General features: G+C 35.5%; 50 protein-coding genes (1 of these 50 running past the window's edge). 26 read left to right on the plus strand and 24 right to left on the minus strand.

Features of this window, described 5'->3' with window-relative positions; genetic code table 11:
- Positions 1–147: 147 nt before the first annotated feature.
- From NZ579_02435 to NZ579_02450, 4 genes are read left to right on the plus strand one after another with little or no spacing between them, the layout of a single operon-like run.
- Positions 148–894 carry a hypothetical protein gene (locus NZ579_02435; protein ID MCS7298806.1) on the plus strand — a complete coding sequence of 249 codons (747 nt, stop codon included), beginning with the start codon at positions 148–150 and terminating at the stop codon, positions 892–894.
- Between the two features lie 10 nt (positions 895–904).
- Positions 905–1,867: a hypothetical protein gene (locus tag NZ579_02440; GenBank protein ID MCS7298807.1), complete on the plus strand. Its 963-nt coding sequence runs from the start codon at positions 905–907 to the stop codon at positions 1,865–1,867.
- Positions 1,868–1,876: 9 nt separating this feature from the next.
- Positions 1,877–3,493 carry a SpoIIE family protein phosphatase gene (locus NZ579_02445; GenBank protein MCS7298808.1) on the plus strand — a complete coding sequence of 539 codons (1,617 nt, stop codon included), beginning with the start codon at positions 1,877–1,879 and terminating at the stop codon, positions 3,491–3,493.
- An 18-nt stretch (positions 3,494–3,511) separates the two neighbouring features.
- Complete coding sequence (locus NZ579_02450) at positions 3,512–5,710, plus strand: TonB-dependent receptor plug domain-containing protein (protein MCS7298809.1); 2,199 nt, start codon at positions 3,512–3,514, stop codon at positions 5,708–5,710.
- An 86-nt stretch (positions 5,711–5,796) separates the two neighbouring features.
- Here the strand turns inward: NZ579_02450 and NZ579_02455 are convergent, their stop codons facing one another.
- Together NZ579_02455 and NZ579_02460 are read right to left on the minus strand one after the other, a co-directional pair.
- Positions 5,797–6,861 (minus strand): hypothetical protein, encoded by a 1,065-nt coding sequence (locus NZ579_02455; protein MCS7298810.1) that lies wholly within the window; start codon positions 6,859–6,861, stop codon positions 5,797–5,799.
- A 9-nt stretch (positions 6,862–6,870) separates the two neighbouring features.
- Positions 6,871–8,019: a hypothetical protein gene (locus NZ579_02460; GenBank protein MCS7298811.1), complete on the minus strand. Its 1,149-nt coding sequence runs from the start codon at positions 8,017–8,019 to the stop codon at positions 6,871–6,873.
- Between the two features lie 171 nt (positions 8,020–8,190).
- Between NZ579_02460 and purL the strand changes: the two genes are divergently transcribed.
- Both purL and NZ579_02470 read left to right on the plus strand, forming a co-directional pair.
- Positions 8,191–10,416 carry a phosphoribosylformylglycinamidine synthase subunit PurL gene (purL, locus tag NZ579_02465; GenBank protein ID MCS7298812.1) on the plus strand — a complete coding sequence of 742 codons (2,226 nt, stop codon included), beginning with the start codon at positions 8,191–8,193 and terminating at the stop codon, positions 10,414–10,416.
- Positions 10,391–11,149: a hypothetical protein gene (locus NZ579_02470; protein MCS7298813.1), complete on the plus strand. Its 759-nt coding sequence runs from the start codon at positions 10,391–10,393 to the stop codon at positions 11,147–11,149. Before purL ends, NZ579_02470 begins: the two co-directional genes overlap by 26 nt.
- A 181-nt stretch (positions 11,150–11,330) precedes the next feature.
- On the opposite strand, the gene alaS is transcribed toward NZ579_02470, so the two are convergent.
- The gene (alaS, locus tag NZ579_02475) at positions 11,331–13,955 is read right to left on the minus strand and encodes an alanine--tRNA ligase (GenBank protein ID MCS7298814.1); all 2,625 of its coding nucleotides are present in this window, start codon (positions 13,953–13,955) and stop codon (positions 11,331–11,333) included.
- Positions 13,956–14,372: 417 nt separating this feature from the next.
- Here alaS and NZ579_02480 point away from each other — a divergent pair, with 417 nt between their 5' ends.
- The 3 genes from NZ579_02480 to NZ579_02490 all read left to right on the plus strand — a co-directional run bounded on the left by NZ579_02480 (position 14,373) and on the right by NZ579_02490 (position 16,630).
- Positions 14,373–14,510, plus strand: coding sequence for a hypothetical protein (locus NZ579_02480; GenBank protein MCS7298815.1), 138 nt, complete (start codon positions 14,373–14,375; stop codon positions 14,508–14,510).
- A 127-nt stretch (positions 14,511–14,637) separates the two neighbouring features.
- A complete protein-coding gene (locus tag NZ579_02485; GenBank protein MCS7298816.1) occupies positions 14,638–15,837 on the plus strand; it encodes an aminotransferase class I/II-fold pyridoxal phosphate-dependent enzyme in 1,200 nt (399 codons plus the stop codon).
- Between the two features lie 13 nt (positions 15,838–15,850).
- Positions 15,851–16,630: a TatD family hydrolase gene (locus NZ579_02490; protein ID MCS7298817.1), complete on the plus strand. Its 780-nt coding sequence runs from the start codon at positions 15,851–15,853 to the stop codon at positions 16,628–16,630.
- Between the two features lie 92 nt (positions 16,631–16,722).
- Here the strand turns inward: NZ579_02490 and NZ579_02495 are convergent, their stop codons facing one another.
- The 3 genes from NZ579_02495 to NZ579_02505 form a co-directional block, all read right to left on the minus strand.
- Positions 16,723–17,604, minus strand: coding sequence for a class I SAM-dependent methyltransferase (locus tag NZ579_02495; protein ID MCS7298818.1), 882 nt, complete (start codon positions 17,602–17,604; stop codon positions 16,723–16,725).
- Between the two features lie 8 nt (positions 17,605–17,612).
- Positions 17,613–18,764 (minus strand): aminotransferase class I/II-fold pyridoxal phosphate-dependent enzyme, encoded by a 1,152-nt coding sequence (locus NZ579_02500; protein MCS7298819.1) that lies wholly within the window; start codon positions 18,762–18,764, stop codon positions 17,613–17,615.
- A 67-nt stretch (positions 18,765–18,831) separates the two neighbouring features.
- A complete protein-coding gene (locus NZ579_02505) occupies positions 18,832–19,383 on the minus strand; it encodes a hypothetical protein (GenBank protein ID MCS7298820.1) in 552 nt (183 codons plus the stop codon).
- A 230-nt stretch (positions 19,384–19,613) separates the two neighbouring features.
- Here NZ579_02505 and NZ579_02510 point away from each other — a divergent pair, with 230 nt between their 5' ends.
- Positions 19,614–20,645: a branched-chain amino acid ABC transporter permease gene (locus NZ579_02510; protein ID MCS7298821.1), complete on the plus strand. Its 1,032-nt coding sequence runs from the start codon at positions 19,614–19,616 to the stop codon at positions 20,643–20,645.
- Positions 20,646–20,696: 51 nt separating this feature from the next.
- Positions 20,697–20,882: a hypothetical protein gene (locus NZ579_02515; protein MCS7298822.1), complete on the plus strand. Its 186-nt coding sequence runs from the start codon at positions 20,697–20,699 to the stop codon at positions 20,880–20,882.
- Here the strand turns inward: NZ579_02515 and NZ579_02520 are convergent, their stop codons facing one another.
- The 3 genes from NZ579_02520 to NZ579_02530 are packed head-to-tail and all read right to left on the minus strand — an operon-like array spanning position 20,883 to position 23,689.
- Positions 20,883–21,827 carry a hypothetical protein gene (locus NZ579_02520; protein MCS7298823.1) on the minus strand — a complete coding sequence of 315 codons (945 nt, stop codon included), beginning with the start codon at positions 21,825–21,827 and terminating at the stop codon, positions 20,883–20,885.
- A gap of 10 nt (positions 21,828–21,837) precedes the next feature.
- Positions 21,838–23,322 carry a hypothetical protein gene (locus tag NZ579_02525; GenBank protein MCS7298824.1) on the minus strand — a complete coding sequence of 495 codons (1,485 nt, stop codon included), beginning with the start codon at positions 23,320–23,322 and terminating at the stop codon, positions 21,838–21,840.
- Positions 23,323–23,326: 4 nt separating this feature from the next.
- Entirely contained in the window at positions 23,327–23,689 is a 363-nt protein-coding gene (locus tag NZ579_02530) for a hypothetical protein (GenBank protein ID MCS7298825.1), read from the minus strand.
- Positions 23,690–23,864: 175 nt separating this feature from the next.
- Here NZ579_02530 and NZ579_02535 point away from each other — a divergent pair, with 175 nt between their 5' ends.
- From NZ579_02535 to panB, 5 genes are all read left to right on the plus strand, one after another.
- A complete protein-coding gene (locus NZ579_02535) occupies positions 23,865–24,044 on the plus strand; it encodes a hypothetical protein (protein ID MCS7298826.1) in 180 nt (59 codons plus the stop codon).
- Positions 24,045–24,542: 498 nt separating this feature from the next.
- Positions 24,543–25,511: a class I SAM-dependent methyltransferase gene (locus NZ579_02540; protein ID MCS7298827.1), complete on the plus strand. Its 969-nt coding sequence runs from the start codon at positions 24,543–24,545 to the stop codon at positions 25,509–25,511.
- 527 nt (positions 25,512–26,038) lie between these two features.
- Positions 26,039–26,230, plus strand: coding sequence for a hypothetical protein (locus NZ579_02545; protein ID MCS7298828.1), 192 nt, complete (start codon positions 26,039–26,041; stop codon positions 26,228–26,230).
- Between the two features lie 17 nt (positions 26,231–26,247).
- Positions 26,248–26,595 (plus strand): aspartate 1-decarboxylase, encoded by a 348-nt coding sequence (locus tag NZ579_02550; protein MCS7298829.1) that lies wholly within the window; start codon positions 26,248–26,250, stop codon positions 26,593–26,595.
- Positions 26,596–26,614: 19 nt separating this feature from the next.
- Positions 26,615–27,463, plus strand: coding sequence for a 3-methyl-2-oxobutanoate hydroxymethyltransferase (panB, locus tag NZ579_02555; GenBank protein ID MCS7298830.1), 849 nt, complete (start codon positions 26,615–26,617; stop codon positions 27,461–27,463).
- Positions 27,464–27,570: 107 nt separating this feature from the next.
- On the opposite strand, the gene NZ579_02560 is transcribed toward panB, so the two are convergent.
- The 5 genes from NZ579_02560 to NZ579_02580 are packed head-to-tail and all read right to left on the minus strand — an operon-like array spanning position 27,571 to position 31,998.
- Positions 27,571–28,368 carry a DUF72 domain-containing protein gene (locus NZ579_02560; GenBank protein ID MCS7298831.1) on the minus strand — a complete coding sequence of 266 codons (798 nt, stop codon included), beginning with the start codon at positions 28,366–28,368 and terminating at the stop codon, positions 27,571–27,573.
- Positions 28,350–28,946 carry a methyltransferase domain-containing protein gene (locus tag NZ579_02565; GenBank protein ID MCS7298832.1) on the minus strand — a complete coding sequence of 199 codons (597 nt, stop codon included), beginning with the start codon at positions 28,944–28,946 and terminating at the stop codon, positions 28,350–28,352. Before NZ579_02565 ends, NZ579_02560 begins: the two co-directional genes overlap by 19 nt.
- The gene (locus tag NZ579_02570) at positions 28,943–30,121 is read right to left on the minus strand and encodes a CNNM domain-containing protein (protein ID MCS7298833.1); all 1,179 of its coding nucleotides are present in this window, start codon (positions 30,119–30,121) and stop codon (positions 28,943–28,945) included. Before NZ579_02570 ends, NZ579_02565 begins: the two co-directional genes overlap by 4 nt.
- 3 nt (positions 30,122–30,124) lie before the next feature.
- Positions 30,125–30,661 (minus strand): LPS export ABC transporter periplasmic protein LptC, encoded by a 537-nt coding sequence (gene lptC, locus NZ579_02575; GenBank protein ID MCS7298834.1) that lies wholly within the window; start codon positions 30,659–30,661, stop codon positions 30,125–30,127.
- A 41-nt stretch (positions 30,662–30,702) separates the two neighbouring features.
- Positions 30,703–31,998, minus strand: a complete 1,296-nt coding sequence (locus NZ579_02580) for a homoserine dehydrogenase (protein MCS7298835.1) — start codon at positions 31,996–31,998, stop codon at positions 30,703–30,705.
- Positions 31,999–32,146: 148 nt separating this feature from the next.
- Between NZ579_02580 and NZ579_02585 the strand changes: the two genes are divergently transcribed.
- The 3 genes from NZ579_02585 to hisC are packed head-to-tail and all read left to right on the plus strand — an operon-like array spanning position 32,147 to position 34,324.
- Entirely contained in the window at positions 32,147–32,869 is a 723-nt protein-coding gene (locus tag NZ579_02585; protein MCS7298836.1) for a hypothetical protein, read from the plus strand.
- 13 nt (positions 32,870–32,882) lie between these two features.
- Entirely contained in the window at positions 32,883–33,269 is a 387-nt protein-coding gene (locus NZ579_02590) for a polymer-forming cytoskeletal protein (protein MCS7298837.1), read from the plus strand.
- A complete protein-coding gene (gene hisC, locus NZ579_02595) occupies positions 33,269–34,324 on the plus strand; it encodes a histidinol-phosphate transaminase (GenBank protein MCS7298838.1) in 1,056 nt (351 codons plus the stop codon). Before NZ579_02590 ends, hisC begins: the two co-directional genes overlap by 1 nt.
- Positions 34,325–34,599: 275 nt before the next feature.
- Here hisC and NZ579_02600 read toward each other — a convergent pair whose 3' ends face one another.
- From NZ579_02600 to NZ579_02625, 6 genes are all read right to left on the minus strand, one after another.
- Positions 34,600–37,236 (minus strand): right-handed parallel beta-helix repeat-containing protein, encoded by a 2,637-nt coding sequence (locus NZ579_02600; GenBank protein ID MCS7298839.1) that lies wholly within the window; start codon positions 37,234–37,236, stop codon positions 34,600–34,602.
- Positions 37,237–37,478: 242 nt separating this feature from the next.
- The gene (locus NZ579_02605; GenBank protein ID MCS7298840.1) at positions 37,479–39,551 is read right to left on the minus strand and encodes a hypothetical protein; all 2,073 of its coding nucleotides are present in this window, start codon (positions 39,549–39,551) and stop codon (positions 37,479–37,481) included.
- A complete protein-coding gene (locus NZ579_02610) occupies positions 39,517–40,476 on the minus strand; it encodes an MBL fold metallo-hydrolase (GenBank protein ID MCS7298841.1) in 960 nt (319 codons plus the stop codon). The genes NZ579_02605 and NZ579_02610 overlap by 35 nt, the downstream gene beginning before the upstream one ends.
- A complete protein-coding gene (locus NZ579_02615; protein ID MCS7298842.1) occupies positions 40,404–41,063 on the minus strand; it encodes a hypothetical protein in 660 nt (219 codons plus the stop codon). Before NZ579_02615 ends, NZ579_02610 begins: the two co-directional genes overlap by 73 nt.
- Before the next feature lie 23 nt (positions 41,064–41,086).
- Positions 41,087–42,565 carry a DUF2723 domain-containing protein gene (locus NZ579_02620; protein ID MCS7298843.1) on the minus strand — a complete coding sequence of 493 codons (1,479 nt, stop codon included), beginning with the start codon at positions 42,563–42,565 and terminating at the stop codon, positions 41,087–41,089.
- A gap of 155 nt (positions 42,566–42,720) precedes the next feature.
- Complete coding sequence (locus NZ579_02625; protein ID MCS7298844.1) at positions 42,721–43,542, minus strand: protein-glutamate O-methyltransferase CheR; 822 nt, start codon at positions 43,540–43,542, stop codon at positions 42,721–42,723.
- A gap of 201 nt (positions 43,543–43,743) precedes the next feature.
- Here NZ579_02625 and NZ579_02630 point away from each other — a divergent pair, with 201 nt between their 5' ends.
- Entirely contained in the window at positions 43,744–45,336 is a 1,593-nt protein-coding gene (locus NZ579_02630; protein MCS7298845.1) for a hypothetical protein, read from the plus strand.
- A gap of 312 nt (positions 45,337–45,648) precedes the next feature.
- Here the strand turns inward: NZ579_02630 and NZ579_02635 are convergent, their stop codons facing one another.
- From NZ579_02635 to NZ579_02645, 3 genes are read right to left on the minus strand one after another with little or no spacing between them, the layout of a single operon-like run.
- A complete protein-coding gene (locus tag NZ579_02635; protein MCS7298846.1) occupies positions 45,649–46,200 on the minus strand; it encodes a flavin reductase family protein in 552 nt (183 codons plus the stop codon).
- A gap of 10 nt (positions 46,201–46,210) precedes the next feature.
- Entirely contained in the window at positions 46,211–46,807 is a 597-nt protein-coding gene (gene clpP, locus NZ579_02640) for an ATP-dependent Clp endopeptidase proteolytic subunit ClpP (GenBank protein ID MCS7298847.1), read from the minus strand.
- Between the two features lie 56 nt (positions 46,808–46,863).
- Positions 46,864–48,153, minus strand: coding sequence for an LptF/LptG family permease (locus NZ579_02645; GenBank protein MCS7298848.1), 1,290 nt, complete (start codon positions 48,151–48,153; stop codon positions 46,864–46,866).
- 119 nt (positions 48,154–48,272) lie between these two features.
- On the opposite strand from NZ579_02645, the gene NZ579_02650 reads away from it, so the two are divergent.
- The 4 genes from NZ579_02650 to NZ579_02665 all read left to right on the plus strand — a co-directional run bounded on the left by NZ579_02650 (position 48,273) and on the right by NZ579_02665 (position 52,175).
- On the plus strand, positions 48,273–49,433 hold the full coding sequence (locus NZ579_02650; GenBank protein MCS7298849.1) for an alanine--glyoxylate aminotransferase family protein: 1,161 nt from the start codon (positions 48,273–48,275) through the stop codon (positions 49,431–49,433).
- A gap of 91 nt (positions 49,434–49,524) precedes the next feature.
- Entirely contained in the window at positions 49,525–50,880 is a 1,356-nt protein-coding gene (locus NZ579_02655; protein ID MCS7298850.1) for a LysM peptidoglycan-binding domain-containing protein, read from the plus strand.
- Positions 50,881–51,423, plus strand: a complete 543-nt coding sequence (locus NZ579_02660; protein ID MCS7298851.1) for a sigma-70 family RNA polymerase sigma factor — start codon at positions 50,881–50,883, stop codon at positions 51,421–51,423. It begins immediately after the preceding gene.
- Positions 51,424–51,425: 2 nt separating this feature from the next.
- On the plus strand, positions 51,426–52,175 hold the full coding sequence (locus NZ579_02665; GenBank protein ID MCS7298852.1) for an ATP-binding cassette domain-containing protein: 750 nt from the start codon (positions 51,426–51,428) through the stop codon (positions 52,173–52,175).
- 173 nt (positions 52,176–52,348) lie between these two features.
- On the opposite strand, the gene NZ579_02670 is transcribed toward NZ579_02665, so the two are convergent.
- The gene (locus NZ579_02670; GenBank protein MCS7298853.1) at positions 52,349–53,731 is read right to left on the minus strand and encodes an LptF/LptG family permease; all 1,383 of its coding nucleotides are present in this window, start codon (positions 53,729–53,731) and stop codon (positions 52,349–52,351) included.
- Between the two features lie 102 nt (positions 53,732–53,833).
- Here NZ579_02670 and NZ579_02675 point away from each other — a divergent pair, with 102 nt between their 5' ends.
- The gene (locus tag NZ579_02675; GenBank protein ID MCS7298854.1) at positions 53,834–57,361 is read left to right on the plus strand and encodes a hypothetical protein; all 3,528 of its coding nucleotides are present in this window, start codon (positions 53,834–53,836) and stop codon (positions 57,359–57,361) included.
- Between the two features lie 84 nt (positions 57,362–57,445).
- On the plus strand, positions 57,446–57,671 hold the 5' portion of the coding sequence (locus NZ579_02680; protein ID MCS7298855.1) for a hemerythrin family protein. Its footprint extends 194 nt past the window's final position; 226 of the gene's 420 nt are visible here — the first part of the coding sequence; the start codon lies at positions 57,446–57,448; its stop codon lies off the right edge, out of view.

Consider the following 57,671-nt stretch of genomic DNA (forward strand, 5'->3'; position numbering starts at 1 on the left):
GAAAGAAAACAGAGTAGCAAGAGGTGTGATATACTAAAAATATCCATCTCCATAACCTTAAACTATTTTAATGAATCATCTCACAAAAAATTTTAGACTTTATTGTTGAAACTAATTTATAATGTTCTTATAATTTCAACAAGTTATATGATAAGAATATTCTTTGTATGGTTTTTAGTTTTTGATTTGTTATTGTTATGGGTTAATGCTTATTCTCAAACTGTTGTATACTACGACCCTGATGGTAATTTGAGAAGGATAGTTGACATAAATTCTGAAGGTAGTAAGTTATTCTCAAAGGTTGGTTTGAAATTTGTGGTCACAGCAGACGAAAACTCCTTTAATAATGCAGTTAAACAATACTCTCCTGAGTATTTTATTCTAAACTCCATCATATACCAAACGAAGAAGAAGAGTTTGGATGTTGATGCTTCTTTTGTTTTTGAGAGGAATAAGAAGGTAACATATACCAAAAGAGTAGTGACTTTTCAAGAGGGGATAGGTATCAAAGATCTTGGCAATAGTGTTTTAGCATCTTCTTTCAGAGACATATCAGATATAGTTCCTATTGAGACAAGGGTTCTGAAGGTTCCTAAGGATCTTGATGCACTTCTGGCAATGAAGTTCAAGCAAGCGGATTTTGCACTGGTGTCTGAGAGTAGTATTGATGTTTTTAAATCCATAAGTCCTGTGGACTTTGGTTTATTGAAGGTTGTATATACCAGTAGAGAGATATATAATCCTGTCTTCTGTTATGTTCTGGGAAAGGGAAGTCTCTCCAAAGTTAGGGAAGTTGAGAGGTTGTTACTAACGCCAGAGGCAAAGCAATTTCTAAGTCTAATGCTCTTTGACTCAATAAATAATGACCCTAAAATAATATCTAAAGTTAAGTAGGAGGTTGTTTATGGGAATCTTTGAGAGGATAATTGTTTTAATATCTTTGTTATTCGTATTTTCATACTCTTCCCTTTCGGAGGTTATAAGAGATATAAAGACTTTCTCATTTCCTAAAAGGACTGGTAAAGAGGTTTTAGTGTTGGTTTCGGATAAAATTTCAACTTTTGAAGAGGTTGATAACGGTATAGCGGAGTCACTCAAGGGTTATAATGTTTATTCGTATAACTTTCAAGGTGATACTAACTCAATGGATGATGTGCCAGAAATAGTTTCCAGGCTAAAACCAAATGTTGTGGTAGTTCTAGGTGCTAGTATTTTTGAAAAGATTGTTGGGAAAACAGATATACCGATAGTTTTCTCCATGGTCATAAACTATAAGAAGTTTGACATTGAAAAATATAAAAATATTGCTGGTGTTTCATTACAAATTCCGCCTGAATCTGTCTTCTTTAATCTTAAGACAATCTATCCTAACTTCAGGAAGGTTGGGGTTATATGTAGTAAAGACTACTTTGATTCTTATATAAAGCCTTCTGTTGATAGCTTGAAGATCAGCCTAGATGTTGAGGTTATTTCAAGTATCATTCAATCATCTAAAGACTTTGTTTCAGCATATAATAACATATCAAAGAACGCTGATGTTATGTGGATGGTTCCTGACACTGCTGTTCTAGATAAGAACTCAATAATATTTTTCATAACTGAAAGCTTCAAGAGGCAGAAACCTTCGGTTGTTTATTCAGAACCATTCGTCAAAGCAGGTGGATTTTTCAGTGTGTCTCCAGACTATAATAGTATTGGTTCCCAGATAGCACTCATAGTGAGGAGAATAGTTGAGGACAAAAGCACTCCTAATAAGATAGGTATAGTTCCAGTTGTAGGAACATTTGTAACCGTGAATAGAGAGATTTCTAAGAAGTTAGGTATAAGTGAGGATATTTTGAGTTTGGTTGATAAGGTTATTGAGTAGGGGGTTATTATGTTGTCTTTTTCAAACCTCAACATTAGAGCTAAACTTTCAATAGTTATATCAATAATAGTTGTTTCTATGTCTCTTGTGATGAGTATAATATTTATACTCAAATCTAACAATGAAATGATGTCTTCAATAGTTGTCAGGTCTGGTATGCTTGCTAGAAGCATGGCTGTCTTATCCGCTAATTACATAGCAGGGTTTCAGTATCTTGATGTTCAAAAAGCCATAGAGGATGTTGTAGACAAAGACAAGGAGATTGTTTATGGTTACCTAGAAGATGTTAATGGAGATGTTATTTCTCCTGTATTTAGAGATGAATTGATAAAGGATCAGAGCAAGATATTATCTGATTACAAGAACTTCACAAAAATTTTAGGTAAGCTTGATCCATATGGTTATGGTTTTACAGCAGATGTTAGATTGAATATAGTTGTTCATGGTAATGAAAGGTGTGTTGATGTTAGAGTTCCGGTTGTAATAGGAGAATCGGTGTCTTCATACATAAGATTTGGGACAACTCTTAGATACCTAGATCAGCAGCTCTTGATGAATATAATTATATCAGTGCTTATAGTGACCTTCTTGATAGGTATAGGTATCGTATTTAGTTGGAGTTTTGCAAGAAGTTTCTCAACACCTATTCTTAAACTCAAAGATGCTGCTATACAGTTTGGTAACAAAAACTTTGATTATAGCGTTGAGATCGTTACGAACGATGAGATTGGTGTTCTTGCAAAAACATTTGATGAGATGCGAAAAAACATAAAACAATATAGTGAGCACTTGGAGGAACTAGTTGCTCAAAGGACAAAAGAATTACAAGAAGCGTATCAAAAACTCAAAGAGAAAGATGACATAATACAGATGGAATTAGACTTTGCAAGTAAGATACAAAAGGGTATAATGCCTAATGGAGGATACAAGTGGCACGACTTTGTTGTTTTTGGATACTCTCAACCTATGGAGAAGATAGGGGGAGACTTCTTTGATATATTTCCAATTCCGGGTGGAAAACTTTTGTTCTACGTTGCGGATGTTTCAGGACATGGTATTCCTGCTGCGCTAGTTACTACTATGTTAAAAATATCACTTATAAATATAAGTTTTGAAACGAGTAATCCGTCAGAGATAATTGAAAGACTCAACGAGAGGATAAGAATAATAAACAGTGATGCTAGTCAAGTTATGGCGAATTACTTAACAATATTTACTTCAATTGTTGACAGAGAAGGTAATATGGTTTATTCATCGGGAGGGCATCACAAGCCTATTTTGTATAACTCCAAAACTAGAACTTTTGAAGAACTTCCAGAGGCTCAAGGAGCGATTGTAGGTATAATCCAGCCAGAACTTTATAGTTGCACTTCTTCAAATTTCGTTCTTAAAGATGGAGATAAGATGATACTATACACCGATGGTGTAACAGAGAGAAGGAACCTCTCGAATAAAGAACTTGAACTTGAAGGGCTGAAAAAGATAGTTGCCGAATGTGTTGATAGGAATCTATCTGGTAAAAAACTGCTAGCACAGATCCTAAGTGAGATTGATAGATTTGCTGAAGGAGTTCCACCAAGAGATGATTTTACCATTTTATTAGTTGAGAAAATAAAGTCTTCTTAAATTTTTAAGGAGGGTTTTATGAAGCACATGCTGAACATAATTATTATGCTGTTTATATTTCTTCTTCAGTTTGGGGGTTATGCTCAGATAACTGAAGAAGATTTTTTCAAGATTGAGGAGAGCATAGTTGTAGCAGCTACGAAGCAGAAGCAAACAGTTTCTGAAGCACCAGCAACTGTTTATGTTATTGACCAAAAGACTTTAAGGGTACTGAGTTTCTCTGAACTAAATCAAGTGTTGAGGTTTGTTCCTGGCGTTGATGTCTATGATCCTGACTTCTTCCTTTTCGGCGGACAAAGGGGGTTTGTAGGTGCTTTTGACACTACCTTGGTTCTTCTTGATGGAGTTGAGATGAATAATAATATTGCAAGTGAATCGTTCATAAGTCACAACTATCCTCTATTCCATGTGAAAAGGATTGAGGTGATACAAGGTCCTGCATCATCACTCTATGGTGCTAATGCAGTGGGTGGTATAATAAACCTTGTCACATACGATGAGGAAGAAATCAATGGTATAAGGGCAAGTGTTAAGTTTGGTTCATACAATACTCTATCTCCTTCCGCATTACTTGGTGGTAAAATAGGAGAGTTTAGATACAAAGTTTTTGGTAGGGTTTATCTTACCGATGGACCAAACTATTACGATAAGGTTACGAAGTATTACATTTACGCTCCTCAAACACCTAATATAAACAGAAGACCTAATTACTCACTTTGGGACTATAGTGATACAGGTTATAATAGATATCTGTATGCTAAGCTAAGTTATGGACCTTTCTATCTAGGTGGTGTCTATAATTACCAGATTGATGGAAGAGGAGTTCAAGATATTCAATGGGTTTATTACTTTGACGAGGACGGTAGAGATCAGAGAGTACTCTTCGGTGGTTTTGAACAATTTCTAATTCCTGATTTCTTGAAACTTAAGATTGAACAGAGAGTATGGCAAGATTATCTGTGGGGTAATCATACACAAGTTAGCGATATTTTGGATGTTTCACCAAGTGGCTATCCAATAACAAACTCACAAGATACAAACATCACAAGAGGTGATATTGAAGCATGGAGAGGGTTCTACTCAAATCTAAAGTCTCCAGGGAGCTTAAGGTTCCAAACGGAATTACAAGCTGCTCTATATTTTGCGGAAAAACACAGACTTACAGTTGGTGCGGTTCTTGATATTTTAAGAGGTTTAGGTGCTTCTTGGAATAGGCTTGATTACTCAACTCTTGTAGAAGGTCCAACTAATGTTATAGATGTTCATCCTTATGTTGATGTTGATAAGCAACTCGCATCTTGGATAAAAGCAAGTCTCTACGCTCAATGGGAAGTTCCTGTTATAAGTGAAGTGCTATTTGTTACGCTAGGTGGTAGAGGAGATGCTTACATAGTTAGTAATCAAACGAGGTTTGAGATAAACCCGAGGAGTGGTATAGTTTTAAAACCGTTTGAGGGAGCTGCTTTTAAACTACTTGTTGGTAAAGCGTTTAGGGAGCCTACAGTGTTTGAACTATGGGGTGCTGCTAACAAGCAAGGTGGTATCCAGAAGCTCAAGTCAGCGTCAACTTGGACCTTTGAGTTAAGTTGGTTCCAGATCATTTCTGATTGGTTACAGAACTCACTTGCAGGATTTTATAATTATGGAGAGAACTTTAAAGTTACGATACCAGAGCAAGGTTCTGGTGTAACTGAAGTCCCGATTGTAAGGATATGGGGTGCTGAAGAGTATCTAAAGATTACTCTACCATTCTTCCCAAGCATCCAGATAACGCTAGGTTATACCTACCAAACAGGAGTTCAGTCATACTGGAAAGTAACCGTTCAAGGAACTACAACAAACTCAAACTGGGTTGACGGAAGCATACCGACAATCCCTCAACATAAAGGTAGTGTAATCGTATCTTACAAAGTTCTAGAAAATGCTTATCTATCCATACTTAATTATATCGTTGGTGATATTGACCCAGGGCTAGGAAACTCATTATCAACAACATTAGGAAGACTTCCAGCGTATTGGATAGTTGATGCATCATTATTGGTCAATGATATATTCACTTTTGCTAATACTTCCTATGATCTTAATATAGCAGTTAGAAACCTTCTCAACCAAGAGTGGTGGAACCTCAACCCAAGAAACGGTGGTGCAGGACTTTCACCAGCGGCATTTCCACAGAAAGGTATCAACTTTGAAGTATCTCTAACGGGTAGGCTATAAGATATTTTTGGATTTATAGGGGGATAATTCCCCCTTGTTTGATAATTTGTAAGCGACTCTGTTTCATAAGATCAAAATTCAAAAGATCAAAATTCAAAACTTCTAAAAATACCTAGACCAATAGAAAAACCTCTTCTAGTTCTAGGTTCATTTACGTCTTGGTAACTCCTAACATAATAATCGTCAAAACTTGTCTGTATTTCTGCTCCAAGTTCCTTGCTAAACTGATACATAATTGATAAACTTAAACCTGTGTAATCAGAAATATTATCTCCATTTCTTCTAGGGAATGTAAAATAAGTAACGATATCAAAGTCTAGTATATTCAGATATATGCAGAAACGAGGTTGTAGAGGTAGAATTCCATCCTGTAGAAATCTAATTACTAAGAAATCTATTCCAAGACCAATAGGACCTATAATCTTAGTTCCTAGGTATACGGAAATCTCTTTTGATGTATTTCCTACTCTTGTTTTATTAGTATTGAATGAAATCAGAAGACTTGGTATGCTAAATCCAGCGAACCATCCATTACCTAGTAATCCACCTTTTGAGTTGTTTATATATCTAAAAGCTATAGAAGGATAGATTGTAAAACCTAGATCAAAAAAGTATGATAATATGTTAAATGATATTAAAAACCGTCCAGGTACTGTAACCTCCTCAAACCTCTCTTCTATTATCTTTCTATACTCCACCGCTAGTGATTCTTCATACTTCGGTAAAACCTTATTAGCACCTTCTCTGAAGTCCTCAACGACGCTGTCAATGACTTCAAATATCCTATCAACATCATACTCAAATTCATACTCTCTAGATACCTTAACACTCTTGTTCGCCACATCCAGAAGGTGTAAAACCAACCTATATTGGTTTTTAGACTTCTTTGATACAAAACCATAGATTGAGAAATCTACCTTGCTTTTAGTCCCCTCATTTAGAACCTCATTTCTGTCAATTAAGTTTGTGTTTATGTCAGTCATATCAAAGTCTCTTGATAGAATGAGTAAAGATGATTTTTTTATAGCATTCGCAACACCACTACCAACAACATCAAAACTCTCTATGTTAAAAATACCTATCTTCCATTTAGCAGAAGCGTATTCAACAAGCAGTGTTAAGAATATTACAAAAACGAAGACAAATCTCATAAATTACCCCTAGAACTTGTATCTTAGAAATACAGATTCGGAAATAGAAGCACTATAAACGAAAACTATATTGCTACCATCTAATAAATAGCCAGTGGTTCCTAAAGACAATGTCAATGCTTTTATTTGGAAACCCAAAGAGATGTTATCAATGAAAGATGTTTCAAAGGAAATCATTATCCCTAAAAACCTGACATTCCCCGGTTCCGCTGCACTACTATCAATCACTACATTCTCTCCTCCTACATTCCCTGACAGAACTAAAAGTGGAATAAAGGATAAAGCTTCATTCTTACTGAACTTTAACTTCACAACGGGGAATAGGTAGAGGTTATCAAAACTTATTCTTTCCAAATCTGATTGAAGATTAAGTGTTTCGTTATTGTGTTTTGTAAATCCTCTGATTTCAAACACTGAATGTTCATACAACATTCCAAGTCCTATCATCATAAAACCTTTGAAAAACCAGAAACCACTAGATAAGTCAATACAAAAATTGGGGCTCGGTTTGGGTTCAATAGATAATCCTAAAGAAAGCGAGAAATATCTAGTATCTAAACCATAACTTAAGCCAATCATATATCTAATGCTATATTCAGGTTTTTGTTCAAAGTCTTCGGTAATTGGGAAAATGTTCGTTTGTCCCATATTAATGTTAGTTCCCAATGATTCTTTTTCAAGACGTATTATTGGTTGAGTGGGATTGATATGTACTGCAATGCTATGCTTTGTTCTTGTTTCTTCAAGAGGGCTTACATAGTCAATTTCTACTATCTCCTTGAGTATCTTTTCTGGTTCCTTTGGAGGAAATATTTCTAGAATGTTTGAAACTATTGCTTCAACCTTATCATCACTCAAGGAGATATTCGTTAGCAACCCTTTGGTTGTAAATATTCTTAATGTCTTGTTGCTTATTGCTAGAAGACCAGACAGTTTGTTATCAGACATAAACTTCATCTTTTCGTTATCATCACCTATCTTACCAATGTGGTAATATATATTTAATTTACCGGAGTTTGCGAGTTTTGTCTCCATAAGCATAGCCATAAATCTACTATCACTATCTTCCGGAATTACCGATATAGTTTGATTTTGAATACCTGATGTGTATGTGCTAAATACAACACATATTAATGATACAAAAAATGACTTTTTCATAATTAATATTATGATAATCAAATTAAGGGTTTAGTGTAAATTTTTAGATATTAAATACCATTAGTATGATTTTTAGCATCTACTCAAGTTGAGTAAGAGAGTGAAGATTTGTTAAAATATTGCAAACATTTTAATAATGTTTTTTGGAGAGAGAGATTTTTGGAGAGAGAGATGTCAGCCGAACTAAAGGAAGATATTAACGAAAGAACTAAGGAACATTTGAACATTTTGAAACTTTCAGAGGACGAGTATAGACTTATAGTTGAGTACTTAGGTAGGAAACCGAATGAAATTGAACTTGGGATGTTTGGAGCATTGTGGAGCGAACATTGTGGATACAAGCATACGAGAAAACTACTGAAAGAACTGCCTACAGAAGGTAAATACATCTATGTTGGACCTGGTGAGAATGCTGGTGTCATAAGAGTAGATGATTTAGCAATAGTCTTCAAGATAGAGAGCCATAACCATCCTAGTGCCGTGGAACCCTATCAAGGTGCTGCAACTGGAGTTGGTGGAATCGTTAGAGACATTCTCTCAATGGGAGCAAGACCTGTAGCACTTCTTGACTCCTTAAGATTTGGAGATCCGTCGAAACCTAAGGTTAAACATCTCCTTACAGGTGTCGTTAGAGGTATATCTGATTACGGAAACTGTATTGGAGTTCCTACGGTTGCAGGAGAAGTGTATTTTGAAGATGCTTACGAAAATAATCCTCTCGTCAATGTAATGTGTGTAGGTATAACAAAAGTGGACAAACTTGTAAAATCTGTTGCTAAAGGTGTTGGAAACTTGGTTGTTTATTACGGTGCTAAAACTGGTAGGGATGGTGTTCATGGTGCTACCTTTGCATCTGCTGAACTTAACACTTCGTCAAATGAGGATAGGTCAAGCATCCAGATAGCTGACCCTTTCGTTGAAAAGAAACTCATAGAGGCAACACTAGAACTTGCTGAAAATAACTTAGTTGTATCTATACAAGATATGGGTGCTGCTGGACTTACAAGCTCATCCTGTGAGATGGCGTCAAAGGGAGGTGTTGGAATTGAACTTGAAATTGATAAAGTTCCTGTTAGGGTAAGTGACATTACACCTTATGAGATTATGCTATCAGAGTCGCAGGAAAGAATGCTAGCAATCGTTGAACCATCTAAACTTGATAAGGTTAAAGAAGTTCTTGAGAGATGGGAGTTAGATTGGGCTGTGATAGGAAAGATAACTAATACAAAACGATGTGTTGTGAAGTATAATAATGAAAAAATTGTAGATTTGCCGCTAAAATATCTGGTTGATGAGGTTCCATTCTACCAAAAACCATCCAAAGAGGATACCGAAGTAAGGAAAATAAGAGATATAAAGCCAACTGTCTTCATAGAAGATCTGAAATCATCTATTCTCAAGCTCTTGTCCTCTCCAAATATATCTTCCAAGAGGTGGATATACGAGCAATACGATTGGTCTGTCCAAACGAATACGGTCATACCACCTGGTAAAGCGGGTGCTACTGTTATAAGGATTAAGGATACCAACAAAGGATTAGCGCTTAAGGTTGATGGAAATGGAAGGTATATGTATTCCTATCCTTATATTGGTGCCACAGTTGCAGTAGCAGAGGCTTGTAGGAATGTTTCATTTGTAGGTGCTGAACCCGCTGGTATAACAAATTGTTTAAACTTTGGATCTCCTGACAATGAGAATGTTTCATACCAGATACAACAAGGTATAAAGGGAATGGCTAGGGCTTGTAAGGAACTAAATGTTCCAGTAACTGGTGGTAATGCATCTCTTTATAACGAGTATAATGGAACTCAAGTTTATCCAACCATAACTGTAGGATGTGTAGGTATAATAGATGATATAACAAAGGTAGTTGATGCTCAATTCAAGAAAGAGGGAGATTTGATAGCACTCATCGGTAACGAAACAAAAGAAGATTTTGGAATGGCCGAAATTCTTAAAGCACTGGACAAAGATGTATGTGGAAAACCACCTATAATTGAATTTGAGGTTGAGAGAAAATTACAGGAATTCGCAAGGTTTGTAATAAAGCATGGTCTTGTCTCGTCTGCTAACGATGTATCTGATGGTGGTATGATTGTTTCAGTCGTTGAAAGTATGATAGATACAGATTTTGGAGTAATGCTTGACCTTTCATCATTGCCCGTCTATCCAGCAATAGCACTATTCTCCGAAACTCAAAGTAGAGGTATATTCTCTTTTGATAAGGAATTCCTTGATACTATAAAAACTATATCTCAACATTATGGATTAAAGTTTAGATTGATCGGTGAAGTGATTAAAGACCACAAACTCATAATTAAGGGTGTCAAACAATCTGATGATTTGGTTATCACTAAAGAAGAATTAAAACATGCGTTTTATTCTAATTCTTTCTAATATTCTACTAAATACTCTTCTAGCCTTAGCATACCAATCAAACTACATCCAGGTGATTGGAAGCCTATCAAGCTTGAAAAACTCATTCATTGTTGATGGAGGTGTAAGCATATACTCATTTGACATATCACTTAAGATAGAGTATAACGATTACGGTGAAGTTAAAAATTACGGATTGTTAAACTCTGAATACTATATTGAGACTGGTAGTTATAGAATTTATGAAACCTTACTCTCTGCTAGTATTGGTATAAATTTAGGAAACTTTAGGAGTTTTACTATACTTAAGAGTAGCGTTATAAGTGCGATAACTCAAAGTGTAGGGTTTTATTACGGTGTTGGAGGTTCTTTAAGTTTTGCCGAAGGATTAGTGCTTGGCTTTAATGTAGATGACTTTGAACCATTCTCTGGTAACGTCAGGTTCTTGGGGTATGTAAGTTATAGCGACACAAACTTGATAGATAGAATTTACTTGTCAATTTCAAAGAGTGTAATCTCGACTCTTGGTTTTGAGGTTCTTTCTGAAGTTAGGTTGCTGAAACTTGAATATTTTAGTGTAAATGTGGGGCTTGGTTATAACGGTTCTTTCGGAGGAAGACAACTCTATCCATATCTGACTACCTTGAAACTGATATTACCTTACGGATTTGAGATTTTCAACACTACAAGGTTTTCAGAGTTTGCTTACGATACTAGCATTGGAATAACCTACGAATTTGACTCCATCCAATAAGACTATGTAACTCTGAAATTGCCAAAAGCCCAACAACTAATGTGTCTAAAACTATCTCTTTTAACTTAAGTTTTTTATAACTTCAGACAAGAACGTTAACGATTGGTGTGTGCCTGAAAGACATCTTTACAATATACTACAATGGTTTTAAGTTCCATAAATTACTCAAGATTCTTAAATTTCAGTATATAGTTTTTAGTTGCGATATAAACAAATCCTTAATTGTCAACAAATCTCTTCCTTTGTCTATTGCACCTCTTACGAAGTCTGACCTACCACCACCTTTAACACCTTCGCTTTTGAGTGTTTCTAAAACCTTATGGATGTTTAATCCACTAACATTCGTTCCAGCAACGAAGTTAATTCCCTTGTCCCCTTCCGAAGCCAGGAAAACAACAACGTTATTTATTCTATCTCTAACTGAATCAACCAATCTCCCCAAAGAGTTAGTATCTACATCACTAAAAACTTTGAAAACCACTTTGATATTCCCAATATCCTCAACATCACTGACTATTTCATCCACTGATACTTGCCTTGATGCTTTACTTCTTGACTTCTCAAGTTCTTTAAGTTTCTTCAGTATGCTATCAACTTTGACTGGTATGTTGTCAAAATCTACACCCAGTTTTCTTGATAGCTCTTCTAGTATTAGACTATACTTTCTAAACTCATCAAGTGCTGACTTACCAGCGACTGCTTCCAATCTTCTCACTCCTGATGCTATTGCTCTCTCGTCAGTAATTTTAATAATTCCTATTTCCCCAGTTCTATTTACATGCGTTCCGCCACAGAGTTCTTTTGAAAAGTTAGATATACTAACGACTCTCACAATATCTCCATACTTGTCTCCAAAGAATGCTAACGCTCCGCTTTTAATAGCCTCTTCCCTCGGCATAAATGTCTTAATAACCTCAACATCTTTAAAGATTATTTCATTAGCCTCTTCCTCAATATTCCTAATTTCATCGTCGGTTAGTGATGAGTAGTGAGAGAAATCAAATCTCAATCTGTTTGGTTCAACCAAAGACCCAGCCTGTGCTACATGTGTTCCTAAAACTTTCCTCAAAGAAGCGTGTAGGATATGTGTAGCAGTATGATGTTTTGCTATATTTTTTTTTCTGTTGATATCTACAATCATCTTAACCTTGCTATTCTTCTTTATCTCTCCTTTCTCTGGTCTTACGATGTGTAGATATACATCGTTTTCTTTCTTTGTATCAAGAACCAATCCTGTATTTTCATCAGCAGTTATAAGTCCAATATCACCTATCTGTCCTCCTCCTTCTCCATAGAATGGTGTTTCCTCGGTTATCACGATTCCCAGATTGCCTTCATTTAGAACTTCCGACTCAACAAGATTTTCTCCTTCTTTGAGTAGGATTTTTTTTACTCTGGACTCATATTCGTAGTACTCGTCTCCAACATATTTAGTTGATGTTTCTCCTTTAGTGATGATGTTAAAGTCAAAAACCACCTCTTCCTTCTTCCAACTCATTCTACCTCGCTGTTTTTGTTCCTCCATAAGTTCGTTAAAATTATTCCAATCAACAGAAAGTCCTTCATCCTTACAAACATCCTCAATTAAGTCAAGAGGCACGCCCATTGAGTCATACAGTTTGAATACCTCTGCTCCAGGAAGAATTGTGCGTTTTTGCTCTTTTATCTTTTGTATAAGTTCAGAAAGATATTCTATTCCCTTTGCTATATTACTAAAGTATCTCTCTTCCTCAATCTTTATAACCTTCTTTATATTATCTTTTTTGGACACAATCTCTGGATAAGCATCTCCCATAGATGCTACAACACCATCAATAATCTTATGTATTATTGGTTCGTTGATACCAATCTTGTTAGCGTACCTTAACGCTCTCCTCAATATTCTTCTTATTACATACCCTCTTCCTTCATTAGAAGGATAAACACCTTCAGCACCTACGAATGTTATAGCCCTTGAATGGTCCGCTAGAACATTTATAGGAATAGTATTATCTCCTTCATATTTCTTTTGGGTTTCCAATACTATCTTGTTGATTATAGGTTCAAATACATCCGTTTCATAAACACTTTTCTTGTTTTGTAGTATCATTGCAAGCCTCTCAAGTCCCATGCCTGTGTCAATGCCTTTGTATTCAAGTTCAGTTCTTTTACCTGTTCTATCCTGATGAAACTGCATAAATACAAGATTCCAAAACTCAAGAAATCCATCACAGTCCTCTGGTGTTTTACAAGTCGTTTTATCATAACCCCAGATCTCTCTTAAGTCAATGTATATTTCAGAGCAAGGACCACAAGGTCCTTCATCGCCAGGAGGTCCCCAAAAGTTATCTTTCTCTCCAAGCCTAATGATCCTATCGCTTTGGATACCAATCCTCTTGTTCCATATTTCAAACGCTTCTTCATCGTCTTTGTAAATGCTAACCCAGAGCAATTCCTTTTCTATTCCAACAACATTAGTAACGAAATCCCAAGCGTATTCTATCGCTTCTTTCTTGAAGTAATCTCCGAATGAAAAGTTACCAAGCATTTCAAAGAAGGTATGATGTCTTGGTGTTTTACCTACATTCTCAAGGTCGCTTGCCTTGCCACCTGCTCTCAAGCACTTTTGAACCGATGTTGCTCTAGTGTATTCAGGGGTCTTTTCTCTCAAAAAGTATGGCTTGAACTGAACCATACCTGCAGTTGTAAAAAGAAGTGTTGGATCATCTGGTGGTATAAGAGGACTACTACTAACTACTCTGTGATTTCTACTCTCAAAAAATTTTAGGAAGACCTCTCTTATCTCGCTACTCTTCAGGTTCTTCATAAGAGAAATATAACAAAAGTTTTGAATTTGTTTCAATTAACCGAAGAGTCTATTCAAGAAATTGTTGTATATCTTGAGAGATTAGACAAGATGGAGGATGTATTTGTGAAAGTATATTAAAATAGTATCTCTCGGAGGTCAGATAAAGGGTGTTCAAAAAATTGTTATATGTTTCAAGAGATTAGGTAGGAAGAGGAATGAGTTTGCGAAAGTTTGTTAAAATGATGTCTCTCGGAGACAGGGTATGAGGTTATTCTTGTTGTAAGGTATTGAACAAACAGCAAGATAGAAAGAATAATTAGTGAAAACTGTTACAAAGGTAGAGGCAGAAGAAAGAAACGCAAGAGTGCTCTGATTGTCCTGATAGATGTTCTTATGATACTGTGAAGGCTTTCGTATAGGCAAGCAAGAGAGGTTGTGAAAAGAAAACTGGGGATAGACATACACTACCGTTTGAAGAGATTGAGAGAGATAAAGGATGTGATTAATCGGAAGATACCTAAGTTAAATATGAGTTTTTTTGAGGAAGGCAGGGGTGAGATGGATAGTCGTTGATGGGACGGGTGTTGTGGGATGGAGATTAGGGGGGTTAGGGGACACATCAAGTTTGGATTACAACTGGTAGCCCATTCCTAATTGAAATGCTTTATTTTACGATTTTATAATAATGAGTATATAAATTATGAAACACGAATTTGCTGAAGCGAATAGACTTAAGAGAATTCCTCCTTATATCTTCTCAGTTGTTGATAGTATGAAGTTAGAGGTTCAGAAAAAGGGGATTGATACGATTGACTTCAGTCTCGGTAGCCCCGACATGAAACCTCCAAAAAGAGTCATTGAAAAACTTAAAGAAGCTCTTGATAGAGATGATGTTCATAATTATTCAAGGCACGATGGTGAAATAGAAAAGGAGTTTAGAAAAGAAATTGCTAATTGGTATGAGAGAAAATTCAATGTGTTACTAAACCCCGAAAAGGAAACATTACAACTTATAGGCTCAAAAGAAGGTATCGCTCACTTCGCTCTAGGTGTCATAAACAGTGAAGATATTGTCATAGTTCCATCACCAACCTATCCAGCGCACTTTAATGGTATAATAGCATCAGGTGGAATAGTCTATTATGTCCCCCTGCTTGAGGATAATAAGTATGTTTTGGATTTCAAGAAGATAGACCCCGGAATATTAAGGCTTGCTAAGATACTTATAGTGAGTTATCCGCAAAATCCCACAACCGCAGTCGTTAAACTTGATTTTTACGAAGAACTCGTAGATTACTTCAAAGACAAAGGAATAATAATCGTAAGTGATATAACCTATTCTGATCTGATATACGAAGAAGGATATAGACCAACTAGTATTCTAGAAGTTAAAGGTGCTAAAGACTTTTGTATTGAATTCCATACACTATCCAAGAACTTCAATATGGCTGGCTGGAGGGTTGCTTTTGCATCTGGAAACGCTAAATTGATTGAAATACTCAGGAAAACTAAAAGTTACATAGACTTTGGAGTTTTCAAGGCTATACAACTTGCAGGTATTGAAGCTATGAGGTATTGTGAGGATTTCATTCAGGAAGTCAAAGAAACTTACTACGACAGGATAACTACCTTCGTTGAAGGACTTAATAGAGCAGGTTGGAGAGTTGAGATGCCCAAATCTACCTTCTATGTCTGGGCTAAAATACCTCTTAAATACTCCGCTTTGACATCTCTTGAATTTACTAAGGTTTTGATTGAAGAGACAGGAGTAGTGTGTTCGCCGGGGAGTGGGTTTGGTGAGTATGGAGAAGGGTATGTAAGGTTTGCTATGGTCCAGAACAAGCAAAGAATAAAAGAAGCAGTCTTGAGAATAACTAGATTTCTTTCTAGAGAAGACTAATTCAGAGGTTTTTATGTTCGTTGATACTCACTTTCATATCAACATGATAGAAGAGGATATAAACATTCAGAAGAGTGTTATTGATGACTCCATAGCGAAGGGACTTGTTGATGGGATATGTATATATACATCTCCTACTTCTTTTATGAAGGATGTTGATGTTGTAAAGTATGTTTCTAGCAAGGGTATTAAGGTTGCTTGTGGTTGGTATCCAGAGCATAGTCCTAGCGAGGAGAAAATAAATCAACTGGAGGATGTTATCCGTTCTTACGATGTTTTTGCGATAGGTGAGATAGGGCTTGAGTATTACAGAATGCCTGTTCCTAAACAAGAGCAGATTGAAATGTTTGAACTACAGATGGAGTTGGCTAGGAAATATTCCAAACCTGTTCTAATACATTCAAGGGATGCGTTTGAGGATACGCTTATGGTTCTTAAGAAATACGATTCTGTTAAGGGGATTATGCACTGTTTTTCTGGAACGCCAGAAATGGCAAAGAAGTATGTTGACATTGGATATTATATTTCCTTCGCAGGAAATCTTACGTTCAAGAAAGCAACCAACCTACAAGAATCTCTCAAGCAAGTTCCTCTTGATAGAGTGTTGTTTGAAACAGATGCTCCTTTCCTAGCACCAACACCATTCAGGGGACAGAAGAATTACCCATACATGGTCAAATACGTTTATGAGTTTGCTTCAGGTATACTCAAGATACCATTTGATGGATTAGTAGAAAAGGTTTTGAATAATTGGAAGGAGTTTCAATCGCAAGTAACCAACTCAAGGAATTAGTAGTATTCCAAGTAGGTGATTAATCTAAAAAAGGTTAGGGGAATGAATAGAAAAATGATTTGTTGTAAATCTAAACTTTGCTATTAAAATAGTTATATTTGGACTTTTTTAACTGCGTATATCTCAAATGTATCTCCGACATTTGTTATCCTTTGGTATAGTTCTAGTATGTTTTTAATGATTGGTATTCTAGAAACTCTGTCAGGATGGAAACCTGTATTCACTATCTTTATAACCTTGAAATTCTCTTCTTTGAGTAGAATTGATAGGGAATCTGGTGAGAACTCAAATATGTGGTCTTCTGGAACGAGAGAGTAGTAGAATTTAGGTTTGAAAGTTTGTGTAAATCCGTTTCCGTTTGGTGTTGAAATCGCAAGTATTCCTCCATACTTTAGAAGCCCCCATACCTTCCTTAAAACCTCTCTAGGGTTGGGCAAATGTTCTATGACATACCAGATGGTGATTATGTCAAACTTTTCATTTGTCTCGTAATTTGCGAAGTCTGTTATTATAACCCTATCTCTTATGTCAGGAGGTAGTAGATGTAGGATTTCTTTGTTTATATCAATACCTCGTATGTTAAATCCTCTTCTTTTCGCCATATCTATGAACACTCCTATTCCGCATCCAATATCCAAGAGAGATTTGTTTTTAAGTGAAGACACGAAATTCCTAACATAACATCCGCCGCAACTTCCACTACCGCATCCTGAACACTCGCCTTCTCTTAGGTAGATGTTCTCTATTGTGTCTAATCTTCTGTGTGTGATCTTTCTCATATTCTCTATGTCTTCACTTGCTTTCCTACCATACCTGCTTTCGTATCTTTCGGCGAAGTATTTGGAGTTATAAACTTCAAGTATGTTTTGGTAGTACTCTTCTGGGTTAAGTCGCTGAAGTGTTTTACAGGAAGTGCATTTGTAGAGTTTATCTGCTACTGCGATAAGGTCGTTACTACAGACATAACATTTCATGTATTGTATTATTTGTAGATTTTCTTGTATATCTTGTTTATCTTTTCAACGCCTCTTTCTATCGTTTTATCGCTTGCGGCAAAGGATAGCCTGAAGTGAGTATTCTTTTCAGAAAAGACATTTCCGGGTATTATTAGAACACCTTCCTTTATACACTCCTCAACGAATTCTCCAACATTATCACCACCTTTAGGTGATGGGAAAGAATAGAAAGCACCTTCTGGTTTAACTAGGTTAAAGTTATCTTTAAGGCCTTCATAAACCAAATCTCTCTTATGCTTGTACTTGGATATGTATTCAGACATATCGTAATCCAATGCTTTTATTGATGCATACTGAGCGAAAGATGGAGCGCAGACGAAAGTGTATTGCTGTAATTTGATCATCTCTTTTATTATAGGTGAAGGACCGAAAGCGTATCCTACTCTCCATCCAGTCATAGCATAAGTTTTTGAGAAACCTCCAAGCAAGATAGTTCTTTCAGGATACATACTAGCGATTGATACGTACTCCTCGTCATAAACGAATTCGTCGTATATCTCATCTGAAACAACTATCAGATTATACTTCTTGGCAATTTGGTATATAGTTTCAATGTCTTCTCTTGATAAAACTTTGCCAGTGGGGTTAGCAGGAGAGTTAATCATTATTATTTTTGTTCTTTCATTTATCTTCTCTTCTATTTCTTTCTTCCTTGTTGATAGTCTGAAATCTGGGTAGGTATCAACAATGATTGGTTTTCCGCCGAAAAGGTTTGTAAGGTGTTTATACATTACAAAGTATGGGTCAAATATTATAACCTCATCTCTGTCATCCAGTAATGCCATAAGTGTCAGAACTATACCACCAGAAACACCAGATGTTATAATACAGTCTTCCTTTGTATATTTTGTTTTTTTCCTTGAGTTTATGGATTCGGTTAGTTTATCTCTCAACGGTTCTATTCCTTGTGTCACAGTGTATTTGTTGAACCCCATTTCAATCGCTTTTATTGCTTCCTTCTTTATCTCTTCTGGAACATCAAAGTCAGGTTGTCCGATACTTAGATTTATTGGATCTTCTATCTTCTGAGCAAGGTCAAATACTTTTCTGATACCAGATGAGTCTACTTTTCTACTCTTCTTTGATATTAGTGAGGTTATATCATCTACGCTTTTCATAATCCTTGATTATAAACAAGATAGTAAATTGGATTCAAAACGGCAACTTGGCCTCAGAGTTTAATCCTCAATACTTCAATTTTTCTTCAACGAACTTTTTATACTGTATGTGGTCTTCCGTTGCAATTATGAAAGGAACAATTATAGAACTTGCTATGATGTATGCCCATTGCTGTGTATTGAGATTTCTGTTGTTGTCTCTGTAGTTGTAGAATGATACTTGCTCCATGAGATACTTTGCAACCATATAGGTTGTAGGAATTGAAACGAGTAGTATTATTTCATACCTTCTTTCATAACTCAAGAAGAAAGGTTTTTCTTTGATATCCTCCTTTGGTTCAAACTCAAATGTTGCTTTGAGTGATTTCATCTGGTTAAATTCAACCTTCTGTAAGACATTTGTTTCGTATATGGAGATGTTTGTCTTGAATTGGTTTTTCTCAAGAATTGCTAATAACTCTTGAATGCTAACCTCGTTTGTATTTGTTGAAGAGACATTAGTAGGTTGTTGAGATTTTTGAATACTTGTAGTTTTTGATGTCTTCAAGTCGGTCTCAATACTAAATCCCGTCATTTTCAGTATCAGTAGTCCTAATATAAGAATAAGTGAATGCTTCACAACATAATTATAAAATATTTGGAAGAAGTTTGTTCAATTTTTAGTTTCTATGTTTGGAATTGCAGGGATTTAAGAAATTCACACTTAATGATTGTATATAAGTTAAGTCAGTTTATTGATTTTGCCGGAGTTCGGGATAGTATCGGAGTTTGGTTCGTTGGATAAACACATCTTATTAGGTATTGGTAAATCCTTGGAAGGAATGTTTATACTATAATATCGTATCTGTTATGAATGGAATAAGGCTGATTATATATATCTTGATAGGGATAGCGTTTATTCTTCCTGTTATACACTATATAGTGATAGGGGGGACCTCGTCCTACTACTTGGATGTTGCGATAAGGGTTGGTGTTTATTTACTTTTGGCTTTGGGGCTAAACCTTGTTATCGGATACACTGGGCTTCTTGACCTTGGTTTCATAGGGGTTTTCGGAGTTGCTTGCTATACTACTGCTATCTTAAACACTAGTGGTATTCCATTTGTTTTTTCTGCCTTGGGTGCTGTAATTTCTGTAATGTTATTTAGGCTAATTATTGGATTACCGCTTATAAGACTCAGGGGGGACTATCTAGCGATAGCGACACTCGGGTTTGGTGAGATAGTCAGAATAGTAGCAAATAATTTTGATGCTCTCACAAACGGTCCAAGAGGATTACCTAGAGTAGGTCAAACGATTGAGAATATTAACTTTGGATTTTATCAACTGTCTTCAAGCCTTGAAGTGTATATCTTCACAGTGGTTATGATAATACTCGGCATTCTAGCATCGTATAGGATAGAGAATTCTAGAATTGGTAGGGCACTCGTTGCTATAAGAGAGGATGAGATAGCATCTTCTCTTATGGGTATAAATGTTTCAAAACTTAAGTTATTCATTTTTGTAATAAGTGGTATATTTGGTGGAGTTGCTGGAGTGATATACACTCACAAGGTTGGTTATATTACTCCGAACTTGATACAGTTTTGGGATTCTATACTTCTGGTAGCAATAGTTGTGATAGGTGGTATAGGTAGCATACCTGGTGTTGTTATTGGTGCGATAGTATTTTACGGAATACCTGAATTGTTGAGAGATGTTCTAGGCTCTCAACTTACTGAGTTTAGGATGCTTGTTTTCGGTATAATAATGCTTCTTATGATCATCTTTAGACCTCAAGGACTTATACCTTCCGAAAGGAGGAAGGTAGAACTCAAACCAGAGACTTCAAAGATCCGTGAGGAGGAGGACCAATCTCTGTTTGACCTAGAAAAGAGATAGACAAATATTATCATTTGAAACTTTGATAATTATGTGCTAAATTTTAATTCTATGAACAGAAAAAGAGTCGTTTCGCTTATTGTACTTTTTGTTGTCACAGGTGGTTTTCTACTAGGCATCTTCTACATGATGGCTTCTCAAAACCACAGAGATGGATTCGTGAATACCGTAAAAGATATAAAGAATAAACCTTTTATGGGACCAAGGGCGAAAGAAAAGTGGAAGATGGAGAGGTAACTACATACTTGAAAGCATTGATATAACGAAAGATAGATTATAGTTAGCACCTATACATAAAATCTTATTCTTGAATTTTACAAAAGCTATGTTTTGACTTCCGTATATGAAAAACTTTGACATTTCTAGATCAACTACTTCCATATTGTTTATGTTATTACCTATCATATCTGGTGATATCTTTACTTTACCGATAGCATCAATGGGGAAGTCCATAGCATATCTTGGATTTATATAACTGTCCTCATCGTCAAATATTATTACGAAATTAAGTCCGAACAGCTCCTTTAGGTAGTAGGATGTCATTATAACCTTCTCTTCTTCAGAAATAGTGTTTGAACTTGATATGGCATACAGTTGGCTAAGTGCTAAAGCATTCCTCGCACCCCAAAATCTACCTATTTCAAATCCTCTGAATTGGATGAGTCTAAGAGAGATTGATAGGACATCAATGCACTTTTTCAGTATCATTTCAGTATCTTCCTCAAGTTTAACTTTTCCTTTAGCCTTTACTACCAAGAATGTTCCCATCTCTCCTGATACTTTAAAGAATATTGTTTCATCTACTTTAGTGTAGTAGTTAACTCCAAAGAATGTAGGTATCTCTCTGTCTTCAATCTCGCCGTATATTACATCAAGTTTTTCAGAGAAATATCCAATACCTTGAACATCAAAATTCAATCTAGTTATGATTGTGTAGAGAGACGAAGCTATACTCTCAACGGAAGAGAAGTATTTGATATCTTCCACTACCTTCATAAGTAAGTTTATCAATCCGAACTTGTCAGTGAAGATAGAAGATGCTAGGTTTTTCTCGTAGTATTCTTTAAGAATTTTTAAATCTTCTATTGTTACTGGTTTGAAAGAAAACAGATTATTTTCACCTTGTAGGCTCTGTAGAATTAACTTTTCTCGGTAAGATTTAGCTTTATCCAGTAGTCCCATAGATACCTCTTTATTTTATCTTGAGTTTATCAAATATCCTAATATAAAGGTCGTAGTATTCAGAAGAGGCAAACTCTTTTATCTTATCTTCGGGTAGGCTTTCAAGTAGCTTGTCAAGGTAGGTTAAGATCTTTCTAATGTCTTCTTTGTCTTGTTCTGGAAGTGTATCTATTGCTTCTTCAACTACTGATGCTCTTTCTTCAGTGATGATAGATTCTTCGGCTGTGACTTCTGATTCAGTTGGAATTTCAGCTACACCAATCTCGCTTATAACTTCTTCAGAATAAGTTTCTGAGGACAAACTAATTTCTTCCTCTTTAGAAACATCTTCTCCAAAGCCTATGCCTAGTATTTCTTCTGCCTGTTGTGGTTGTTCAATTATTATCTCTTCAACTCCTACTTCATCGGGCATTACAGAGAATTCTTTACGTTTTTCTTCAGTGCCCATTACTACTTCAGTTTCTAATTCTATGTCTTCATCAAAACTTGTGACTGGTTTATATTCTTCAGATGTTTTTTCAATTTCTTCCAGAACAGTTGTCGCTCCTGTTTCGGATATTTCCATAGGGCTCTCTAAAATTGTCTCCTCTTCGAACGAATTAGGTTGAAGTTGTTCTTCTTCAACTATATCCTCACTAAGGATCTTGTCTGATATAACAGTTTCTTCGGAGATTTCTAAAGTTTTTTCGTCTTCAAATGCTAACTCTACTTCTTCAATCTTCTCACTAGGTGAAATCCCTATCTCTTCCGGTGAGATAGGTTCTCCAAGAGATATGGTTTCTTCCTCTGTGATATCAAGTATCTCTTCTGGTCTATCTACTAATGGTATTCCTTGTTCTTCTTCAACGAGTTTATTATAATCTTCAGTAGATATGGATATTAAATCGCTTTGAGAACCAAGTTCTAGAGTTTCTTCTGATGTTTCAATAACTCGTTGTCTTGAGACTATCTCACTTTCAGTAGTTATCGCTTCTGATGCTTTTGTGAAGATACTTTCGTCAAGAGTTGATTCTTCTTCCTGTAGAGAGATTTCTTCTAATATTTCTACTGATTCTGTCTCTATTGTTGGCTCTTCTTCAATATCTATTCTGCTAGTTTCATCAATTGACTCAACTTTGGAAAAGATATCCTCATCCATCTTGGTAGTTGTGCTTTCAAGTTCGCTTATATCACCTAGATCAACTGTAACTCCTTCTTCCTCCTCTAAAGTTGCATCGCTAAGGATACTGTCTAGTTCATCATTAGATATGGATACAGATTTATCTTCATCTGAATCAGAAGATTGCTGCATATCCTCCTTATTGATATTGATATCTTGCTTCTCTGACACATCTTCAATGACCTCAATTTCATCTAGAGATGCATCAGAAGAACTTTTAGGCATACTTCCGAAGTCATCCAAAGAACTTATATCAAGACTAACATCATAATTTTGGTCTATGTCTAAGTCTATTTGTTCAATTTCTATCTCGTCAAGATTTTTGTTGTCTTTCATAAAATCACCTCATATCTATTTTGCTATCTCCGTTAGTAATTATTTTTAATAGGTTAGTAATTGTCAAGATATTTTTGACCTTACCGCCCATTATCGCAAATACTTCTAGTTGAGTAGTTCCCTTATCTACGAGTATAAACTTACTGCCGCTTTCATTTACTATCTCAACCTTAATACCTGACGGCTTTTGGTTAAAATTTTGGTTAAAACTCTTATTATTCTTCTTTGAGTAAGTTGGTTTGTTGGTTTTATTGTCTTCCGAGTAATACTTTGCGACTGTATAGTCTATGTCTGTTATAGAAACTAAAACACCAATTAAAAGGAATATTAAGATTGTGATCATTAGGTAAAATATCTCCTTCAACATAAGTTAATTTTACCATCTGTAACAAGAGTTTTCAAAAAATTGTAAAGGTGTTTAAAAAATTGCGGGATGTCTTCAGAGATTAGGCAAGAAGAGGAGTGTGATTGTGAAATTGTGTTAAAATGATGTCTCTCGGAGATAGAGTGAGAAGTTCTTCTTGTTTGAAGATATTCAACGAATGTACAGCAAGATAGAAAGGATAATTGACAGGGACTATTACAAGAGCAGGAGCAGAAGGAAGAAACACGGGGATGCTCTGATTGTCATAATAGATGTTCTTGTGACGAAGTGGAAAGCAATGGTTGTTGAGTGTTTGAGGGGGTCGGCATACTCTGATGAGAGGAGGATGGTTTTGTGAGTAGGGGTTTTGTTGAGAAGGTGTTGAAGGAGAATGGGTGTAGGTGTATGAGGATATTCTGTATGGTAGGAGTGTTGAGTTGTTGGAGTTTGAGAGGAGGTATGGGAGGATAGGTACATAATAAGGTGAAGCATCCTTTGAGGAAGGAGTATGAGAGGGGTTGTAGAGATTACAGGTATCAATACGATAGGGATGGATACAAGGTTTAGGAGGCAATAAGTCATTTCAATGAGAGTAGGTCTAGGTGGTTGGAAGTTAGGTATAAAGAGGTGGGTAGGAGTTTGGTGGTGATAAGTGTATTAGGATTTGTAATGTTTGATGATGGTAGAGGTAAAAATTTTTTGTTTTTGGTGTTTTTACAATACTTGCGAAGAGGTGTCATCGGAACAACAAGTATTCACAAGCATTACATAGATTTTTTGAATACCTTCTTAATTTTTGAAAACTTGATATAATGAAGTTTATAATGCTTTGACTGAATATTGTTTGGAGGTTATTATGATAGAATGTCCTTCTTGTTCATCAACTATAGATGAAAAAGGTTATTTGAGAACTTATTTTTCTGACGCATCTAAAGTTGAGTACAAATTATACCATTGTAGCAACTGTGATTTGGAATTTTGGACACCACTTGAGTTTATCAGAAGCATTTATGAGGAAGAAGCAATCAGTGATTACAAAGGTGCGCATCAAGCAGAAACAATAGAACTTACTGCAAATCATAGGTATTTTGTGAGTTATTATCTTAAAAACCTAAAGAAATCTTATCCATCTGGTACTTTACTAGATGTTGGTTGTGGCAATGGATCGTTCATCAAATACATTGAAAAACAAGGATTTGATGTGTATGGTATAGACATAGATTCGAAGAGTGTAGAAGTTGCTAAGAATAAGTTTGGATTGAAAAATGTCTATTCTATGTCTCTTGATGAGTTTTCAGAGAAATTTGGAGGGAATCTGAAATTTGATATGATAACCTGTTTTGAAGTTCTAGAACATCAAACCGACATAAAGAGCTTCATAAGTAAAGTTAGTCTTCTACTTAAGGATGATGGTATATTTGCTGGTACTGTTCCAAATAGGAATAGGGCTTTTGCAGATTTGACAAGATACCATTCAAAGGCTGATAAAAATTTAGATTTCCCACCCCATCACTTTTTTTGGTTTTCTGATAAGTCTCTTTCCTGGTTTTTTGAAAATAATGGTTTTGTCTGTAGTGTAAAAGAAACTAAAGTACCATATGATATTTTTGCTGATAGAATATCAAACTTGATTTACGTGATTACGAAGATAAAATTATTTGATTCGGATATTCTCAAGAAAAATTCCGAATCAAATAGGTTTAATAGTTATATTGCCAAGATGATTAGATTCTTGTTAGTTTATCCAATTGCATTTTTTGTTAAACATATTTACGAGGCTATGGGTGGTTTCGGACTCTTCTTCTACTGTAAAAAGAAAATGTGAACTTAAATAAAAAGATATTTTCAGCGCGATAATCTTACCATCCATTCACTTCAGGATAATATGTATCTCCGAGGAGATTAGTGTATTTTTATATACGCTTATAAAAAGACTTCACTTAAGGAGTTTATCTTTTTCCTAAAGTTATTTTTCTATTTAGCAAAATAACTAAATCCTGTGGAAATAGATTCAAAATGTTTTCTAAAACAAACGCATCTATCGTATTGAGAGTACGAATAACCAGCATCTCTCGTCAAATTCTAGAATTTACTTAAAGATTTTTAACAAACTTAAGTTACTTTCTTTATTCATATTTGTCTCTTTGTAAAACTCAGCAAAATCATGTATTTCTTAAAACCTTTATTAGGCTATTTCTAGAAGGTGCTTGGAATCCATCACATGGTGAGTGATTGTATTTGTACTCCTAGGCAATCTACTAAGAATTTTTGACTTTGCTTGCAAATATTGCGTTTGATGGAAAGATTTACTATATTTACTACATAATTCTTTGCCAAAAGAGGTTGTGCAAGATGGATAAAAAATATATGAACGATAAAAACTGGAAGATGCTGTTTGCTGGTATAGGGATACTGTTTGCTGGGCTTATTGCGGTGGCACTTGTTGGAACTAACTATCACGGTATTCCTGCTTTGATAGCATCTGCGCTCTTGCTTCTAGGTGTTGTGACAATTTTCTGGAGTTTGGCTGCAAAGTTTGAGTGATTTTTAATTCTCTGTCTATGCTGATAGAAGTTTTAAAGTCAAAGATACATAACGCTACGGTAGTTGAAACATTTCTAGACTACGAGGGTAGTATAGGAATTGATGAAGAAATAATGGAAAAGAGTAATTTGGTTGAGTTTGAGAAAGTTCAAGTTTGGAACATTAACAATGGTGAGAGATTTGAGACTTATGTTATCAAAGAACCTAGGGGTAGTAGAAGGATTACAATAAACGGTGCGTCCGCTAGACTAGTGCATAAAGGTGATAAAGTTATAATAGCAAGTTTTTGCTTGATAGAAAAAGGTGAAAACTTCACTCCTACCATACTCATACTTGATGAAAAAAATAATCCAAAGGTCAAGTGATAGAAGTTAAGTAATTTGTATGGTTTCTCCAGAGACACTCATTGAGTTAAAGAGGAATGGACAAAAAATCTCAATGATAACTTGTTATGACTATCCAACCGCAAAGACCCTATCAGATTCTGATATTGATGTTGTTTTGGTAGGAGACTCTCTTGGAATGGTTGTGTATGGCTATAGTTCAACAGTTAATGTTAATATGGACCAGATGTTTTATCACACTGAAGCGGTTGCAAGGGGGTTGGGAGGTTCTAAATTATTAGTTTCTGATATGCCGTTTCTGTCTTACCAAGCGTCAACTCAAGATGCAGTTCTTAACGCGGGAAGGCTGGTTAGAGCAGGTGCGAACATGGTGAAGATAGAAGGGGGTAGGCGAGTAATTGACAAGATCAAGGCTATTGTTGATGCGGATATACCTGTTATGGGACATCTTGGTCTTACTCCACAGAGTATAAACATCACAGGTGGTTATAAACTTCAAGCAAAAACACAGGAGAAGATAGAGAAACTCTTTGAAGATTGTTTTTTACTTGAGAGGGAGGGATGCTTTGCGATAGTTTTGGAACTTGTGCCAGAGGAAGTTGCGAAGGTTATCACAGAAAACCTTAAAATACCTACGATAGGCATAGGTGCAGGAAGATTTTGCGATGGTCAGGTTCTGGTGATAAATGACCTTCTAGGATACTATCAGGATTTCAAACCGAAGCATGTCAAAAACTATCTAAACCTTTCAGAGCAAGTTCTGTTGGCTGTTAATGAGTTTGTAAGAGATGTCAAAAGTCTTAACTTTCCTAGCGAGGATAATTTATTCAAACTCAAAGAGCAGGTAGACCTTGAGAACATTGTGAAAAGCATAAGAAACAAGTTGTGACTATAATAATGTTGTATTACGAGGCTTCTACAGTTTTACTCGTTTCACATACTAGGTGTTTCGGAGGCTATAGAAGTTTGAATTATACATCCAAAAGGATTGATTTTTTAGTATTCAATTTGTGTTAGAAGTTCTATAAATTGTTTTGCGTTTTCTACTGCTTGACCGTTATGACAGTTGTTGAAATAAACATAGAGTTTTTCAAAATTTTTGTTCTTTATCTTCTCAATCCACTCAAGTAGTTCTTCTTTTGAGTAGAGATAGTCATACCGAAGTTTTTCACCTTGATACCATTTGTTTTTGTCTCTACTGTGTAATCTTAAGTATCCGACTTTGCCTGTGATTATAAAGTCTCTTGGTGGAAGTGAAGGAATGTCTGGTTCATCTACACTTACAAAGCAAAGGTTTTCTCTCTCAAAGGCTTCATATATGAGTTTGTTATACCATGACTTGTGTCTAAATTCTACTGCTAGAATGTAGTCCTTGAATGCTCTTTTCAGTTTGAGTAGATAATCAAGGTTTTTCTGTGAGAAGTGAAAACTTTGGGGAAACTGCGCTAGAAGTGTTTCTAGCATTCCTTTGTTCTTCATAGGTTCTATCGCTACGAGAAAGTCATCTCTCTCTTTTTCAGGGACTACTTCATAACTTTCTGGTAAGGTTGTCTGGTGTGTAAATGAAGAGAAGAGTTTTATAGTGAATACGAAATTACTAGGAACATTTCTCGCTATTGCGTTCAGGATATACTTATTCGGCATCCTGTAATATGTAAAGTTTATCTCAACCGTCTTGAAGTATCTTGAATAGTAATTTAGAAACTTATTCTTGTCAAGGTTTTCTGGATAGAAAACTCCTACCCAGTCCTCATAACTCCAGCCTGATGTCCCAACTAGTATCTTTTCATCCATACACTCCACCAGAAACTCCTGCCCTCACTCTTCCACTTTTCGTAGTATAAGGTAGGAATGAAATTATCTTTAAACTCTACAGTTTTTTTCTCATCTAAAGACCAGTTGCCTAAAACACGGCAAAGTATATTATTTATAGTATCGTATATGTATTCAACATCAGTAGCAAGGTGAAATAGCCCACCAACTTTTGTTATTCTATCAATCATACTCATAAATCCAAGTTCGTAGAGTCTATTCCTCCATTGGTATTCTTTACCCCAAGGTTCTGGAAAGTTCATAAATGCTTTCTCAACGCAATGGTTTGGGAAGAATAATGGTATTATATTCGTAGCATCACCAGAAACCACAAAAACATTTAAAAACCTGCTTCTCTCAATCCTGCGTTTTGACTTCCTAGCCCTCTTCACATCAAGTTCAATACCTAGAATGGTTTTGTCTGGATGACTTTTGGCAAGATGTTCAAGAAATATTCCATTACCACTACCTATCTCTAAAATTATGTTTTTATTCTTCAGAACTTCAACAAGTCCGTCAGGACTTGCGAGAGTAAGTATGCTATCGGAATACTTTCTCATAGCGAAACCCTAACCTTCTCAACGCTAAATTCGGATACCTCAACAACCTCAAATGTAATCTCATCAAATTTTATCTTTTCACCAACTTTCGGTAGAAATCCATTTAGAGATAGTATTAGCCCGTTTACGTTGCTTTCATTTAGTTTTGGATATTCCTGAAGGAACTTTGAGACATTCTTTCCAAGCATCTCTAGTATATCAACGACTTTATCCTCTCCTTTTGCTATCAAAGTTCTTTTAGTTATATCTTTACTTTTGACTTTTACTACCGTATCTAGAATAGTGCTCAAAATTTCATTCTTGGAGATTACTCCTACAACGTTGCCTAGGTCATTGACTACGAATATCAGTTCTTCAAGATTTATGTTTTCATATTGCATAATTCTTGAGAATTGAAAATCCTCATACACAACTATGCTTGGTTTCTTTAAAACTTCTAAAACCGTTGCTTTTGAAATTTTTTCGCCCTTTAGTTTTAGGATATCTTGAATTTTGACAAAACCTAAAACTTTCAGGTTTTCTGCCACAATAACATACTCTTTACCTCTAAAATAGTCAAAAACATCTTTGAGTTTTGTAGAGGGTGATACAACTCCAACCTCGTCTATCTTTGACATTACATCTCTCAGTTTTAAATACTCAATCTCAGCTGTGTTTTTTAGAATATCAGTGATGGTAGAGTATTCATCACTTTCAAACTCCTTCTGTAGTGTCGCTACGATATGTTCAAAAGATGTTTGGTCATCTGGCTTTTTTCTGAATATCAGAGAGCCTAGTCCTGCTATTGGTAGGAACACTGGATATGTCAAGATTATTATCCTATCTTTATACTTTCTAAAGATTGCTTTTGGTAAAACTTCAGAGAATATGAATAAGAATGGGGTTATAACGAGTATGGATATCACACCGGATAGTATCTCTGGAACATTGAGGCTTACGAATATGTTGAAGACCGCTATTGCAAAGAGAACATTCCAAAGAGTATTGAGGAAGAGGAATAGGAAGATAAATATACGCTTGTTTATAATTATAAACTCAATCTTACTATACTTTTTTGCTGGAATGTTTATCTTTGAGATGTCGTAGATGTTGAGTGCGATAAACATTGCTTCAAAGCCAGAGCTCAAACTACTCAACACGGCTGTAGTAAGTGCTAATAGAATACTCTCAATCATAGATTAATCAACTACTGCTTCAACATTCTCAAGTTCAATGGGGTAGACATCGGGATTTGTTCTCAAACCTGTTCCTTTTAGTGTTCCACCTGATGAGACTATCGTTGTCTTGTCGTTTCTAGTGTTGTATATCAATTTGGTTCTACCATCCCATATGAGTCTTGTTGAGTATATTTTCGTTTTGTTCTCGTAGTTTTCCAATACGACATTTCCATAAACTTCTGCTCTATTTTGTTTTGAAAATAATTTACCGCTGTCTCCCTTGAGACTTGAGACTATTCTTCCTTTCTTGAAAAACTTTATGTCTATATTTGTCAAATCAACTTCGTTATTCTTATACACTACAGAGGATTCAGATATAAGCTCCCAAGATTTATTCTTCGTTTTTGTGTCTATTCCGATGTATTTGAATTCCTTTGAGGTTAGTAGGATGTTGTTGTCTCCAACTTTAGGTTCAACTTTTATTACGGGTGGTTCAACATCATAGTAACAACCACTTGTAAAAAGGAGTGTGAGTATGATGAATGTTATTTGTTTCACATCATAATGATAACCGAATTTTCGTTTCTTTTTCAAAGAGACTAATGACTACTGTCATCAACTATTCTTATCATCACACCTTGACCTTTAACGACTTTTAAGTTATTTATCTCGGATAGTGCTTTTATAAGATCCTTCTCTCGGGAGTGGTGCGTTACCATAACGAGTGGGACAAACTCGTGAGGGCTAACTTCCTTCTGTATTACTGACGCTATACTGATATTGTTATCTCCTAGTATCTTGGATATTGCACTCAAGACACCTGGTCTATCTATCACTAGAAATCTTAAGTAATACCTGGAATATATATCACCTATCGGCTTTATCTCTCGGTTTTCAAATTCTTTTGTTTTCTCGGCAACAATTGGGTTTTGAATATGTTTAGCAATTTCAACAATATCAGAGATTACAGATACGGCGGTTGGATATCTACCTGCTCCTTTCCCGTAATACATTGAGACACCGAGATTTTTACTCTCAATAAGGATTGCGTTGTATTCGTTTCTCACGAATGCGAGTTGGTTTGTCTTGCTTATTAATGAAGGGTGAACTCTAACTTCAATAGTTCCATCGTCATCTATCTTTGAGATGCCTAGTAGTTTAAGAACAAAACCTAATTCATAAGCATACTTAACATCTTCAAGTGATATGTTTCTGATACCTTCAACATGTATGGCGTTGAAGTTAACTTTTGTGTTGAACGCTAGTCTTGTAAGTATGGCAATCTTATGTGCTGTGTCAATACCGTCAATATCAAGCGATGGGTCTGCTTCCGCAAAACCTAGTTCCTGTGCTTTCTTCAAGGCAGTAGCAAATTCCATATTTTCTTCAAACATCTTTGTAAGTATAAAGTTTGTAGTTCCATTCACAATGCCAAGTATTTGACTCACCCTGTCTCCAACTAAACTGTCTCCGAGAATTCTAATTATTGGTATTCCACCTGCTACACTTGCTTCAAACCCAACAACAACATTATGTTGCCTTGCTAGTGAGAATATCTCATCCCCTCTTTCAGCGAGAAGTGCTTTATTTGCAGTGACAACATTTTTACCTGCCTTTATCGCTTTTGTTATTATATCGTAGGGAACATCTATTCCACCGACGAGTTCTACAACTATACTAACTTCTTTGTCATTTATGATCTCGTTGTAGTCGGGAGTTTTTTTTGAATAGAGTATCTCAACGCCACTACTACGAAATGTTTTGCTCGCTACATACTTAAGTTCAATATCAACACCTGCTCTTTTTCTTATTAACTCTCTACTACTTTGTAGTATATCAACAACGCCACCACCTACAACCCCAAAGCCAACAACTCCTACACAAACCTTCTTCATATTGAAGGTCATTTTATAGCAAAACCAATGGTTTATACAAATTTGCTTTTCAGTCTTGTCTAGATGAACTAATGGAAATGGTAAAGTACTGGTTTATACTTATAAAATTTCAGTATAAATGGATACAGAAAGAATTCGTAGGAGGATAATGAACATAAAAAAAATGCTAGAGAGTGCATTGGCTTTGACAAAAGATCCCAGGAGAATAGAAAGTATAAAAGCATCTCTTATTATGGTATCAAAGGATCTGAAAAAGATAGATGAAGGAACATTTACAGAAGAAGATATGAAAAGATATGAAGCTAGCAAGTATAAAGAAACCGAGCAAGAACCAATAGAATACTCTTTTGACATTCTAGAGACGATACCGAAGGTTTCGCCGTCACCTTATATATCCGATAAGGAATTGGTTGATATAAACAGTTATTTTGATTTCTTTGAGAAGGAGTATCTTCCGTTGTTTACTCCGAAATATCTTAAAGTTTTGTTTTCGTATCAACATAAGTTGGACTATTTCTTTTCTGAATTCAGAAAAATTCAGATGTTATTTTCCAAGTATGTTGAGTTAGTTGAAAATATAAGCAAAAGTGATAATGATATGTATATATCCGAGATGCAGAGACTCAGAAGGAAAAGGTTTAGGGAGTTGCTTTTTAATGTTGATAAGTTTTTTGAGGAACTACAAGAATTTCTAGAGGCAATACTTGAGAAACCTACATCGGACGGGATACTACTTGAGCCGCGTTTCGTTATAGAGTTTGATACTTTTCAGAACAAAGTTATAAATAATATAGAGGCGATTGAGGCGATAAAAGATATGTATAAATTTGTCACTGAGGTTAGAAACTATATAGGATTAGCTGGTGGTTAAGGGAGGTAAATATATGCCTGATCCGAGAACGAATGTGTATAACACGATAATAGGTGAAAATTCCTTCTTTGAAGGAAGGTTTATGGTTAATGGCAGCATAAGGATTGATGGAAAATTTGAAGGAGAAATGCTAAAAGTATCACACGTCACCATAGGAGTAAAAGGTAAAGTTAAAAGTAATATATCTGCTATGAATGTTGTTGTTGAAGGGGTACTGATAGGGAATATTGATGCAAAAGTTAGAGTGATGCTACTACCGACGAGTAGAGTATATGGGGATATAACAACTCCGGAGATAATAATTCAACAGGGTGTCCTCTTTGAGGGCAAGATAAAGATAGTTCAAGATAGAAGTATATCTGTAAAAGAGGAGATTGAGAAGATTTACAGAGGAACCTAATGTTGCTTGAGAATCTTGATAGTGTTCCTGAGTATGTAAGCGGGACAAAGGATGTTCCTTTCAAAGTAAGGCTCTCTTCAAACGAGAATAACTACGGACCTTCACCAAAAGTCATCCGTAGAATAAAGGAAATCTCAAAAGAGACTCATAGGTATCCTAATTCTTCATACTATCGTCTCAAGGAAGTTTTGGCAGATTTTAATTCAGTTTCACCTTCAAACATCATACTAGGTAATGGTTCGGATGAGATATTCCTAAACTTATTCCTGATTTTCTTGAACTCTCAAAATTCGCTTGTTACGATTGAAAGGACATTCACATACTACAAAATAGTTGCTACAATGGTCGGTGCGAAGGTTATTGAGGCAAAAAGAGGTGATAACTTTGCAATATCCTGTGAAAATATACTTTCATCAGTAGATAAAACTACAAGGATAATAATATTCCCATCACCGGATAACCCAACAGGTGTCATAACAACAAGGGAATGTATTGAGAGAATCTTGAAGAATATTCCTGAAAGCACACTGTTTATCTTGGATGAGGCGTATTTCCAGTTCGTTCCTAAAGATAAGTATTGGGATAGTATTAGTCTTGTTAAGAAGTATCCTAATTTTATTGTAACGAGGACATTTTCAAAACTTTATGGACTTGCTGGTGTTAGGTTGGGATATGGTATATGTGATGAGAGTATCACTAGACTATACGAGAAGGTAAGAATGCCTTTTAATATTTCACTCGTTGCTATGGAGAGTGGAATAGTAGCGTTGTCTGATGTTGAGTATTATTCGAAGGTTCTTAGTCTAATACTGAAGGACAAGGAGAGAGTTATGGTAGAGTTTGAAAAGATAGGGATGTGGGTTCTTAAAGAGTCTTACGCTAATTTCTTGTTCATAAGGGCATCAAAGAACCTTGATAGGAGACTACTAGAGTATGGGATAATGATAAGGGATCTCAGATCGTTTGGTTATGATAATGAGTATTATAGGGTTACAATAGGTAAAAGCAAAGAGAATGAATTTTTGCTAGAAGTTTTACCACGATGTGTCGGATAGGTGTATTTTGTGTAAGTAGAACTAGAGTTGATAATAATTTCATAGGTTCTTCAGGTATGTTTATGATCTTGAGGATTCCTAAAGTGTCAAGGATATCCTTTTTTTATCATAACGTCTCTTGCTAGTAAGAGGAAGAGGAACTACACCTAATTGTAAATTTTAGGCTTTGCTATGATTGTATTGTAGTAGTAAGACCATTCTTAGTGTTTGTATCCAATAATATCGTTTTTTAAATCCTACAAGATATCTTGATTATGTAGTCTTCCATTTAGAGACTATAGGTTAGTAACCGTGTTGTTAGTAGATATTAAGGCGTCTATAGCCAGATTGTTATTTATAATGTTGATGTCGTTTATATCAGTCCCTGGTACACCTTCTCTATATAACACTTTTAATGTATTAGTTGCGAATTTATTTTCAACTAGGATGTGAGCTGATATATCAGATTCTTCAAAAATTCCTGTTGTTGTAGTAGCACTACTACCACCTATTAAGCAGTTTGATATGACCAGCCCATCAGTTACGTTATTCAATCGGATTACTTTATTTGGACCACAGTTTGTGAATATGTTGTCTATTATCCAGAGTCCCTTAACATTGTTGGCGAATATACCTCCTGTGTCTCCACTAGCATTAGCAAATACACTTGAGATGATAATATTAGACGGAGATGAAATAATGTAGATACCAGAAGTATTGCTGGCGGTGTTAAGAAGTATCTGTGAGTTGGATATAACATTATATGCACTCCATATAATGTAGATAGCACCGAAGTTAGCTAACACTGTATTTCTTAAAACAAGGGATGAAACTGTATTGCTACCACCACCCTCTATGTATATAGCAGATCCATTTAAAGAAGTATTACTAATGAACTCTCCCAGCACTGTGTTGAAACTAGAGCTACCAACCAAGTATAATCCTCCTGCGTTGTTTTCTGAACTGTTGTATCTGAAAGATGAATTTATTATGTTTGAGAGAGAGTTTTGTAGTCTTGCACCACCACCTCTGCTGTTCAAACCTATTACATAGTTACTCACTATCTCCGCTGATATAGTATTGTAATGAGAAGAATTAAGAGTTATGCCTCCTCCACCAGAGTTAGCTGCTGTAGAGACGTTTGAGATTATTAGATTTGAAATGAAGTTATTGGTGGAATTGTCAAGGTATATACCTCCACCACTTCCAGAGATGTTGTATCCTACAAGACTATCTATAACATTGCTATAAGAGGAGTATAAATATACTCCTCCTCCGTATAGTGAAGAAGAATTTGATACTATTGTGCTTCTAACTGTGTTGCCACTGGAATTTTCTATGTATATTCCTCCACCATTGCTACTAGAAGTATTATTTGCTATTGAACTGCTTTGTATAAGATTATTGTCAGAGAGGAATAAATAAATTCCGCCTCCGTATGATGTTGCTCTATTTGAAATTATAGAGCTTGAAATTGTGTTACCGTATGAAGAATTGATGAATATTCCTCCTCCTTCCGGACTTATATTACTTATGAAGATACTAGCAATCAAGTTATTGTTAGCTCCTTCTAGGTATATACCTCCACCTTTATCATTGTTTGTGTTGAATGTGATGATATTGGATATTATGATATTTGAGTGAGAGTACATCAGTCCTATACCACCGCCGTAATAACTAGCACTGTTATTACTTATGATACAATTTGAAATAACTGAATGTGAAACATTACTGAAGAATACCCCGCCCCCAATGACTTCTATATCAGATGACCCATTAGCCAAACCTTTTGTTATGATAAAGCCATCTATGAAAATGTTTGACACATTCGTTGATAGAATGATATGATATAGGTTATTCATTCCATCAAGTAGAGAGTATCCTGTTCTACTAGTGAAGGTTATATTCCAGCCACCGGCCAGGTTTATGTTATTGTTGGTTATTACTACTCCACTGTCTGTTGAATTGAGACCATTTCCCGGAGTGTATGAGCCTGAGCTAACCAAGACGTTTCTGATTCCATACTGACCAGCAATTTCTAGTCCTTTTTGGATAGTTCTGACAGGTAAATTTTTGGATATTCCTAAATTAGCATCGTTACCACTAGTTGATACATAAACATTCAAAGCAACTACAAATACATTTGATATAACGTTATTGGTCCAGCCTGCTTCATCAATAGCGTAAGCGTATATTACATTTGTTCCTTCCTGTAAGTTTTCTAGGTTGGTGCTCCAAGATGTAGTGCCTGAAACTTTACCGAAACTACCACTGCTACCTAATCTAAGCCAAACTTCTTTGACCTTAATGTTATCACTAGCACTACCTAAAACTAGCGTAAAGTTAGTGGTCAAGATTTGGTTGTTCGTAGGTTGATTTATTGAAAGGCTCGGTGGTGTAAGGTCAATTATAAGATACAGTTGATTGGTAGTGCTATATTCATCATTACTACTTATGGTGAAGAAGTGGAGTTCGTTAGTTCCTTCTGGTAGGCTTGATAGGTTGGTGTTCCAGGATGTGGTTCCGTTTGCGATGCCGAAGTTTCCGGTGCTACCTAGTCTGAATCTGACTTCTTTTATACCGCTGTTGTCGGATGCTATTCCTGAGACTGTGATGGAGTTGGAAGTGATGATATGATAGTTTGTGATGTTAGTTATGGCAAGACTTGGAAGGGTAAGATCAACGATAAAATAGACTTCATTAGTCAAACTATATTTACCACTAATGCTAACTGCGAATACATATATTACGTTTGTTCCTTCAGACAAACCTGTTAGGTTTGTAGTCCAATTAGTAGTTCCGTCCACAACTCCGAAGTCTCCACTGCTACCGAGTCTAAGTCTGATTTCCTTCACTCCGTCATCACTAGATGATGTTCCTGATACTACCAGAGAATTAGTTAGAAACACCTGATTGTTTGTAGGTGAAACTATTGAAACAGTAGGGATAGACGTTGAAAATTGGTAGGATTGGTAGTAGTATTTCTAGGTATGAGATCAGTAAGACTGGTGCAGTTAGTGAGATGTATTAATAGACCGGATAAGAAAAGGAACAAAAGGTAAAGTTTAAGTCTATTCATAAATCCACCTCACAAATAATATATACAACAAACTAATCTACAATTCAACTAAAATCTTTACGAATTTCAGACTTGGTATCTGGGGATACATATTGTTTACGGTTCAGGCTTCTTGGTTTTGGGGAATACATACTTTATTGTGTCTTTACCAAATATACCATTATACTTGACTCTAACCTCAACATCTACAATCTTCTGGTCGGGGTAAAGAGTCTCATACAAACTTTTGAAGACTATCAGATATCTGAAAACTCTGTTTTTCTGGTAGTCTCTTAGGAATATGTCTGGTGATAGAAGGATACTCTTATCATAGTATTTGCCTCCTGATGTATTCGCTAGTGTCTCTAGGTATGTGTTTCTGTTTATTGATACAACATAAACAGGAATGAAGTTGTAGTATGCGTAGTCAATCAATGTTTGGATGTCTCTATAAGACTTGTCTGTCTCAAGATCACCCGAAGTTATAACAAGAACCGCATTGTTTCTAAGTGAATATAGCATCTCTGTTATGCTTCTATCTATACCGTCAAGTATTCTGTAACTATCCTCAAACGTTTTAAAGTTTTTTTCTAAGAAGTCAATGGGATATAGAACCATAGTATTTGTTTTACCCATCTCTACAATGGTATCTCCTACGATACTTAGATTTATATGATCGTAAGCACTTAACTTATTGAATATCTCTCTCAGGAAGGGTTTGATGTTGTCAAGATACTCATAGACTGCTTTACTTTTTTCAATAATTATGTATATACTTTTTCTTTTTAGGAACCCATAGGTTTGTTCAACTTCTGGTAGTAGTATTCTTATACCAGACTCAAGCACTTCAAAGTTTTCATTTCTAAGATTATTTAAGACATTCTGGTTCATATCTCTTACACCAACTACAATCCCAATAGTAGGAAAGTTTTCAACAAATATACCCTTAACATCTATATCAAGGTTATGTGTGTGTAAGTAGATATTTCCGAAAACTTCTAACTCTCCTCGTTCTGTGTTTATAGCGTATATTTTCTTGTCATAGCCAAAAACAACATCGTCAAACGTTTTTTCTGAAATTTTAACTTTCTCTCTCCCATTCGTTGTTATTATGTAAATACCGTCATCGGTAGCAATTATCAGAGAATCGTCATAGGTACAGAAGCCTCTAATAACCCTATCAACATCAAATTCTCTTTTGAAATTGCCATACTTGTCAAAGAATTTAATTTTGGTGTTATCAGAAACTAGGATAGTACCATTATCTACCTCTATATCAGTAGGTGATACTAGAGGATCGTTAGGAAATGAGAGATTAATAATACCATTGTCTTTTCTAACAACAACTACTTTTCTTGATAGAGAATCAAGTATATACAGAAACTCCCCCATCTCGACAAACTTTCTAAAATTCACACCGTTGTATTTAAAGTTACTATGTATGTTTATATCAAAGAGATTTAAGTTAAACCAACCGGGTTTGTATTGGTAGACCTCTGAAAATGTTAATATCCAGAATGTTTCTTGCTCCTCATCATAGATCATGTCAATTATTCTTCTTCCTGTATTAAAGGAATATAATTTAAACTGATCATCAATTGATACGAACCTATCGTCTCCAAATGAGTTTATCAAGACTCCGAAGGTTTTTGAGGTTCTTATACTGCTAGGAAGTGAGAACAACTTCTTGTTTCCAATTATGCTAGGAATATTCGTCAAACTAAAGTATTTTTTAGGGACAACATCACCGAAAGAATACGATAACCTTGAGTATATGGAGGATATCTTAGGTAATACAAAACTTGATAATTCTCCAGAACTAATCTCTTCAAGTATCTGAATAGCATTCCTTATCCTACCAGAGTTAAGGTAGGATTTTGCTAGGAAGTATTTTGCCTCTGGGGATAGGGGGTTATAAAATATAGATTTGTTGAAAGAGTACGTTGCTCTATCATAGTTCATCGTTGATAGAAAGTCAATACCTTCAGTAAAAAACTTTTCTCCTAAACCAAATTTGACATCTTTAAACCTCTCAATATCTTCAAGGATTGATCGTTTCTGAACTAGGTTAGTTTCAATAATCTCGCTTTCTACTGATTCTTCAACTTGACCTTCACAGCCTACAAGAATGAGAAAAGTTAGGATAAAAAGTATGCTATACTTCAATTTCCATACCTTCTCTTGCAACATATACTTTGTAATTAACACCTTTCATTTTAAAGTAGTTTTCAATGTAATGTTCAATTAGCATCATATCCTCATCTTTTCTTCCGGGGTCTAGGTGGAATAGAATTACTTTCTTTGCTTTGGCTTTTATACCAAAGTTGATTGCACTAGGAATGGAGGAATGTCCCCATCCTTTTTTTGAAAGATATTCAGACTTTGTGTATTGAGCGTCTAGCACTAGTAAGTCGGCGTTTTTAGCAAAGTCAAGTATGTAGTCTTCGGAAGGTATGTTTTCCTTTCCAACTATTCTTAACATCTGTTTAAAGTAATCTCCTAAAACTATCGCTTCTCTACCTACATCTATTTCAAAATCAAACATTGTTACTACCTTTTTGCCGTTGTATTCAAAAGAATATCCAAGACAAGCGATAGGATGATAAAGGTATATAGTAGATATTTTTGTGTTTCCTATCTTAAAAGTTTCTGTTTCAAGTTCTCTAAACTCAAGGTATGATGACAGGTCATCTATTTTGACAGGAAAGTATATGTAGCCCATCTGACCGCTTATCATGTTTTTAAGTTTCCCAAGCATACTAGGTCCATGTATCATTATTTTGTATCTGTAGTCGAATATAGGTGAGAAGAATGGTAGCCCCTGTATGTGATCCCAGTGGGTATGAGTTAGGAACAGATTTATATCATACTTTGGATAGGAAGAAATTATTTTGTCCCCTAGTAGTCTTATCCCAGAACCTGCGTCAATAATGAATATGGATTCTTCATTTCTTATTTCAATACAAGATGTATTGCCGCCATATACTGCTGTATGAAGACCTGGAACTGGTATTGAGCCTCTGACTCCCCAGAACCTTACGATCATTTCTTCTGACTCTCCTTGGCCATCCCCCCCATCTCGGATATTATTTTTTCTATCTCCATATTGACCCATCTCTCAAATTTACCAGATTTTAGAATTTCTGTAAGCGTTCTGAATGCTTCAGTCTTGCCTATGTTCTTGAGTGCTCTTGCACATTCAATACCTATCATATTGTTTTCAGTAGATCTTATAACTCTATCCAAAAATACAAATGCTTTTTCAGAATCTTTACCAATCTTTCCTAAAGCCCTTATGACTTCAACCTTGTAGGGGGTTGATGTAAATCTATCATAGTTATCAATCAAAGGGTCAATTGCTCTCTTATCTCCTATTTCGCCTAACGACCATACGGAAGCCAATATAACCTCGTAGAATCCCTTACTAACTGATTGCCCTGAGAACAGAAATATGGACATTAGTCTGTCAAAAGCATTAGTTGCTTTTAACTGACCAAGCCTATAAACTGCCCTTTGAGCAACTCTGAAGTTGTCTGAATATGTTAAGTCAATAAGTAGGTCTATGTCACTAGGTCCAAATGTCATTATCACATCAGAAGGGTCCTGACTTTTATTAGTATCTGTGTTACTTTGTTTTCGTTCTTGTCCGTAGGTCAAAATAACAAGAAGAGTTATTGATAAAATTAGTATAATTCTAGTCATACCTCCTCCAAGTCACAGTTGAGTTAGGTTCGTTTAGTTACAAGTTTTTCAACCCAATCCATAGTTGTTTGCATACCTTGAGCGATAAACAATGCTACGATAAAGTATGATTGTAGTAGGAATACACTCCAAAAGGCTCTAGATCTCTCAACAGGCTCACCTTGAACAAAAAGTGCAAATAGTGCAACGAATGTAAGCCATATGAATAATATTGAAAATGAAAAGTTCATATCTTTTTTGAGCAGTCCTATTATACCGGGTATTAGGAGTATATAAAGTATTATGTAAAACTGCTGGAAGTGTATTTTCGCAAGATCCCATAACTGAACTAGGTTGTAGTAAAGAGGTGTGCCTGATATACCTCCATATTGTTTTCTCATTATGTGTGTCCATAGAACATCAAGTGTCCTTATCTCACCCCATGTTAGTATCCTTATCTCTGCCTCTGGCATATCATATATTGCAACACTTCTTATCCATAGGTATCCGTAAAATACTACTATTGGTATCATAAATAATAACAACCCCCAGAAGGATGTTTGAAGAATATCTCTTACCCATTTGTCTTCCTGTTTGACAGGGTATAGATACCCAGCTAGTCCTGCGAATAGGATAGGAACTAAAGGAGCAAAGGTAATTATATAAGCCTGTTGTGGTGAAATAGGACCTATAACCTTCCAGCCGTTGTAGTAGAACAACACTATTGCTATCACAAGTGATACCATAAACCCAATTATTAGAAGGTATTTTGTTGATAGTAAATCACCCCATTTGAATGATACCTTACCCCATAGTGCAGAAAATACAACCAGAACTATTATAACACTTATAGGTATTATATAACCTGCTGATAGATGGTGGTCAGTAAGGCTTAATCCCATCGTGAAAAATAGTAGGATTAGATATCTACTGCCGATGTAGGGTTCCTTTGTGTGATAGTAGTTAAATATGACATCCTCGTACCAGAACATGAAGACTATCAGAACCAAACCGTTTAGCAAACTATGTAAAGAATAAACTTCTCCTATTATTGATTGGTCCCAGAGAAGGTTTGAAAAACCCAACATCAACGCAGATAAGATTGCTGGAATGTATATCCTTAAGTCAAGTCCCTGTGTATTTCTAATAATGTCAGGCTTTCTTGTTATTCCAAGTATTTTTAGGGCAAATAAGAAGAATACGAATGAAGTTGCTGCGCCTGCAAATGCTGACATCATATTAATTCTGTAAGCGACGTTTCCAAACGGAAAGTATGTGAAGAACTTACCGAGTATCGCAAAGATAGGATATCCGGAGGGATGTGGAGCGCCGAAAGAGTAGGTTGTAGTTGCTAACTCTCCGTGGTCTCCTGCTGCTACGGAAGGTGTTAGCGTTAGAAGATAGTTTACAAATACTACAATAAACACCCCAAGTCCAATAAAGAAATCTCTAACTCTGTATGAGTAGAACTGGTAGTTCTGGTATATCTTTTCAGATATGAATGGGTTTGTTATATTGGGCATTATATGCCTCCTTAAAACTAATTATCAAATACTATATGAATACCTATCAAATTAATTGAAGTAGAGTTTGATCGAAGGATATTATGAATAATTTTACTTTGCCACTAGTAGAAGAGTTTCTAGCAGAAGTTTGAGCATTGAAATTTTAATAAGCTTTAGGCCTTGTGATAGTAAAAAAGATTGAGTTCTTTGAATGATTTAAACTTGTCTGAAAGACCAAATAGGCTTTCAGTAGGACTTAAGAATAAATAACCATCGCTATGTAGTGATGTATAGATGTTATCAACTATCCTCTTGGCAGATTCTTCATCCATATATATAAGCACATTTCTACACATTACTACATCTACTCCTCTTATGCCATTATCAAAAAGTAAGTTGTGATAGTCAAATCTAACATACTTCTTGAATTCCTCTTTTATTGCAAATTTGCCTTGATCTAATCTTGTAAAGTATTTATCAATGATTATTTTTGGAACATCGTGAAGTTTCTCCTCAGAGTATATACCTTTTTGTGCTATCTCAAGACACTTCAGGCTTATATCTGATGCTATGACCTCAACTCGCATTCTTATATTGTTCTCTTCAAATGACTCCAGAGCAGATATAAGCAGTGAGTACGGTTCCTCACCTGTTGCACAGCCAGCACTCCATATCTTTATCTTTGATAGCCCTTGTTGCTCTCTCTTTATTGATAGTTCAGGTATTACTTTATTCTTTATAAACTCAAACTGTTCATAGTGTCTAAAAAATTTAGTAAAATTTGTCGTTATGCTATCAATAAATGAAGTTAGTTTATCCTCATCCCTTAGTATAACCTCATAATAAGCATGTGGTGATAATCCCTCTTGTTTTGACTGAGAAAGTATTTTTCTCTTCAAGACAGATACATTACTGTTGGTAAAATATATCCCACTCCAGTCGTGTATCAGTTGTATATATTTATCCAGTAGTTCTTTGTCTATGACTTCTTCCATTCAAAAGTCTAGTGTAAAACTATTTAAAGCTATGTTTCAACTTGATCTCTAATAGGTATTCGTGTCAGAATAACTGAAAAGGACAGTGTGTGTCTTGACGAAGGGTTGTATCCAAACTATGTTTGTAGTTTTAAGTATGATAGTTTCTTGATTGTAATTTAGAAGCAAATTTATATTGTTTCCGACTGGAAGGTTCCTAAAATGGAATTTAAGGAAGTAAAAAGACAGAAGAGTGCTCTTGATATCATATTTGAGGAGAAAGTTATAATATATGCTTTATTACCTTTCGTAATATCGTTTTCATTCTTCGGAGCGATGGTGGAAACGGTTAGGATTTTAAGTAAATACGAGTCTCCTTTTTTCTACTGGTATCCTGTTTATTTCGTGTTTATATTGCCCTTTTCAATATACACTAACTCCTCTATGTTTGCTGGTGGTAAATTCATAAGGAGTGTATTTGAGACACTGTTTGAGATCTTACTACTCATACTTTTCAACTTTATGTTCCTAAAGGGTTTTAGTTTTGAGAGGAACATAGCATACTTTTTTGATATAAACTTTGGTATATCAGTAGTTTTCTGGATAATGATAAGACTAACGAATGGACATGTTGTAAGGCTTTTGAACTTCCCTTACGAAGTTCTGACAACGACCGCAAACTCACTATCGGAGAATGTAAAGATTGATGAGATTTTTGATGAGAAGTTCTTTGAAAAACATAGCCTTAGAACTACTTTCAGAGGTGTGCTTGCAACTTTCATAGTTATGCTTACAATCATGTCAATCCTTATTCTTCTTTCAGCGACGAATATTCTAACACTTGTATATATGTTTTTATTCATTGCTTCCTTCCTAACACTACTTGTAAATACCTCAAAGATGTATCTACTTGAAGATATGTTTCTGAAGAAGATAAACATCAGTTCAGTTAATTTTATGCCTATTATAACGAGATTTTCAATAAGGTATGTTGCTGTAATAATGATAGTATCAATACTTGCAACAACACTAACATTTTTTATAGCAAGAGAGGTTTCAAAACAAATAAATTCGTTTATAAAGTCAAGAGTTTCAGAGATAACAGAAGCGCAGAGGAAGGTTGAAGAAGAGGAGATAAGGAGAATAAGGGAGCGTCTGATGACAGAGACTGTTACGAACGAATACACCCCAAAACCGGTTCAACCAACACCGCAACAAAGGATTGGTTGGTGGATAATACCTCTGGTTTTACAATACTTTCTCCTACTTCTTGGAGTTATGATAGTGATCGGCTTCCTTCTTAAAAATGTCTTTAAGGTTAAAGACGTTCCTATACTGGGTTTCTTTGTGAAGGTTTATGAGATTTTTGCATACTTCGTTCAGCGTGTAATAACGGGAATTTATAACCTTCTTGTGAGGCTTTTCACGAGGCGTAGAAGGCCCATTATCCCCGAAGGACTAGAAGAAGAATTGATAAAATCAATGCAAGTGTATAAAGAGGAAGTCTCGGAAGAGAAGATGCAAGAGATTGAGACAATAGTCAAGATATTTATTAATATGTTATCATACACTTCCTATATCCTGCCATACAGGAGGAACATGGGTGTTGAGGAGTATTGTAGTGCTCTAAAGAATTATCTTCCGGAGTTTCTAAAAAACCTTGAGTTTATTTCTGATATCGTGAATGAGAGTAGGTATAGTAACCACCTATTACCTCCTTCGTCAATTGATGAACTAAAGGAGAATGTTGAACAGATTGTCTCAAAGATAAAAGTAAAGGTTAGGATGATTGAGGACTACAGAGGTACCATCTAGAAATAATATTTGAACTATTTTATTTGATGTTTATGATTTTTTGTGCTCTGAGTGAACTAGGATGCAAGTTCAAATTTTCATCTAGGTTAATGGATAGACTTACTTTTTACTTACTATCTTTTGTTCTGGATATTATCCATCAGTTTAAAAACTTCACCTCACAGCAGAAACTTTAGATGGTTGTTAAGAGGAATACTTTTCAGTCTAGGTAGAGACCATATGAGTGAAATAAAAATCTCAAGTATGGTGATAGTTTTGGAATCTAATTGAACTACTAGTGTATGATTTTAAAGTCAAGAGAGTAGTTAAAATTTACTTTTTTATCTCAACTAAAAATCTTGTTGTGCAGAAGTAGTTAGCGCCTGCGTGATGTATCAGGACTATATCCTTTTCTTCTAGTAGCCAGTGGTCTGAAAAAAGAGTATCTTCAACTGTTGCTCGTCGTGCTTCTCCCATTATCATAGCATGTTTTTGCATCGGAACTATTGATTTCACAACAAACTCAACATTTGCTATACAATTATCAAGAATAGGTGAATTGATGTACTTACCTTTTGAGTATGGTATTTTAAACTCTTCAAATTTATCTAAGTATCTTCCTGAAATACTCCCGACCTTTTTGACAATATCAAGTATTTCAGCGGTTGGAGTATTCAAAGCGAACTCTCCAGATTTGTCTATGAGTTCAAAAGTAAATGAACTTTTATCAAGGGAAAGCATAACTAACGGAGGGTCCTTCTCAACAGGTGTTATCCATGCGACTGTGGAAACATTCTTTATTCCACCATACTCAACACTGACGAGTTGAACATTACCTAGGTTGAATATTCTGCTGGTTAGACTTAAGTCTATATCTATTTTCATATACACACTCCTAGTATCTCTTTACAAGTATTTCATCAATTATTCCATACTCTTTAGCTTCTTGAGGAGACATATAGAAATCTCTGTCGGTATCTTTTTGCACTCTCTGTAGTGGTTGTCCTGTATGCTCTGCGAGGATTTTGTTCAATAAGTCTCTCATTCTTAGTATCTCTTTTGCTTGTATTTCTATATCTGTTGCCTGTCCTTGTGCTCCTCCTAGTGGTTGGTGTATCATGATTCTTGAATGGGGTAAGGCGAATCTCTTACCTTTCGTTCCAGCAGATAGTAGTATCGCAGCCATTGACGCAGCCTGTCCGAGACAGATTGTAACTACATCCGGTTTTATGTATTGCATAGTGTCGTATATAGCAAGACCAGCAGTAACTAATCCACCAGGACTATTTATGTAAAAGTGGATTTCCTTATCTGGGTCTTCTGCTTCAAGAAACAGAAGCTCCGCTATTATCAAGTTTGCTATATCTTCTGTGATTTCAGACCCTAGTATCACTATCCTATCCTTCAGGAGTCTAGAGTATATATCGTATGCTCTTTCACCTCTGCCTGTGGTTTCAACTATCATCGGTATTATGTAGTTCTTCTCTTTCATTCAAATCCTCCGACTTAAAATGTATATAAAGTATATAATCAAAAAGAATATTCTTTTCAAGTTTTTACCTTGTAGTTAAGGTAGATTGCATAAGATACAAATATTAGGTTAGGTATCCATACCGCAACGATTGGTGGTAAGATCCTGTTTTCACCTAGCCATACACCCCCAAGGAATGTTATAAAGTATAGAACGTACCTTATAACAGACTGGAAGACCATATTAACGAATGTTAGGTTCCTTGAGATGACTGTTACGAAACCCAGAGAAATTAAAACGGATATTAGTAGAGAGAAAGATAGACTAGGTCTTGATAGCATCTGCATAAGCCTTTGATAGTATCCACTACTTCCAAATACAAATTTTGTAGCAAGGGACTTGTTGAGTTCTTGAGTCATTTCTGACATAGTCAAAAACATAAAGTCATACTTCATCGGAAAGAAGAAACTGGGTTCGTCCAATTTGAAATCAGGAGTATATGTGTTTAACTTCTTTCTTGATACTAGTTCGGTTTTTTTGTCAAATTCTGTTATTTCAGCATCGTAGAGTATCCAGTTTTTAATTTTTTCATCCCACTTACCATATCTAGCAGTTATAGTGTATTGAACCAATCCTCCCTCAAATCTCTTTGACTCAAAATCAATACCTCCGGTGTATTCGTAGAACTTATTTATTCTTACATCTCTCATCTCACCACTTCTAGAAACGAAACCAATCTCTACATAAGTGACGAGTTTGTTTTGACTCTTTAAGGGTTCCTTTATGTTCTCTATATACTCACTGTCAAGAAAACTCAAATCTCCCCATACCTTAACTCTTTCTATCTTCCTTGATTCCTTACCAGCCGCAGTCATAACCTGATCTAAGAACAGAAAGTATAGAATTGAGATTAGTATCGTTATGGTTATGAAAGGGGCAAAAAGTCTTTTAAGACTTACACCAGCATTTACGATTGCTACTAGTTCAAAGTTTCTAGACATTCTTGAAACGACATAAGATATGCTTATCAACATGCAGAGTGGTGCTAGGTAGGAATAGAGATGAGGTCCTCTAAGGACATAAACTAGGAGTATGTATTCAAATTTGTTTCTCAAAACATCTGGATTTGCTAGAAACCAATTCATATCCATCACTAAGTTGAAAACAACGGCAAGGAGTGTGAGTGATACGGAAGAAACTAGGAATGCGAATAGGAACTGTTTTATGATGTATTTTTGTATTCTACGAAACTCAAATCCACTTTTTATGTATTCCCAGGTAATGTTAAGAAAATTTTTTGATATTTCGGCATAGTTATATTTTGAGATCTTTTGAATGATTGACATTATTCTGCTTAACATAACCATTCATTCAAATCCTAAACAAGAGTATAATGCTTTGGCAAGTAGAGTAAAACAAGAAAATCTATCTTTGAAAGAATTTGTACATTACATACAAAATCTGTTTTGAAGGTTTGGAGGTAGTTATGGGAATGTTGGTAAAATATCATCTTTACGCACCAGGACCTGTTGAGATACCACCTGAAGTTCTTACAGAGATGTCTAAACCAATCTTCCATCATAGAACATCTCAATTCAGTGATGTGCTTGTGAATGCATGGGAAGGGCTAAAGTATGTGTTTCAGACAAAACAGCATGTCCATATTCTGTCATCTTCGGGAACTGGTGCGATGAATGCAGCAGTTGAAAACACACTATCAGAAGGGGATAAGGTGATAGTTTTGAGTTTTGGAAAGTTTGGTGAAAGATGGGAGAAAATAGCAAAGTCCTATAGACTTAATGTCATAACATTAAAGAAGGACTACGGATATTGTGTTGAACCAGATGAGGTTGAAAAAGCACTGAAGGAAAATCCTGATACAAAAGCAGTTTTGCTTCAGCATTGTGAAACTTCAACAGGAGTATCATCTGACCTAAAGGAGATAGCAAATATAGTTAAGAAGACAGATGCTTTACTGATAGTTGATGGTATAACATCGGTAGGATGCGATGAAGTTAAGATGGATGAGTGGAGTATTGATGTTCTAATAGGGGGGTCTCAAAAGTCATTTATGATACCTCCAGGATTATCCTTTATTGCGCTATCTGAGAAAGCAAGGAAATATATGGAGAAATCTAATCTACCAAAATTTTATTTCAACCTAAAGGAAGAGGAAAAGGCTTTGGTGGATAAAACAACTGCTTGGACACCTGGTATAACTTTGATCATGGCTCTCAACAAGGCTATAGAACTTATGAAGAAGGAGGGTCTAGAAAACGTTATAAAAAGGCATAGAGTGATTGCAGAAGCAGTTAGGGAAGGTGTGAAAGCGATAGGGTTAAATCTTTTCTGTAAGTATAGGCTATTTTCTAATTCAGTTACGGCGGTTGAAGTTCCACAAGGGATAGATGGAACTAAAATTCCAAAGCTTATGAGAAACAAATATGGTGCTGAAATTGCGGGAGGTCAGGGTAGTATGAAGGGACAGATATTCAGGCTTGGACATCTTGGATATGTTGATAAGGGTGATGTTGTTGTGATGCTTCAAGCATTGGAATTCACACTACGTGAGCTTGGATACAAGTTCAACATAGGAGATAGCATATCAGCAGCTAATAAGATCATCTTTGATAAGTACGAATTCTAGAAATTTATCTTGGTTTGCGCGAAAAATTCTTTTGATTGTAGAAAAAGTTGTATATACTTATATATTATTATATATCGTTTAGGAGGTATATATGAGAAAGACTCTATCGTTTGGAATATTGTTGTTGGTGATAATAGGACTGCTTGGTTGTCCTGCTCCAAGACCTGATGAAGAACTTAAACTAGCGAAGGAGAAACTGGAGCAAGCACAGAAGGAGGAAGCTCCAACCTTCGCTAAAGAAGACTTTGACAGAGCCAAGAAAAATTATATAGATGCAACTAACCTAGTTGAGCAGGGAAAGAACGAGGATGCTAAAAAGAGAGCATTGGTATCAATAACAAATTCAGAAACTGCAATCCTTAATTCAAGAAGAGTAAGAGCGCAGAATGAACTAACAAAACTTGACGGTTTGATAAAAGAATCCTCATCACTCAGGATGGATGTGGTTTATCCAGATAGTTACAATTCCTACACTAATTCATACCAAGTCTCACTTGATCTATTCAATAAATCAAACTATGTTGAGTCTATACAGAATTCAAGGAAGACTATTTCCGAGGTTGAAGTAACTCTTAAAGAACTGAAAGATAAGTGGAATACTGCTAGGACTGAACTAGGTAGAGCAACTTCAAGAACTGAAAGACTAAAAAGGATCGCAAGGTGGCTTTCATCTGAAGTTCAGGAAATTGAAAGTCTGGTAGTTGAAGCAAGGAAGTTGTTGGATGAAGCAAAACTTGATGATAGTATTCAGAAATCCAGAGAAGCAAATGCGAAACTTGATGAACTTACAGGAAAACTTAGACAGAGAAACGAACAAGAATTAGATAATACTGGAAGCAGAATGAAAGAGTTGAAAATAAATAAGATACAAATAAAGTTTATGTATTTTGCTAGGTCTATTGAAGAGATAGCATATTCAAAAATGGTAGATACTGATAAGAGAATAGCACTTATGTATGAAGAGACTGCAAAACCTACTGAGCAGAAGAATATATCACAAATGACAGACCAAGAACTAGAAGAATACAAAATATCGCTTGAATCTGAGGTTTCAAACCTTGCACAGGAGATAAAAACACTTTATAACCAAGCGCAACAAGACTATACTAACGGTAATTATGAGGACTCACTTGAGAAACTAGATAGAGTTAATCAATTACTTGACATATATTCCCTAAAGAAATCAGAGATTAATCTAGTGGTTAAGGAGATAGAAAATAGGAAGGCTAGGGTAACAAAAGAAACAAAAGTAACACCAGCACCTAAAAAAGTCTCAGCTTACTCTGTAAAAAGTGGTGACTTTCTCTCAAAGATAGCAGGTAATTTATTCGGAGGTGCCTATTGGTGGTGGCCCAAAATATTCACTGCTAACAGAGATAAGATAAAAGATCCCGATGTGATTGAAGTTGGAATTGAACTAGTTATACCTGCTATTCCAGAGGAATAGATGTCCTATGAAATAATATCTGATGATGATATTGTTTCATTACTAATAGAAAAGAGCAACGAAAGCAAACAGAAGGCGTTTAATCTAGCATACGACAAATATTTGAATTTTGTCTATGACTTTGGAAGGACAATGGGCATACCCAAAGACCACTGTGATGACTTCGTTCAGGAAGTTTTTTTTAGACTTTTTAGAAAAATTCACAAGTTCAACACTAAAAAAAGATTTTTTCCATGGTTCTACTCGCTAGTAAGAAACTGTTGCTATGATTACATTAAATACCTTGAGAAGCATAAAGATATAGATTATAGGATAGAGAATTATGTATATAACCCCTATGAGTTTGAGATAGAGACTATAAACTATGTTAGAGACATAATCTCAAGGCTTCCAAATGATGAAAGAGAGGTAATATTCTTAAGATTTTACCAAGATTTATCTGTTGATGAGATTACACAAATTCTTGGATACTCAACTAGAAAAGTGTATAATATTATTGATAAAGCACTTAAGGAAATAGAGAAACATTGGTCTGAAAAATAGTTATGGAAATCATTAGAGTTGAGGGACTTTACAAGTCGTTTGGTTCTCATCAAGTTTTGAGGGACATAAACTTTTCAATTGACAGTGATAGGTTGCTAATTATTGGGCGAAGCGGGATGGGTAAGAGTGTTTTAATAAAGAGTATTGTTAGGCTTCTGGAACCTGACAGGGGTAGAGTGTTTTTGAACGGTGTTGAAGTAACATCTTTGAGTGAGAGACAACTTGAAGAGTTGTGGAGGGAGGTTGGGTTTCTTTTTCAGAGTGGTGCTTTGTTTGACTATATGAATGTTGAGGAGAATATTCTTTTCGTTCTTGAGAATGTTAGAGGTATAACGGGAGATAAGGCGAAGAAGAGAGTTAAGGAAGTTTTGGAAATGGTAGGGCTGCCGAATGTAGGAAACAAAATGCCGTCTGAGTTGAGTGGTGGTATGAGAAAGCGGGTAGCACTCGCTAGAACAATCTCAACTTATCCTAGCATCCTGTTTCTTGATGAGCCTACCACAGGTCTTGATCCAATAACATCAGACTATGTTATCTCATCAGTGATAGAATTAAAAGACTACCTTGGTATTCCAATAGTTGTAGTCACTCACGACGTTGAGGTAATGAAGAAAATTAGTGGTAAAGTAATTATGATTGAAAACTCTCAGATTGTCTTCTTTGGAGACTTTGAAGATATGATTAGAAACGGTAATGAATACATAAGACAGTTCTTGAATGGGCTCTCTGAAGGCCCCATAAATGTAGTCTGATAAGTTTGTAGTTTGAAGATGTCTTGGTCTTTGTGATCTTGACTTCAAGGTATTAGACATTATCCATAAATTTTGAAAATTTATCGTTTTATGAGTGTTGGTCATTAAAGCAAGTTAGGATGGTTTATTCTAGATGATTAACAGTCTAGAGTTGTCTTTATAGTTCAAGAACACTATGCTTTTTCTCTAAGTAGTAAATATAATGCGGGTATTGTTAGAACAATGTTTGACCACCAAGCACCGATAACTGGGTCTAGATCTCCGTTTCTAATGGGTATTTCTGAGATGAAAGTAAGGTAAGTTTGTATAAGTATAATAATTATACCGATTATGAGAGAACCACCTTTTCCAGTTCTAACCTTGACCATTATTCCGAATACAAAACCTATGAGCCCATAAACAATTGCTGACACAGGTATTGATGTCTTCTTATGCTGCTCAAAGATAAATATATTGTAATTTACCATTTCTGGGGAGGTATTGAGAGACTTTATTTTTATACTTAGTTCTGAAATATTGCTTAATGTTGAATTAAAATGTTTTTTAGCGTTTTCTCTAGCATTTTCATCCTTAAGAAGTGAGAAAATATATTCAGGTAAGGTTGTAATTATCTTTTTATAGTTTTCAATTAGTTTTTCATTCAGTGAGGATAAAGTCTTAAGTGTTGATTTTAAGTTCGTTTGTTCCTTCATTTTTTCAATTATCTTTTCGGTTTTGTATCTTGACATAAGTCTTGGTTGGAGTTCTGTGTTGTAGGTTGGAATGTAGGATACTTCGTAGTCTATTCTTAATTCAGCTTCCTTAAACTGTGATGAGAATATACTGCCATCGGATGATTTGTCAATGTAAGTTCCGTTAAACAGTAGAATAGAATAGTAAGGAACATCGCCAGTTGATATTATTCTTCCTGTATTTGCTTTAATTATTTTCTCACTGTTTTTGGTTTTCTGATATATTTCAACACCTTTCATCTCACCACCTTGTAGTTCCTCAAAACCAATATTGAAGTCTCCAATCTTGGGAAACTCCCCGGGGTTTATGTCAATAAAAGGTTTTTCAACTCTCATCTTTATCATTGACCTTATATACATTTCATTACCTTTTATCAGAACTGTGTCAAAGAAAGTGTAGGTTATACTTCCTATAAGTAATGAGAATACCAGAACTGGTAAGAATAGTCTTGTTTTCCTAATGCCACTGGACCTCAAGACAAGTATCTCTAGGTTGAGTGAGAGTTTGTTAAAGGTAAGCAAAGTTGCCATTATCATACCTGCAGGTATCGTTATAGCCATCGTGAAAGGAAGACTGTAAAAGAATATGCTTAAGGTAGTAGTGAGTTGTGCGCCTTTCTGAATATATTGAACATATATTAGGTATACCTCCTTTAACCACACAACCAGTGAGATTATGAGAAACGAAACTACATAGCTTATTGCTAGATCCTTATATACCATTATATCGTATCTCTTTAAAGGTATATAACTAGAATTTATGTGTGAGATAACTCTCTTGAGGACATTTTTGACGGCTGAAGTAATAACATTAAGTGTCTTCATCTTCTTATCAAGCCTGGAGGATATTTTAATTGAGAGTATTTTTAAAATACATTTTACGAAAGGTTTTAGTTTTCTTGAAAAGAGGAGTTATTTTATTTAAGAATGAATGAAGATAGGAGGAGTGTAGGTATGAATGCTATTTTGGTAGTCAGGTTAGTTATTCTAATGGTATTGACACTATTTGTATCTTTACGTTCGTTTTCTAATGTGCTTATCGTTAGTGAAACTCCGCTCAAGGGCAAGGTTACATTAAGCCAAGAAGATATTGACTTTGTGAATACTCTAGTTACATATTCTCTTAATGACCTTTCAGATATTTTACCATATGGATATATAGATATAACTACTGCGCAGGATTGGTATAATTCTGTGGTTGATATAGTGAATGCTACGAATACTAATGTGGTTATGGTTAAAGGTAAGCCGAGTGTTCCGAAACCACTTCCTAAACTAAAGATAACTACACTCAATGCTCAAGCACTCTCAACATTAACTAAACTTATTCCAGATATAAAAGGTGCTGTAATTTCATCTTACAGCGTAGCAGGTAATGTTCTTAAAGTAAGTATTCAATATCTTGACCAAACAGGTAAGGCAGTAAATAGAAAGAATGTTGATATACCTCTTGCGATCTTGAAAGACAGGGATAGTGTTTTACTACAGGTTAAGGAAAACATGGTTGATTTGCTTAATGCTTGGAAATTCTATTATTACGATCCTAAAAGGACAGCAACGGTAAATATCAGTGTCAAGCCTACACCAAAGGATCTGTCAATACTAGTGAAGCCTGATAATCTTCAACTGAAACCTGGTAAGAATACTCTTAACGAAGGTGAATACACTCTTTTAGTATCTGCTTCTGGCATTCAACCTATAATAACGAATATCCTAGTTCCTCCTGGTGGAAACATAAACTTGAGTTTCAACCTTCTACCAGCACAGAAAATAGATAGCCCAGTTCCAGTCGGAACTGTTTATATAGATGCTAATGTAAAAGGTGTTCCTCTTATAATAGCAGAAGGTAATATCTTTGGAACAACACCATTGACAACAAACCTAACCGAAGGAGTAAAGAATTTGATCTTCCAACAGACACCTACAACACTACTCAAGTCTGCCCAGATTGAAGTGAAACCAAATCAACTTAATTACTACTACATAAACCTAGAGAGAGTAGGTGCTGGTGTAAATATAATAGCAGATAACAATTCCTACGTTGTCATAAACAGAAAACTTGAAGGGATTGTAACAGCAGGTAGTTATTCAAGGAGTTTGACAAGGGGTATCCATACCATAACAGTATTTAAGAATGGTTTTGAGGCATTTAGAACGAATATCAATATAACTTCTGACGAAAAGGTGACATTGAGAGTTAGTCTATCCCCTAAGAAAGTTCCTGTATATATAGTAACGCCACAAAGTAGGGAAGCAATAGTATCATATCAAGGTAGAAACATAGGTACTACTCCATACTCTTTAAGGGTGGATCAAGGTAGGGAGGCAAAGATTGATATAGTAGCACAGGAAGTAGGTTTCAACAACGCTACTATAACATTTTTACCGTCAATGGCAAAGATAAACAATGTCGTTCAAAATCTATCCCCACTTTACGGAGACTTGTTAATCCTTACTGATCCAATTGATGCGATAGTGAAGATAGATGGTAGGATTGTTGGAAAAACTGGTCTTGACGGACTTCTTCTCAGGAGTATCTCTTCAAGAAGGTCGTTTATTTTCATTCAGAAGGAAGGATACAAGGCTGTCAAAACGAACCTTTATATACTTCCTAATATTCAGAACTCTCTTTCATACAAGCTTAAAGAGGCACCTATTAAGCTATTCATAAACACTCTACCAGTTCAGAATGTGAGCATATATATGAACGAGGAGTACTACGGTGAAAATGATGGTGTTGTTAATGTTGAACTTGGAAACTTTGTTATGAAACTTTTAAAGAGAGGTTTTAGGACAGTATATACTAATGTTTCGTTCCCAGATAAGATTGATAATATAATACCTATAACTATTCAGATGACACCCGGGTTGAGCGAATCCGAGGTTATTGAACAAGCTAATAGTGATTTAACTACTATTGATACACTTGTATCAAATGGTAACTACGTAGATGCATACGATATGATAAGAAAAGTAAAAGAGCAGATAATATCTTCTGGATATACAAACTTCTCTAAAGAGGTCTTGAGTCTATATAACTTCGTAGTTACTAAGGAAAGGCAGATTGCGCCTGAGGTAGAATTTGCTATTCTTAGCAGGGAAGCTAATGATGTTGTTACGAGGTCAGATGCTTTTTCAAGGGTTGGTGCTTATGAAGAAGGTATTAAGGTTATAAGAGAGTTCTTCAAGAAAGTTGATGCCTCATCACTGTCGCAACAGGGTAAGGATCAAGTTAAAGGTATTGTCAAAGATAAGTATAGAGAACTTGCTTTTGCGAATCTAAATTCAAAGGTTTCAAACTCGCTTGTTCAGATAGATAGACTGGTAGCTAGGGGAGAAAAATCCGCTGCTTCATCTCTGTATGAAGATAGTATCAAGATGGTTGATGAGTATGTTGTTGAGTTTCCTGAGATTGAAGCAGATGTAATGAAGATAAGAAATACACTGATTTCCAACTATATACCCCTTGGTATTGAGGTCATCAGTAATAAGGTTGAAGTAACTCTAGTGAATGTAGATGATCTTGATAAGAAAAAGAACTATACTAATGCTATTGATGTTTTGTCATCAGCAATAAAGGAGATAAGATTATCGAAGTTATACTTCTTGGATCAAGTTAAGGCTTTTGAGTCTAGACTCAACCAAAAATATGAAGAAATAATTTCAAAGATGTCAGAAGAAGAGCAGATGGGAGAAGCAAGAAAAGCTTATGAGGAAATAAAACCTATTCTTAAGGAAGCAGTAAGACTTGCTAGCATAAAAGAATATGATAGCGCTATAAGGAAGTATAAAGAAGCACTTGAGTATATAGAAATATCAGAGTTCAAGGAAAACCCTTTCTTCAAAAAACTTAAGGATGATATAATTTCCCGTATAGTGGAACTCGAGCAGGAAAAGAAGCGAGAGGGGGAAGAGAGAGCTAAAAGGTTGAAACTACAAGAAGAGATAGAAAAGAGAAAAGCAGATTTACCTTGGTGGACTAGAATGCAAAGGGCATGGACTGGTGTAGGATTTGAGATTTTCGGTTCCTTCCTAATACCTAGCGGTGTAGATTTCTATACAACAAATATGAACATACCAATTGGTGCTAAAATACACATATCTTTCTTACCTATACTTGGTTTCTCCTTTGGTGGATACTATAATGTTAATTCTTCTCAGGTCTATCAGGGGGCTGCATACCTAGGATGGTTTGGTTTTGGTCAGGTTACTTTAAGAATCCCTATTGTCAAACAGTTTTCATTGTTCGGCTCTTTTGGAACAGGTTTCTCTCAACTAATAAATGAACCTTTAAGGTTTAGGTTAGGAAATGACTACCTACTCAACGCAGGCATTGACCTAAAATTCAATTGGTTTGGAATAAGACTATTCTACAACATGGCTTTCTATGATAGCTTCAATAAAAACCAGATTGGTGGAGGAATGGGTATAGTCCTTTGGGCTACTGAGGATTAAGGATAAAACTTTGTTCTATACTAATAGTAATTACACTTTGTTTCTAGTGTATCCAGAATTATATTATCATATTAGGAGGTAAATATGGAAAAGTTATCTCTTACACCTGATCTAATTGTTGGAGTTGAGCTAATAGATGATCAGCATAGAGAACTTATTGATAGGATAAATAAATTTATTGACGCTATATCGGTTTCTGATAGCAATGTTTTAGCCTCTGAACTTGAGAATATTTTTGATTTTATGTTGGATTATGCTCAATCTCACTTTTCAGATGAAGAGAATCTAATGGATCAGCACAAATGTCCGA

The sequence above is a fragment of the Spirochaetota bacterium genome (genome assembly GCA_025061835.1).
Taxonomy (GTDB): domain Bacteria; phylum Spirochaetota; class Brevinematia; order DTOW01; family DTOW01; genus SKYB106.

Bases quoted from the DNA above. Each gene is read 5' to 3' on its own strand.
- NZ579_02470 (MCS7298813.1), top strand. From the start codon at position 10,391: ATGCGTTTTATTCTAATTCTTTCTAATATTCTACTAAATACTCTTCTA.
- NZ579_02510 (MCS7298821.1), top strand. From the start codon at position 19,614: ATGAATGGAATAAGGCTGATTATATATATCTTGATAGGGATAGCGTTT.
- NZ579_02520 (MCS7298823.1), bottom strand. From the start codon at position 21,827: ATGGGACTACTGGATAAAGCTAAATCTTACCGAGAAAAGTTAATTCTA.
- NZ579_02560 (MCS7298831.1), bottom strand. From the start codon at position 28,368: ATGGATGAAAAGATACTAGTTGGGACATCAGGCTGGAGTTATGAGGAC.
- NZ579_02670 (MCS7298853.1), bottom strand. From the start codon at position 53,731: ATGAAGACACTTAATGTTATTACTTCAGCCGTCAAAAATGTCCTCAAG.
- NZ579_02525 (MCS7298824.1), bottom strand. From the start codon at position 23,322: ATGAAAGACAACAAAAATCTTGACGAGATAGAAATTGAACAAATAGAC.
- NZ579_02550 (MCS7298829.1), top strand. From the start codon at position 26,248: ATGCTGATAGAAGTTTTAAAGTCAAAGATACATAACGCTACGGTAGTT.
- NZ579_02500 (MCS7298819.1), bottom strand. From the start codon at position 18,764: ATGAAAAGCGTAGATGATATAACCTCACTAATATCAAAGAAGAGTAGA.
- alaS (MCS7298814.1), bottom strand. From the start codon at position 13,955: ATGAAGAACCTGAAGAGTAGCGAGATAAGAGAGGTCTTCCTAAAATTT.
- NZ579_02635 (MCS7298846.1), bottom strand. From the start codon at position 46,200: ATGAAAATAGATATAGACTTAAGTCTAACCAGCAGAATATTCAACCTA.
- panB (MCS7298830.1), top strand. From the start codon at position 26,615: ATGGTTTCTCCAGAGACACTCATTGAGTTAAAGAGGAATGGACAAAAA.
- NZ579_02485 (MCS7298816.1), top strand. From the start codon at position 14,638: ATGAAACACGAATTTGCTGAAGCGAATAGACTTAAGAGAATTCCTCCT.
- NZ579_02650 (MCS7298849.1), top strand. From the start codon at position 48,273: ATGGGAATGTTGGTAAAATATCATCTTTACGCACCAGGACCTGTTGAG.
- NZ579_02540 (MCS7298827.1), top strand. From the start codon at position 24,543: ATGATAGAATGTCCTTCTTGTTCATCAACTATAGATGAAAAAGGTTAT.
- NZ579_02445 (MCS7298808.1), top strand. From the start codon at position 1,877: ATGTTGTCTTTTTCAAACCTCAACATTAGAGCTAAACTTTCAATAGTT.
- NZ579_02625 (MCS7298844.1), bottom strand. From the start codon at position 43,542: ATGGAAGAAGTCATAGACAAAGAACTACTGGATAAATATATACAACTG.
- NZ579_02515 (MCS7298822.1), top strand. From the start codon at position 20,697: ATGAACAGAAAAAGAGTCGTTTCGCTTATTGTACTTTTTGTTGTCACA.
- NZ579_02455 (MCS7298810.1), bottom strand. From the start codon at position 6,861: ATGAGATTTGTCTTCGTTTTTGTAATATTCTTAACACTGCTTGTTGAA.
- NZ579_02535 (MCS7298826.1), top strand. From the start codon at position 23,865: ATGTACAGCAAGATAGAAAGGATAATTGACAGGGACTATTACAAGAGC.
- clpP (MCS7298847.1), bottom strand. From the start codon at position 46,807: ATGAAAGAGAAGAACTACATAATACCGATGATAGTTGAAACCACAGGC.
- NZ579_02660 (MCS7298851.1), top strand. From the start codon at position 50,881: ATGTCCTATGAAATAATATCTGATGATGATATTGTTTCATTACTAATA.
- purL (MCS7298812.1), top strand. From the start codon at position 8,191: ATGTCAGCCGAACTAAAGGAAGATATTAACGAAAGAACTAAGGAACAT.
- NZ579_02655 (MCS7298850.1), top strand. From the start codon at position 49,525: ATGAGAAAGACTCTATCGTTTGGAATATTGTTGTTGGTGATAATAGGA.
- NZ579_02530 (MCS7298825.1), bottom strand. From the start codon at position 23,689: ATGTTGAAGGAGATATTTTACCTAATGATCACAATCTTAATATTCCTT.
- NZ579_02620 (MCS7298843.1), bottom strand. From the start codon at position 42,565: ATGCCCAATATAACAAACCCATTCATATCTGAAAAGATATACCAGAAC.
- NZ579_02435 (MCS7298806.1), top strand. From the start codon at position 148: ATGATAAGAATATTCTTTGTATGGTTTTTAGTTTTTGATTTGTTATTG.
- NZ579_02565 (MCS7298832.1), bottom strand. From the start codon at position 28,946: ATGAGAAAGTATTCCGATAGCATACTTACTCTCGCAAGTCCTGACGGA.
- NZ579_02580 (MCS7298835.1), bottom strand. From the start codon at position 31,998: ATGAAGAAGGTTTGTGTAGGAGTTGTTGGCTTTGGGGTTGTAGGTGGT.
- NZ579_02590 (MCS7298837.1), top strand. From the start codon at position 32,883: ATGCCTGATCCGAGAACGAATGTGTATAACACGATAATAGGTGAAAAT.
- NZ579_02490 (MCS7298817.1), top strand. From the start codon at position 15,851: ATGTTCGTTGATACTCACTTTCATATCAACATGATAGAAGAGGATATA.
- NZ579_02450 (MCS7298809.1), top strand. From the start codon at position 3,512: ATGAAGCACATGCTGAACATAATTATTATGCTGTTTATATTTCTTCTT.
- NZ579_02645 (MCS7298848.1), bottom strand. From the start codon at position 48,153: ATGGTTATGTTAAGCAGAATAATGTCAATCATTCAAAAGATCTCAAAA.
- NZ579_02460 (MCS7298811.1), bottom strand. From the start codon at position 8,019: ATGAAAAAGTCATTTTTTGTATCATTAATATGTGTTGTATTTAGCACA.
- NZ579_02545 (MCS7298828.1), top strand. From the start codon at position 26,039: ATGGATAAAAAATATATGAACGATAAAAACTGGAAGATGCTGTTTGCT.
- NZ579_02570 (MCS7298833.1), bottom strand. From the start codon at position 30,121: ATGATTGAGAGTATTCTATTAGCACTTACTACAGCCGTGTTGAGTAGT.
- NZ579_02665 (MCS7298852.1), top strand. From the start codon at position 51,426: ATGGAAATCATTAGAGTTGAGGGACTTTACAAGTCGTTTGGTTCTCAT.
- NZ579_02630 (MCS7298845.1), top strand. From the start codon at position 43,744: ATGGAATTTAAGGAAGTAAAAAGACAGAAGAGTGCTCTTGATATCATA.
- NZ579_02440 (MCS7298807.1), top strand. From the start codon at position 905: ATGGGAATCTTTGAGAGGATAATTGTTTTAATATCTTTGTTATTCGTA.
- NZ579_02615 (MCS7298842.1), bottom strand. From the start codon at position 41,063: ATGACTAGAATTATACTAATTTTATCAATAACTCTTCTTGTTATTTTG.
- NZ579_02610 (MCS7298841.1), bottom strand. From the start codon at position 40,476: ATGGGTCAATATGGAGATAGAAAAAATAATATCCGAGATGGGGGGGAT.
- hisC (MCS7298838.1), top strand. From the start codon at position 33,269: ATGTTGCTTGAGAATCTTGATAGTGTTCCTGAGTATGTAAGCGGGACA.
- NZ579_02495 (MCS7298818.1), bottom strand. From the start codon at position 17,604: ATGAAATGTTATGTCTGTAGTAACGACCTTATCGCAGTAGCAGATAAA.
- NZ579_02675 (MCS7298854.1), top strand. From the start codon at position 53,834: ATGAATGAAGATAGGAGGAGTGTAGGTATGAATGCTATTTTGGTAGTC.
- NZ579_02585 (MCS7298836.1), top strand. From the start codon at position 32,147: ATGAACATAAAAAAAATGCTAGAGAGTGCATTGGCTTTGACAAAAGAT.
- NZ579_02605 (MCS7298840.1), bottom strand. From the start codon at position 39,551: ATGTTGCAAGAGAAGGTATGGAAATTGAAGTATAGCATACTTTTTATC.